This is a genomic window from Nocardia sp. NPDC004860, assembly GCF_040609015.1.
GTDB lineage: Bacteria > Actinomycetota > Actinomycetes > Mycobacteriales > Mycobacteriaceae > Nocardia.
This window is the reverse complement of the sequence record NZ_JBEXJI010000034.1, coordinates 1-57,671: the sequence shown is the minus strand read 5'-3', so window position 1 is coordinate 57,671 and position 57,671 is coordinate 1. Positions and strand designations below refer to the sequence as shown.

Genomic DNA, 57,671 nt, shown 5'->3' with positions numbered 1-57,671 from the left:
CCACCGCAGGACAGCACAGTTCCGAATGTCTTCGCCGATAGGGGATACGAACTCGGCTTCTGGTTCGGCGCCGCAGCGGCCGTGTGCGCCCTCGTGATCGCACTGGTCATGAAACACGGCCGCACCCCGGCCACCGGCGGCGCATTCACCCACGAGGTTGCGTCTCCCACTGATTTGAGCCACTCGACGACGAGGGCCAGGACGAATCCGGCGCGGTAGGTGGTCGCGAGCTTGTCGTAGCGCGTGGCGACCGCCCGCCAGTGCTCGGCCTTGTTGAAGGCGCGTTCGATGACATTGCGCCGCTTGTAGAGCTGCGCGTCGAAGCTCGGCGCCCGGCCACCCGCGCGGCCTTTGCGCTTGCGGTTGGCGACCTGATCGGAGCGTTCGGGATCACGGCCTGGATTCGTTTGCGGCGCAACAGGGTCCGGTTCGACGCGGCGGAGTAGGCGCGGTCGGCTATCACCACATCCGGGTTGCGTCGCGGCGGCCCACCCTCCAGGCGCGGCACCGCCACCTCCTGCAACAACGGTGCCAACAATGGTGAATCGTTGGTTTGACCGGGCGTGATCAGCACCGCCAAACCTCGACCGGCGCCGTCGGTGGCCAGGTGGATCTTGGTCGTCAGCCCGCCGCGGGAACGACCGATCACGTGGTCGGCGGGTTCATAGCCCCGACACCGAGTCGGTGGCCGCGCCGGCGGCGTGCTGGTGGGCCCGCACGATCGTCGAGTCGACCGACACGACCCAGTCCAGGTCACCGGTGGTGTCGGCCAAAGCGAGCAGCGCGGTCAGCACCCGATCCCAGGTGCCGTCACCGGCATAGCGGCGGTGGCGTTTCCACACCGTCTGCCACGGCCCGAAATGCTCGGGCAGATCCCGCCACGGCAGGCTGGTCCGCAGCCGATTCAGCATGCCTTCCACGACCAGGCGGTTGTTGGCGAAGTTACGGCCCACGTGGCCTTGCGATTCCGGCAGCAGCAACTCCAGCAGTTCCCACTGCTTGCCGGTCAGAACCTGGTACCGATCATCGATCGCGGTCGCCACGGCGAACATGATGCACCACCGGCCCCGACGATGGGGCCGACCGATTTACCTCACTGGGAGACAGGACCTAGAGCCACCGAGCCCGAGAACCGCCCCTTCGGATCGGAAAGAATTCATGCACGATTCCTGAAGTTTGTCTTGATCCTCCCTCATCCCGAACTACTTTCGAATCAACAGAATTCCGATCACCATGATTTCTATGCTGCCACCCAACCAGACACCGAACTCACACGCGAGATCATCTCGCAAACCGAAGTCAGGGCGGCAGTCCTCCCGGACGTCGTGGCCGCCACCGGGAACTGATGTAGCGCTTGGACTTGAGCGAACCGGACTTACCGGTGGTGTGGACAGGAGGTCTCGGGCTGGCGACCCCGCTGGTATAGCTGGTCTGGGTCATTCTGTCCCAAGGCAGGCTCGAGCAGCAGCCGATCGTCAGTCTTGAACTCAAGACCCCATCACAGTGTGGCGGCGAGGATCAGCAAGTCGTTGAAGGAGTTTCGCCTATGAGCTCCTATGGGTTCGGTTGCCGAGCGGTCGCCAGCAGATCAGTGCTGCGAGGTCGGGGAATCCGTGGTGGATGTCGGTGCGTCGTTCCCATCGGATAGTCGGCCGCTGGTACTGGTAGAGCAGGGCAAAGGATTGTTCGACGATCCAGCGGCCGGCGGTGACCTTGTCGCGGGTGCCGCGGCGCGCGATGTAGCCGGTGATATGTCGTTGCCGCAGCTCGGAATACACGCTGGGGTAGTCGTATCCCTTGTCCGCGATCCGGTGGCGATCCGATGCCTGGGCCGGCCCGCATTCACCCGCATCCCTAGCCTGTGATGGGTCAACAACGGAGGCCGGCCTGTGCCTGCTGGCTCGTTCCCGGCGCTCGCGAGTGGTGGCGAGGCCGCCGACGCGCTGGATCGGGAAGCCGTCGACCGGCTCGGCCGGACCTGTCTGCGACCCGAACTCGCTCGTGCACACCTGCTCTACGGGGAATGGCTGCGCCGGATCGGCGGCCGCGTCGATCCCTGGGCCCGGCTGCGAATCGCCTACGAGATGCTCGCTGCAATGGGTATGGGTGCCTTCGCCGAGCGCGCCCGCCATGAGTTGCTGCCCACCGGTGAACGGGTCCGCCAACTCGGCACCGAACAGACCGAAACGCTCACCGCACAGGAGACGCTCATCGCGCAGCACGCCCGTAACGGCCGGATCAACCAACCCCGAGATCGGCGGGCAGCTGTTCCTCGGCGGACGCACGGTCAAATGGCAGTTGCACAAGGACTTCGCGAAGCTCGGGATCGCCTCCCGCCGCGAACTCGCCGACGCCCTCGCCGTGGCCGACCGATTTTAAAATCGCGTTTGACACAACAGTATCCGAGCAGACCCCACAGGATATCCGGCGGTACGGTACCGGGCATACTGATATGGATACCGAGGAGCCCGTCCGGCTTCTGGACGGCCGGCACCGAGGAAATGATCGCGGCTCCTGCTGTCAGCGCTGCGTGAATGCTTCGGCGATGCGGTCGACCGCGGTACGGAGGTCGTCGGGGGTGTTGTTGCTGAAGCCCAGCCGCAGATGATCGGTGAACGCGACCGCACCGGCCGGGTCGAAGTAGCGGCCCAGGGCGAAGTCGGTGCCCAGAGCGCGGGCTCGCGTCTGCACAGCCGTCAGATCCACGGTGGGGTCGGTGACCTTGAGCCACAGGAAGATTCCGCCGTCGGGGTCGGTGAATTCAACGGCGTCGGCCAAGGTGGCACGCAAGGCGTCGGTCAGTGCTGCAGCACGGGTGCGGTAGATCTCGCGCGCGGTGACCAGGATGTCGTCGAGCACACCGGGGGTGTGCAGCAGCCGCGCGACGGCGGTCTGGCCGAGCAGCGAGCTGTGCTGATCGACATTGCCACGCAGGCGCGCCAGGACCGGCACCAGCCAGGCAGGCGCGGCGATCCAGCCCAGCCGCAGACCCGGTCCCAGCGTTTTGGAGAAGGTGTTGACCCGCACGACGTGATCGCTGTCGAGGCTGAGGTCTTCGATGGTCTCGCCGGCGAAGCGCAGATCCCGGTAGGGATTGTCGGAGACCACCACGAATCCGTACCGCTCCGCCAACGCGACCACACGGACCCGATCCGGCGCCGGCAGCGTTGTTCCGGTGGGGTTCTGGAAATCGGGGATGAGGTAGAGCAGCTTGATGTGCAGCCCTCCCCGCAGTCGCTGCTCGAGGTCGTCGAGATCGAGGTGACCGTCGGTGCTGGACACCGTAACCACCTGTGCGCCATGATGTCCCAGCACCCGCACCGCCAGCGGGAAGCTGGGCCGCTCCACGGCCACACTGTCACCAGGATTCAGCAGCGCGGAGAACAGCAGGCTCAATCCGTGCAAGGCCCCGTTGGTCACCAGGACACGGACAGGATCGACATTCTCACGCGCACCGATCCAGGAACGCAGCGACTCGATACCGTTGACCACCGAATACTGCAGTGCCGCAGCCGATTCGGCACGATCTTCGAGCACCTCGCGATAGGCGCGAGCCAACTGAGCGGTGGGCAGGGCCTCGTCGGCGGGAACCCCGCCGAGCAGGCGGATAGCATCCGGCACGACCCCGGTGGCCGGTGGACCGAAACCGCCGATCGGGGATTCCCGCGCACCGAGCGCGGAGAGCAGAGTGCTGGTGTCGAACTGATCGAGTGTGCCGGTCATCGAGCAACTCCTTCGAAACCTTAAGACCGCGAATCGTCCTCGCCGTGAGCGGTGGACGATCCGGCGGCAACGGGAAGCGCCGGATTGGCACTCCATTGGGACCATGAGCCCGGAAACAGGGCGGCGCCGATCCCGAGAACGGCCAGTGCCGCGATATCGACCGCCGCGGTCACCCCGGACCCGCAGTACACCCCGACCACCGATGCGTCTGCCGCTCCGACCGCACCGAAGCGTTGCTCGAGTTCCACTGCGGGACGGAAGAATCCGGTGTCATCGAGCAACGATCCGCTGGGCAGGTTGCGTGCGCCGGGGATGTGTCCGGCGACGGGGTCGACCGGTTCGGCGGCGCCGCTGAAGCGCTCGGGGGCACGCGCGTCGAGCAGCACCCCACGATCGGGGAGGGCCGCGGCCTCGATGACCGTGAGTGTCGGCAGTTCACCATCGTGGAGATCGTCGTGGAGGACTCGGACATCGCCGGGGACCGGATTCTCGATGCCGTCTGCGATCGGCAACCCGGCCGCGCGCCAGGCCGGCAGCCCGCCATCGAGAATGCGGACGTCGTGGATGCCCGCGGCACGCAGCACCCACCAGGCACGCGCCGAGCCGGCTCGATTCCAGTTGTCGTACACCACAACCGGAACGCCGGATCGCAGACCCCAGCGGCGCGCCGCCGCCTGCACCGCCGCCCCGCTCGGCAGCGGATGGCGACCGTGCCCGGAGATCGAGTGATCGGACAGTTCGCCCTCGAGGTCCACATACACCGCGCCGGGGATGTGCCCGAGCGCATGATCGGCCCGACCGTCGGGACGATCGAGCTGCCAGCGCACGTCGAGGATAGTGATCGCCTCACCGGCCTCGACCCGTTCCGCCAGCTGTTCGGCGGTGATCAGGATGTCGGCGCGAAGCACATCGGTGCGAATGGTCATGGCATGGCTCCTCTCTCGCGTTCCAGCGAAACAGACACGGCCACAGCGGTGAATCCTTGCACTCAGCGGAATCGGAATCGGATCGCCCCGTGCCGCGCGGTCGAGCACTGTGCCACCGTCATGTCAGGACCGCGGACGGCCCGCCGGACGCCGCGCCCGCCATCGAGAATTGATGTAGCGCTTCGACTCGTACGAGGGCGGGGTACCGGCGGTAGCGGCCGGCGGAATCAGGCTCGCGACTCCGCTGGCGTCGTCGGTCTGGATCATTCCCGCCCGCAGCGCCAGTTCGAGCAGCAGCCTGTCGCCGGTCTTGAGCCGAAGGCCCCATCGCAGCGCCGTGGCGAGGATCAGCAAGTCGTTGAAGGAGTTCCGGCGATGCTGCTCGAGGTTGATCCTGGCGCGCAGGACCTCCTGCAGCAGATCGACCGCAATGGTGATCTCACTCATCGTCAACGGCAGTGGCGCCACCTCGACGTCGCTGAGGAACCGAGCCCGAACCCCTACGATCCGCCCGATATTGCGGTCGATCGCGACCGACGCCATGCCTTCGACCATCCGTCAGTCGAACAAACAGCCGACGGCGTGTCCTGGAACGACTCGTTCCAACACGTCGGAAGTGCTTTGGGCACACCCACACTCGAACTGGACTTCCGTCCGACCATTATCCTTCGCCGGAATTGCCCACATCTCGAGCCGAACCCTCGGCGAACGCCGGCAAAGACTGAACGATCGTGTCGTGGCCTTCACCACCACGACCGGTCTTACTGTGGAATCGAACCGAGAAAGAGGGCAGGCGTATGGCAACACATGGGCGGCAAGAGGATTCGAGATCAGTCACCGAGTGGCGCGAACACGGGGTCCGGGTGATCAAATCCGGCCAGCTCGACCCGAACACAGCGCAAACGCCGGGCATGAACCGGGCAGCGGCGATCGACGCGGCCCGGGTGGGCGCCCAGCGGATCTGGGCCGGAACCGTCACGATTCACCCGAATGCCAAGACCGGCGCGCACCATCACGGCGAGCTGGAGAGCATCATCTACGTCATCCGTGGTCGTGCCCGGATGCGGTGGGGCGAGCGGCTGGAGTTCGTCGCCGAGGCCGAGCCGGGCGATTTCATCTTCGTCCCGCCCTATGTCCCGCATCAGGAGATCAACGCCAGCACTGAGGAACCACTGGAGTGTGTCCTGGTCCGCAGTGACAGCGAGGCGGTCGTCGTCAACCTCGATATCGAACCGGTCGAGGCGCCGGAGACCGTGCACTGGGTGGACCCGATTCACCCGCATCCCTAGGCGGTGATGGGGTCCCATCGGGTATTCCGATCGTTCGTGAGCGCCGCGAGTAAGGCCGCCCGGACATGATGGATTCTTGCCCGCATCATGCCGGGCGCGTTCCCATCGGACAGGAGGAAGCCCGAGATGACCGTGGCTCGCCCGGAGGCAGAATCGTTCACGGGCGCGGTGTTCACCGGAGCGGACATACCGGCGACCGCAAAGCGCGACAGATCCGGTCACGCCGTCGCGGGCGACCCCGACGTACTGATCAGAGCCGCGGATGTCGCCGACGTCCAGCGCGCAATCACCTTCGCGGCCCGGGAAGGGCTGTCGGTGGTCGTGCGGGGAGCCGGGACCGGCCTGGCAGGCGGTGCCGCCGCGGGTGCCGGGACGCTGGTCCTGGATGTCTCCGGACTGGACCGGATTCTGGAGCTTTCGGCGGCCGATGAGCTGGCGGTCGTCGAGGCCGGGGTTCCGGCCGCGACCCTCGATGCCGCGGCCGCTCGCATCGGACTGCGCTACGCACCGGATCCGGCGAGTACCGCGATCTCGACCATCGGCGGCAATATCGCCACCAACGCCGGTGGCCTGCGGTGCGTGAAGTACGGCGTGACCGGTGATTCGGTATTGGGCCTGAGCGTGGTGCTGGCCGATGGCACACTGATCCACACCGGGCGCAGGACCGCGAAAGGTGTTGCGGGACTGGACCTGACGAGCCTGTTCACCGGTTCGGAGGGCACTCTCGGCGTGATCGTGTCCGCGACCGTGCGCCTGCAGCCGGTCCCGGTGCGGACCGTGACCGTCGCGGCATACTTCGACGACGTGGAGACCGCCGCCGCGGCGACGGCCGAGGTCCTGGCGGCCCGGGTCCGGCCCGCCATGCTGGAGCTGCTCGATGCCGACTCGCTGCGGGAGGCCCAGGATCTGCTGGGCCACCAGGGGCAGGAGGCGGGCGCCTTCGTGGTCGCGCAGACCGACGGTTTCGGCGCGGATGCCGAGGCCGCCGTCGTGGAGTCCTGCTTCGCCCGCTTCACCTCCCGCGTCTCGGCCGAGGCGGATCCCGGTGCCGCCGAAAATCTCCTGGCGGTTCGCCGGGCAGCGCTGCCGGCATTGGAACGGCACGGTCGCGTGCTCATCGAGGACATCGCCGTTCCGCGCTCACGCATAGCGCAGGCCACCCAGCGCATCTCCGCGATCGCCCGGCAGTACGACAGCCGCATCCACACCTTCGGTCACGCGGGTGACGGCAACCTCCATCCGATCATCGTCGTCCCCGCCCACGACCCCGGGGCAGGCGAGCGCGCGCAGGCGGCGGCCGACGAGATCTTCTCCACCGCATTGGAATTGGGCGGCACGATCACCGGTGAGCACGGTGTCGGCCTGTTGAAACGGGATTGGTTGGCCCGCGAACTGGGGCCCGACGCGCTGCGGGTGCAGCGGGTGATCCGTCGGGCCGTCGATCCGGGCGGGCTGTTCAATCCCGGAAAAGTATTCTGACAACCTTTCCGTGCTCCGAGAACCGAATACGGAGCGCTGTTTTCGGCTATCGGTCGCTATCGGAGAACTAATTCGATCCCCTGATTCGAACTCTTTTTCCACCGGCACCGGACTCATAGCATGGCGTCGCGCACGCGCAATCGAATTGCTTCGCGCACAACAGCACTCGTCTCACCGTGAAAGGACTGCCATGCCCGAGGTTCGGACCGACCGCCCAGCGCTCACGGAATATCCGCGGCTGACGGTCCCGGATACGTCGGCCGTCGCGCTGGCCGCGCTTACCACGAAAGTCGCTGCCACCGCCGCGGAATACGATCGTAGCGGCGAGGTTCCCACGGCCGGATTACTGGCCGCGCATCGGGGCGGCTATCTCACCGCCACCGTCGCGGCCCGGTACGGCGGACCCGAATCGGACCCCCTCGAGGTGGCCCGCATCCTGGCCGCGCTCGGTGCGGGCGATGCGTCGGTGGCGCTCATCGCCGCCAACAATCTGCAGGCGCATCAGCTCCAGACCGCTACCGGCGCTTGGCCCGACGACGTATACGCGGAGCTGGTGCGCCGGTCGCTGGACGGCCCGGTCCTGCTCAATGCGATCCGCGCCGAGCCCGAGCTCGGTGCCCCGGCCCGCGGTGGCCTGCCCGCGACCGTGGCGCGCCGCACTCCCGCGGGCTGGGTCATCAACGGGCGCAAGACCTTCGCCACCGGCGGCCCGGCCCTGGCCTATCACATCGTGTGGGCCGTCACCGACGAGACGCCGCCCCGGGTGGGCCATTTTCTGGTCCCGGCGGACGCGGACGGCATCACCTGGCACGACACCTGGGATCATCTCGGATTGCGGGCGTCGAACACGCACGACGTGAGTTATGCCGATGTCGTGGTGCCGGCATCGCACTTCCAGGAGATTCCGCTGGTGGACGGCGTCTACCGTGATCCGGCGACCACCGCCAATCCGGCGGTCCTCGGCCACGCCGCGCTGTATGTCGGGGTGGCGCGCGCCGCCCGGGACGCGTTCGCCGAGTTCGCCCGTACCCGGGTGCCGACGGCGCTGGGCCGGCCGATCGCTGAGACCGAGCGCATCCAGGTCGTGGCCGGTGAGATCGAGACGCAGCTCGTCGCCGCCGAATCGCTGCTGTTCGGCACCCTGCTCCGACTGGCCGCCGAACCCGAACTCGCGCAGCGGCTACCGGCGGTCAAGGTGCTCATCGCCCGCTCGGCGATCGCGGCTGTGCAGGCCGCGGTCGCGGCGCTCGGCAATGCGGCGCTGACCCGTCACCATCCGCTCGAACGGCACCTGCGCGATGTGCTGTGCGTCCGAGTCCATCCGCCGCAGGAAGACTCCGCGCTGCTGGCCACCGGCCGCGCCGTGCTGTCCGCTGCCCACTGACCGCTCCCCCGCTTCATCTCCGTCATCCCCCGAGGAATCACCCCATGTCGCATTCTGTTTCGCCGGCCCCTGCCCGCCGCACGCGCCGATGGCGGCTCACGGCTTCGGTCGTCGCACTGACCTCGGCGCTCGTCGCGAGCGCGTGTGGCGCTGGCGGATCGGCCGGCGGTCCCTCCGGTGAGGGCAAGGACCCGGTGCGCGGCGGCACCCTGCGCATTGCGTTCTGGCCGGACAACGCCGCCTTTCCGTGCATCGACCCGTTCCAGGTGTATTGGATCGAAAGCCGTTCGCTGATCCGGAATTTCGCCGACTCGCTCACCGATCAGAACCCCGACACCGGCGAGATCGTGCCGTGGCTGGCCACCGGTTGGCAGATCAGCCCCGATGGTCGCGACTACACCTTCACCCTGCGCGACGGAGTCACCTTCTCCGACGGCGCGCCCCTGGACGCCGCGGCGGTGAAGACCAACTTCGACGCCTTCTCCGATCTCGCGCGGTCCAGTAACGGCACCGCCTACGGCGCGAGCTATATCGTCGGGCTCGAGTCCACGCAGGTCCTGGACACCAAGACCGTCAAATTCCATTTCTCGCAGCCGAATTCCTCGTTCTTGCAGGCGACGTCGACGACCAATCTGGCGCTGCTGTCACCCGCATCGTTCGCCAAGACGCCGCAGCAGCGCTGCCAGGGCCAGATTGCGGGGTCCGGCTTGTTCGTGCTGGACAAATACGCACCCGCACAGAGTGTTTCGCTGAGCCGGCGCACCGGCTACCACTGGCCGTCGGCACTGAGCAAGAACAACGGCGAGGCCTACCTCGACAAGGTCGAGGCGAGCTATATCGCCGAGGATTCCGTGCGCACCGGGAATCTGGTGAGCGGTCAGATCGATATCGCCTGGCCACGTAACCCGTTCAGCGCCGAGGATCGGCAGCTGATCTCCCGTTCCGGGTCCTACCTGCGGTCCCGTCCACTGCCCGGAGTCTCCTACACGCTGTACCCGAACGTGTCCGAGGGACACCCGCTGGCCGACGACGCGGTCCGCAAGGCGCTCTACCGGGCGATCGATGCGAAGACCTACGCTGCCACCATTTTCGGCGCGGACTACCCTGTGGTAGGCGGCCCCTTCGATGCCACGACCCCGTATTTCTCCTCACAAGCCGCCAAGCTGACCTACGACCCGGCCGAGGCCGCACGCCTTCTCGACGCCGCCGGTTGGCGCATCGCGCCCGGCGACCAGTACCGGGCCAAGGACGGCAAGCGGCTGGCGCTGACCGAGCTGGTCACCGCGGCCAGTCCGGGCGCGGAGTTGTTCCAGGATCAGTTGCGCAAGGCGGGCATAGATCTGCAGCTGAAGGTCATCACCGACGCGGAACGGGCCGGACTCGTCGCCGCCGGCCAATACGACCTGATCGAAGGCTATCTCACCCGCGCCGACCCCGGCGCACTCCAGTTCCTGCTCGTCGAGCAACTGGCCAATTCCAAGGCGCTGGCCCGCAATGCCCAGCAGCCCGCTGTCGCGGCGCGGGTGCGGGATCTGTTCGCCCAGGCACTGCAGACCACCGACGAGACCCGCCGCCGCGGTATCTACGCCGATCTGCAGAACGTGCTCATCGACAACGGGGTCACCTTCCCGTTGTTCGAACGGCAGCAGTACGCCGGAATCAGGAACCAGGTCAACGGATTCCGATTCACCTCCGAGAGTTTCCTGGCGCTCGATGACACCTGGATCCAGCCCTAGTCCGCGACGTCGAACGAGGACGACATCATGATCCGATATGTCGCAGGACGGGTCGCGCAGGCGGCGGTGGTGCTGTGGGCGGCCTTCACGGCCACCTTCGTGGTGCTGTATCTACTGCCCAGCGATCCCGTCGAGATCCAACTCGGGGCGGCCGGCATCCAGCCGGATTCGCTGACCCCGCAACAACTCGCGGCCGCCGAAGCGAAATACGGGCTCGATCGGCCGGTGGCCGATCAGTATCTCTCCGCGCTGACCGGGGCGCTGCACGGAAACTTCGGCACCTCGATCGCCAAACAGGTCCCGGTCGGTGACCTGATCGGCGACAGGCTCAGCGGGACGCTGGTCCTGAGCGCCCTGGCCGGACTGCTGGCGGTCGTCGCGGGCACCGCGGTGGCCTATCTGGCGGCGCTGGTCCGTTTCCGTCCGGGGCGGGCACTGTTGAGCCGGTTGCCCGCGCTCGGGGTCGCGGTGCCCTCGTTCCTGGTGGCGCTGATTCTCATTCAGCTGTTCGCGTTTCAACTGGGCTGGCTCCCCTCCCTGGGCAACGGCGGTCCGCGCGCACTGGTGCTGCCGGTGATCACCATGGCGATCCCGCCCGCCGCCCAGCTGGCGCAGGTGTTGACCCGCAGCTTCGAGGACACGCTGGGCGAGCAGTACATCGTCACCGCCCGGGCCAAGGGCCTCTCGCGCGGGCAGGTGCAGTTGCGGCACGCCTTCCGCAATGCCGCGCTGCCCGCGCTCACGATTCTCGGACTGCTCGTCGGCACCACCGTGACCAGCGCGATCGTGGTCGAGACGGTGTTCAACCGCAACGGCATCGGCCGGTTGGCGCAGGAAGCGGTGCTGGCGAAGGACATTCCGGTGGTGCTGGCCATCGTGGTGATCGCGGCCGCTGGGTTCGTGGCGGTGAACCTGCTCGTCGATCTGCTGTATCCGCTGCTGGATCCCCGGATCACGCACACACGGTCACGGGAGCTGACATGACAGATCCGGAAGCGGACGGACTGGACGACCCGGTCCTGACCGAGGGCGCAGTCCTGCTCGAAGGTCGGCCAATTGCCCTCGGCGGCCGGCGATTCCGTCGCGACGCCGTGCGCCTGCTGCGGCGTCCCGGGTTTCTGGCCGCGAGTGCCGTCGTCGGATTCGTTCTCGTCTCCGCCTTCCGACCCGCGACATTCACCTCTGCCGATCCCTATGCCACCGACCCGGCCGAGCGGCTGCGGTCCCCCAGTGCGGCGCATCTTTTCGGGACCGACAGTGTCGGCCGCGACCTGTGGTCGCGCACCCTGTACGGCTCCTCTCTCACCGTGCAGGCCGCGCTCATCGCGGTCGGCATCGCCCTGGTGACCGGTCTGGCGGTGGGGCTGCTGTCGGGTTTCCTCGGCGGTCTTGCCGATGCCGTGTTCATGCGCGGGGTCGATGTACTGCTGGCCATTCCCGGTCTGCTGTCCGCGCTGGCGATCGTCACCGCCCTGGGTTTCGGCACCGTCCCGGTGGCGATAGCGGTCGGCATTGCGATCGTGCCCGGTTTCGCCCGCACCACCCGCTCGGAGGTGCTGCGCGTCAGATCGCTGCCCTATGTGGAGGCCGCGCGGGCCGGCGGCGGCTCCTGGCTGCGTGTCGTGGTGCGACATGTGCTGCCGAACTCGTGGGGACCGGTGCTGGCGTTGTCGGTGCTGGATGTCGGCACCGCGATCATCGCGGTGGCGGCCCTGAGTTTCCTCGGATTCGGTGCGGCGCCACCGCAGGCCGAATGGGGGTCGCTGGTCTCGGGTGGCCGCAATTTCCTGGTGACCGCGCCGTGGGTGTCCCTGCTGCCCGGTGCGGTCATCGCCGTGACGGTGCTCTCGCTCAATCACATCGCCATGACCTTGCAGGAGCGCACCCGATGACCCGGACCATCCATCCGCGGACACCGTCGGCCACACCGCCGACGCCGGCGACCGACCTCGTCGACATCGACGGGCTCGGTGTGGGTTACCTCAGCGACGGCGCGGTGGCTCCCGCGGTGCGCGATGTCACGCTGCGCGTGCGACGCGGCGAGATCGTGGCGCTGGTCGGCGAGTCCGGCTCCGGCAAGACCACTGTCGCACAGGCTGTCATCGGGCTGCTGCCGGATCGTGCGCGCATCACCGGCGGTTCGGTGCGAGTGGCGGGGATCGACATCACCGCGGCCGCGGAGCAGGTGGTACGTCCCCTGCGTGGCGCGACCGTGGGGCTGATCCCCCAGGACCCCATGATCGGGCTCAACCCGACCCAGCGGATCGGGCACCAGGTCGCCGAGGCGGTCGCGCTGCGTGGTCCACGCGGCCGGCAACGCGACGCGGAGGTACTCGACATCCTGCGCGCGGCCGGACTCGACGATCCCGAACGTCACCTGCGCCGCTACCCGCACGAGTTGTCGGGCGGGCAACGCCAGCGGGTTCTCATCGCGATCGCACTGGCCGGCGAACCCGATCTGCTCATCGCCGACGAGCCCACCAGCGCTCTGGACGTCACCGTGCAGGCCCGCATCCTGGACCATCTGCAAACGCTGGTCCGCGACCGCGGCACCGCGCTGTTGATCATCACCCACGATCTGGCCGTCGCCGCCGACCGAGCCGACCGGATGGTGGTGATGCGCCACGGACGCATCGTCGAAGAGGGCACGCCCGCACGGATTCTCGGCGACGCCGAGCAGCCCTACACGCGCCGTCTCATCGCGGCCGCTCCCGCGCTGGCCCACCGCGGCGTGCTCGAACCGCGATTCACGCTCACCGCTGAGGAGGCCGAGACCGGTCGTTCACTGCTCGAACTCGATGCGATCACCAAGCGCTATCGATCGGGGCGAGGCGCGTCGGCGGACCATCTCGCACTCGATCAGGTATCGGTACGCGTGGCCGCCGGGCGCACCCACGCCCTGGTAGGCGAGTCCGGGTCGGGCAAGACCACGGCGTTACGCATCGCCACGGCCCTGACCGAACCGACTTCCGGCACAGTGCGTTTCGACGGACTCGACATCACCGGCCGGAGCTGGCGGAGCCTGCGACCGCTGCGGCGTCGCTTCCAGCTGGTGCACCAGAACCCGTTCGCCGCCCTCGATCCGCGATACCGCGTCGGCGACAGCATCGTCGAGCCGCTGGTGTCCTATCGGCTCGGCGACCGGCACAGCCGCCGGGCACGGGCGCTCGAACTGCTCGACCAGGTCGCGCTCCCCCGTACCGCCCTCGACCGACGACCAGCGGAGCTGTCGGGTGGGCAGCGCCAACGCGTGGCGATCGCCCGGGCGCTGGCACTCGAACCCGAGCTGGTGCTGCTCGACGAACCGGTCTCGGCGCTGGATGTGTCGGTGCAGCAGCAGATTCTCGCCCTGCTCGCCGAACTGCAGCAGCGGCTCGGCCTGACCTACCTGTTCGTCTCGCACGATCTCGCCGTCGTCGGTCAGCTCGCGCACACCGTCTCGGTCTTCCATCGCGGGCGGGTCGTCGAATCCGGCGCGACCGCAGCGGTTTTCCGTGACCCGTCCAGCGAGTACACCCGCCAACTGCTCGCGGCGATACCGGGCCGCCGCCCGAATACCCGCTCCTGAGCTGTTCCATGTCGAATCCCGTTGAAAGGCAGCCACAGTGACCACTTCCACAACGCCGGCGACAGCAGCCTGGCTCGGCGACTGGCGGCGCTGGCGCGCCGAGCGGAATGCGCTCGCACTAGCACCGCACGGCCTGGCCTCGGTCACCGGAACCCACTGGCTGGGTGACGAACCGGAAGCCATCGACGGCCTGCCCGGCCGTTGGGCGGCGGTAGCCGGTCACGCCGTGGCGGATGGACCGGGCGACCTGCATCTCGAACTCGATCCGGGCACCGCGGTCGCCGTCGGTGAGCTGCTGATCCAGCCGCTGGGGCGGGCGGGCCGCGTCGCGGTGCGGGTCTTCGATCCGCAGGCCGCCACCCGCACCGCGATCGAGGGCATCGACGCCTTCGATCCCGACCCGGCGTGGGTCGTCGAGGGCCGCGCCGACATCGGTACGCAGCCCTTGCGACTCGACCACATCGACGGGTTCGTCAGCTCCAACAGCGCGGCCCAGGTCCATGTGCGTGTGCGGGGCCGCGAGCAGGCGCTGTGGGGCACCCTCGCACCGAACAGCGACATCCAGATCACCTTCGCCGACACCACCAATGGGACCGAGACCGAGCGATTCCGCTTTCTGACCGTGCCCGCCGCGGACGAGAACGGCCGTGTCACCGTCGATTTCAACCGTGCCTACCTGCCGCCGTGCACTTTCACCGACCACTATCTGTGTCCGCTGCCCCCAGCCGGCAACCGGCTCGACTTCCCGGTGCGCGTCGGTGAGACCCGGGTACGCCGTAACGGTTCCGCGCCCCGATGACCCGATACGTGATCGTCGGCGCCGGGGCGGTCGGGGTGAGCCTGGCCGTCGAACTGGCCGACCGCGGCCACCACACACTGGTCGTCGCGCACGGAAACCCGTTGCACCACTTCGCCACCCATCCGCTGGTGTATCGCACCGCGGCGGGGGTCCGAACCATCCGCCTACCCGTGGCCGCGGGCACGGGCAATCTGGGTTTCGAACCCGGGGACATCCTGATCCTGGCGGTCAAGTCCCAGCATGTGGCGCGCGCCGCGCAGTCGCTGGCCTGGCACGACGTCCGCGACCCCGACGGCACGCCGCTGGGTGTCGCCGCCGAGCACATCCCGGTGGTGACCGTCCAGAACGGTCTGGACGCGGAACGCGCCGCCGCGCGCTGGTTCGACACCGTCCTCGGCGCGACCCTGGTGCTCTCGGTCGGGTACGAGCATCTCGGCGAGATCCGGAGCGGCATCGAGCCCCGGACGGGCGCTGTATTCGCCGGACTCGCGAACGACACCGCGGGAATCGGCAAGGCAGTGCTGGAAACATTCGTCGAGGATCTGCGGCACGCGCATTTCCGGGCCGAGCAGGTCACCGATATTCGCTCCTACAAAGCCACCAAACTCGTCTACAGCGTCACCAACGGCTTGGAAGTGCTGGGCGGCAGCGCCGCTGACAAGGCCCGGGTGGGTGCGGCCCTGATCGCCGAGGCGCGATCGGTTCTCACCGCTGCCGGAATTCCGGTTCATCCCCTGACGGCACTGGTACCCGATGCCACACCGGATGCCACCTACCGGGCGACCGATGCCCGGCAATCGACGTGGCAGAGCTTCGCCCGCGGCGCGGACACCAACGAGGTCGACTACCTCAACGGCGAAATCGCCTTGATCGCAAGGGAAAACGGTCTCGAAGCGCCGGCGAACTCCGCCCTGCAGCGACTCCTCGGGCGCGCCACCCGGCACGGCGGCGGCCTGGATCTGCCCGGCCTGGACACCCTCGCCGCGCTGCTGCCCGCCGACTGCGGCGAGCCCGGCGCGCAGCGATCCGATTAGAAATTCCGATCCCTTTCGATGCCGGAATTCGATCGGTCGAATTGAATTCACGTGATCGTAAAAGCATTGACCACAACGCATTTGGCGTGTTGAGTTTTCCTCGGTCGGCGGGGTGTCGGTTCCGGCCCAACTCTCACTTTCGAAAACGGGTGACATGTCTACAGACGAAGAGACCGATCGTCCCACCGCGCGACCCCGGCTGCGTTCACGCCGGCGGCGCACCGCCTGGATCGCGGCCGGGGCGCTGGCCGGGGTGGCCGTCGCGGTGGGCGTGGTCGCCGAGGTGGCCGGCACCGATTCGCGCGGCGGCGGCGTGGTCACCGAGAACGGCACGCTGGTGTACGGGGTCGCGGGCACCCAGGTCTCGCTGGATCCCGCTGTCGCGGCAACCGCGGTGACCAGCCTGATCAACCGCAATATCTTCGATTCCCTGGTGGCGCAGACCGGTCCGGACTCCTTCGGCCCGTGGCTGGCGAGCTCGTGGACGATCTCCGAGGACGGGCGGACCTACCGGTTCACCCTGCGCGACGACGTCACCTTCCACGACGGCACGCCGCTCACCGCCGACGCCGTGCGCGCCAGCCTCGATCATGTCGTCGACCCGAAAACCAAGTCCGCGTATGCGGCTTCGCTGATCAGCGCCTATCAGGAAACCCGGATCATCGACCCGCACACCGTGGACGTCGTGCTGAAGCAACCGTTCACGCCGTTCCTGCAGGCGCTGTCGACCCCGAGTCTCGGGATTCAGAGCCCGAAAGCGCTCGCCGACGCGAATTACCGTCCGGTGGGCACCGGCCCCTTCGGCTACGAGAGCTGGGAACAGGGCAAGGCCGAAACGCTCGCCAGGTTCGACGGCTACCGCTGGCCCGCACCGGGCGCCTCGCATTCCGGCGCGGCGCATCTGGGCAAACTGGTGTTCCAGTTCATCAACGAGGACGCGACCCGCTACGGCGCGCTCACCAGCGGTCAGGTTCAGGCCATCGGGGGCGTGCCGCCGGTGTCGGCGGACGATCTCGCAAAGCGGAACGGTTTCACTCTGCACTCCGACGAGACGCCGGGCCTGAACTACAACGTCTATCTCAACCAGTCGCGCGGTCCGCTCACCGATCCGCTGGTGCGCCGCGCGCTCACCGGTTCGGTCGATGTGGTCAAGCTGGTGCACAGCATCTACTTCGGCCACTATCCGGTGGCGGACAACGCGATCAGCAAGGTCACCGCCGGCTACGACGCCTCGGCGCGCAACGACCTGACCGCCTACGATCCGGACAACGCCAAGCGGCTGCTCGACCAGGCGGGCTGGAATCACACCGACTCCGACGGCATCCGGGTCAAGGATGGTGCCCGGCTGTCGCTGGTGTGGCCGTACTGGCCCGACGGCACGCGGGAACAGCGCGATGTCGTCGCCGACGGCATCCGGGCCCAGGCGCGTGCGGTGGGCATCGACATCCAGCGGCCCACCGTCGACACCGGCACCTATGTGGACAAGTATCTGATCGGCGGCGGCTACGACCTCGTCGACGTCAGTTTCGCCCGGCCCACCCCCGATGTGCTGCGGTTCGCGTTCTTCTCCGCCAACACCTACGCCAAGGCGGGCGGCAATGTGGCGCTGGTGAATTCGCCGCAGCTCGACTCCTGGGTGACGGGGGCGGCGGCCACCACCGACGCGAAGCAGGCCGCCGGCGACTACTCGTCGGTTCAGCACGAGGTGCTGAAGCAGGCATACATCATCCCGATCTACACCCCCGTCAGCCTGACCGGCTACTCGAAATCGGTGCGCGACCTGGCCTTCGACGCACAGACCTATCCCCGCTTCTACGACGCCTGGCTGTCGTCGTGACCCGGCTGCCCGAACCGCTGCGGTGGCTGGCGGGCCGGATCGCGCTGGCGGTGCTGGTGATCTGGGCGGCGGCCACCCTCACCTTCGCTGGCCTGCAGGCGATTCCGGGTGACCCGGCGCGCGCCATCGCCGGCGGTGTCGCCGCGACCAGCTCGCCGCAGGTGCTGGACCGGATCCGCACCGAATACGGCCTGGATTCCCCGATCTACGTGCAGTACGGCCGCTTTCTGGGCCGGCTGGCGCGCGGGGATCTCGGCACGTCCTATCAACAGCATCGTCCGGTGCGCTCGCTCATCGCCGAGCAGCTGTGGCCCACCGTCTCGCTCGCGGTCGGCGGGCTCGCGCTCGGATCGGCGCTGTCGGTCGCGGTGGCGGTGTTCACCGCGCAGCGGCCCGGGGTGCGGGCGGTCGCGCGCGCGGCCGAGTTCACCGCGCTGTCCATGCCCACCTACTGGGTGGGTTTCGTGCTGTTGGCGCTGTTCTCGTTCCGCTGGCAGCTGTTCCCGGTGGTCGGCGAGACCGGTCTGCGCGGGCTGGTGCTGCCGTGGCTGACCCTCGCGGTGGCCGTGGCCGGTGTGCTGTCGCAGGTCACCAGGGATGGGCTCGAGCAGGCGCTCGAACAACCCTTCGCGCTGACCGTGCGGGCCCGGGGCGCAACCGAACTGCGGGTGCGGGTGCGTCACGCGCTGCGGCACGCGGCGGCTCCGGTGCTGACGCTGTCGGGGTGGATGTTGGGCAACCTGCTCGGCGGCGTGGTCGTCGTCGAAACCGTGTTCGCGCGACGGGGTTTGGGGCAGCTGCTGGTGACCGCGGTCCGCGGGCGGGACTATCCGGTGGTGATCGGCACGGTGGTGCTGACCGCGGCGGTGTTCGCGGTGATCTCGATCGTGCTCGACCAGCTCTACCGGCTGGTGGATCCCCGGATCCGGGAGGTGGCGCGGTGACCGCGTCGCCGATCAGGGCGCGGATGGCGCGAATCGGGTTGCAGGACCGGCTTTCCGCGCCGCGATCCGGCCGGGTGGCTGCCGCGCTGGTGCTGCTGGCGGTCGCTACGGCGGTCATCGCGCCCGACCTGCTCGCCGGTTCGCCCGAAGTCATCGATCCCGGTATCGCCCTGCACCCGCCCAGCGGCACACATCCGTTCGGCACCGACTGGCTGGGCCGCGACGAATACGCGCGCGTCGTTCACGGCGCACGCGCCTCCCTGCTGGTCGGCCTCGGGTCGACGCTGCTCGCGAGCCTGGCGGGCACGATCTGGGGGCTGGCCGCGGCACTCGGGGGCCGGGTCGCCGATCAGATCGGCATGCGGCTCGCCGACGTACTGCTGGCCTTTCCCACGATTCTCATGGCGCTGCTGGTGGTGGCGGTACTGGGGCCGGGCACCGGCAATGTGGTGCTGGCCATCACCATCGCACTGACACCGGGCTTCGCCCGCCTGGTGCGCATCCGCACCCATCTGGTGCGCCGATTCGCCTATGTCCGTTCGGCATTGGATCTCGGCACCGCGCCGTGGCGGGTGACGCTGCGCCACGTCGTGCCGAATGTGCTGCTGCCGCTGGGAGTGCTGGTGGTGATCAATATCGGCACCGCCATCATCATCGGCTCCTCGCTGAGTTTCCTGGGTCTGGGGCCCGATACCGAGGTTCCGGAGTGGGGCGCGATGCTCTCGCAGTCACGGAACTATCTGAGCGCCGCGTGGACGCTGGCACTGTTCCCCGGTTTGGCGGTCACGATCACGGTGATGGCGATCAGCGTGGCCGGCCGCGCTCTGCGTGAACGCGTGAACGGAGTCGAGGAATGAGCAGGCGGCTGTTGCGGGTGCGTGGGCTGTCGGTGGATTTCGGCGGCGCCGTCGCGGTGCGGCAGGTCGACCTGGATGTGGACCGCGGTCGCTGCGTGGCGATCGTCGGCGAATCCGGGTCCGGCAAGAGCGTGACCGCGCGTGCTCTCATCGGCCTGGCCGGGGCGGGTGCGCGAGTGCGGGCGAGCGAGCTGACCCTCGGTGCGGCCGACCTGCGCCGATCGACGCCCGCGCAATGGCGTCGAATCCGCGGCCGCCGTGTGGGTTTCGTCCTGCAGGATGCGCTGACCTCGCTGGATCCGCTGCGCCGCATCGGCTACGAGGTCGCCGAACCACTCGAGATCCACCGCCTCGCCAGCGCCGACGACCTCGACGACGCGGTGTTGGGCCTGCTGCGGCGGGCGGGCATCGCGGATCCACAGCGACGCTGGCGGCAGTACCCGCACGAGCTGTCCGGCGGGTTGCGCCAGCGTGCGCTCATCGCGTCGGCACTCGCGGCCGGGCCGGAGCTGCTGATCGCGGATGAACCCACTACGGCACTGGATGTCGTTGTGCAGCAGCAGATTCTGACCTTGCTGCGAGAGTTGCGAGCGGCGGGCACCGCCGTGCTGTTGATCAGTCACGACCTGGCGGTGGTCGCCGAGTCGGCCGACACGGTCGCGGTCATGTACGCGGGCGTCGTCGTCGAGCAGGGACCCGCCGCGGCGGTGCTCGACGAACCCGCGCATCCGTACACGACCGAGTTGCTGGCGGCCGCACCACGACTGGACGGGCCGATCCTGGCCTCCGCCGCACCACGCTGGGCGTCACCCGCCGACACCGGATGCCCGTTCGCGCCGCGGTGCCCGCTCGCCGACGCGGACTGCCGGACACGACTCCCGGACCCGGTCGCCCTGCCCGGCGGGCGCACGGTGCGCTGCCTGCATCCGGGCCGGGCCACCGCCCTGGTCACGCCCGTGCCCGCCGTGCCCGCACCGGTCGCCGAGCCGGATCGGGCTCCGCTGCTGGAGTTCCGGCATACCGGCAGGCACTACCGGCTGCCCGACGGTGGCCGCAATGTCGCCCTCGAGTCGGTCTCGTTCACGCTGCGCCCCGGGGAGGCCCTCGGAATCGTCGGTGAATCCGGTTCCGGCAAGAGCACACTCGCCCGGCTGGCGCTCGCGCACCTGACTCCCGACAGCGGCGAAGTCCTGCTCGATGGCGAGCCCTGGTCACGGCTGCGGGAGCGGGAGCGACGGCCGCGACGGCATCGGGTACAGCTCATCGATCAGGATCCGCTGAGCGCCTTCGACCCCCGCTACTCGGTGGCGGCGATCATCGGTGAGGCCCTGCACCGTATCGGTTCGCGGGCGGCGCGCTCCGCACGCGTCGACGAACTGCTCGCCGATGTCGGGCTGCCGCGCGCCCTGCGCGACGCCCGGCCCGCACGGCTGTCCGGCGGGCAGCGGCAACGGGTGGCCATCGCGCGAGCCCTGGCCGCCGCACCCGATCTGCTCGTCGCCGACGAACCGGTCTCCGCGCTCGACATCACCATTCAGGCGCAGATCCTCGACCTGTTCGATCGGGTCCGGCGCGAGCGCGGCGCGGCACTGCTGTTCATCTCCCACGATCTGGCGGTGGTGCGCAGGCTGTGCCCGCGGATCGCCGTCATCCAGCACGGCCGCATCGTCGAGATCGGCGACACCGCAGCTGTTTTCGCCGACCCCAGGCACGAGTACACCCGGCAGTTGCTCGCCGCCGTGCCGCGCTCGCCCGGCCCGGCCGCCCGGCCGGAGCTGCCCGACTCACTGCCCGAACGTTCACTCTCGAAAGGACTCTCATGACATCGACCGATGATCGCCGGGTCGCGATCGTCACCGGCGCGGCATCCGGCATCGGCCGCGCCACCGCCGAATTGTTCGCCGAGCGCGGGTACAGGGTGGTCGCCGTGGACGTCGACGAGCGCGGTCTGGCCGGCCTGTCCGGCGATCCGGTGAGGCTCGCCGGGGACGTCTCGGCCGAACCCGCCAATCGAGCGGCGGTGCAGACCGCGCTGGAGCTGTTCGGCCGCATCGACACCGTCGTCCTCAATGCCGGAACCGGCGGCACGCCCCCGCTCGAAACGCCCGGCGCGGTCGATGCCGCCGATCGCATCTTCGGGGTCAACCTACGCGGCCCGATCCACGGCCTGCGGGCGGCGATTCCGGCGCTGCGCGAGACCCGCGGGTCGGCGATCTTCACCGCGTCGGTGGCGGGACTGCGCGGCGATCCGGGCAACTGGGCCTACAACGCGTCCAAGGGCGCGCTGATCAACCTGGTGCGCGCGTTCGCGATCGACTATGCGGCACAGGGTGTCCGGGTCAATGCCCTGGCGCCGGGATTGACCCGCACCGGCATCACCGCCAACGTGCATCAGGATCCGAACCTGCTCGCGGCCATCGAGCGGCGAATTCCGCTGGGCCGCTTCGCCGAACCCGTCGAGCAGGCCGAGGCCATCTGGTTCCTGTCCTCGCCCGCCGCCGGCTACATCACCGGCACCACCCTGGTCGTCGACGGCGGGCTCGACGCCAATCTGGGCATCCTGCCCCTACCCGGCCAGGGCTTCTGAACCTCGTTTCCCGATTTCCGACAGTTCCCCCAACCACTCACGAAGGAGCACATCATGACGACGACCTCCGTCATCGAAGCCAACAAGGCCGCAGCGCGGCGGTTCTACGAGGAGGTGGTTTCGCAGGGCAAGCTCGAGGTGCTCGACGAGATCATCGCCGAGGACGGCCGCGATACCGCGGTGCCGGCCGGAAACATCAAGGGCCGCGCCGGTTTCGTGGAGCACATCACCTGGCTGCGCGACAATGTCGAGGGCGTCACCGCCACGGTGGACGATCTCATCGCCGAGGACGATCGCGTGGTCGTCTACTGGACCATCGACGGCGTACAGCGCGGCGAGATCTTCGGGGTGCCCGACAGCGGCGCGGGCCGCCGGTTCACCGGGATCAGCATCAGCACCATCCGCTTCCAGGACGGCCGCATCGTCGAGTACGGGGTGCTGCCGGATCGGTACGGCATCGTCGCGCAGCTCACCGCCTGAGCGGCAGAACGGCCAAGCCCGGCACGGATGTCCGTGCCGGGCTTCGCCGTATCCGGCCATCGGAGCTCAGGCCGCGGAGTTCTCCAGGGTGCCGATCCACTCCCGCAGCGCCGCGGCGGTGGTGGTCGCGTCCTCCTCGAGCACCGTGAAGTGGTCGCCCGGAATGTCGGCGGTGCCGTGCGGGACGGGCCAGAAGGCACGCCAGTCCCGGGGGCCGTCGGTCCGGGTGCCCGGCAGCGGAGTCTGCGAGCGCAGCAACTGGATCGGCGTGCGCACCGGGGTGGCGCGCCAGTCCAGGAACAGCCGGTTGTAGGTGCCCATGGCGGTGAGCCGCTCATCCTGCACCGCCATGTCGAATCGGTCGACGCGGGCGAGCATGCCGCCGATCATGGCCCCGGTCCACCATTCCATGCCGGGTTCCAGGGCCGCCTCGACCGGGTAGCTGTCGATGAGCAGCAGCCCGCGCGGGCGCCGGCCCTCAGATTCGAGCGCGGCGGTGACGGCGTGCGCGACGCAGCCGCCCATGGACCGGCCGAGCACCACGAAGGGCCGGTCTCCGACCACCTCGGTCAGCGCCTCCACACCCAGCCGCACCAGGGTGTCGACCGAGTCGGGCAGGTCGTTGCTGCCCGCGGTGAATCCTGGTGCGGGGACCACGAACACGTCCCGCTCACCGCGCAGTTCCTGAGCCATGCGCGAGTATTCGTGCGGCCCGGAGATCGCGCTCACCGCGGGGAAGGCGACCACCACGGTCTCCCCCGGCCCCTCGGCCAGGCGAATCGGTGCCAGGGCGTGGCGGTCGCGCTCGTCCACGCCGAAGGTGGTGCGCGCGTGGGAGGCGGCGACGAGCAGCTGCGCCGCCTCGAAATGCTTTCCCGTGTCGTGCATCCGGCGATGGATCGCCGACAGTCCCGCACTCGGAGCGGGTGCGGTCGCGGCCGGTGTCGCCGTGGTCCCGACCTGGCCGTCGAGGAATTCGGCGATGGCCTGTGGCGTGGGGTGGTCGAAGGTGAGGGTGGCGGGCAGGCGCAGACCGGTCGCCCGGCCCAGGCCGTTGCGCAGTTCCACGGCGCTGAGCGAATCCAGTCCGAGTTCGATCAGCGCCCGATCGGCGGCGATGGCGTCCGGTGACGGATGTGCCAGCGCCACACCAACTTCGGACCGCACCAGGTCGAGCAGGGCGCGCTGCCGGGCGACGCCGTCCAGTCCCGCGAGGTCGCGCAGCACCGATCCGGTGTTCCCGTCGTGGGCGGCGGTGCGCCGGCGCGCGGGCACCAGCGACCGCAGCACCGGTGGCAGCGCGTCGGTGCGCCGGGCCAGGGCACGGCCGTCGAATCCGGCCGCGATGACCACCGGCCCGCCGCCGGACGCGGCGTCGAGCAGTGCCAGCGCCGTGGCTGTCGGTAAGGCGCGCAACCCGTTCCTGGCGATGCGCGCGCGATCGGCGGCCGACAGCGCTGCGGTCGTACCGCTCTCGCGTTCCCACAGGCCCCAGGAGATCGACACGGCCGGTAGACCCCGCGAACGCCGTTGCGCCGCCAGTGCATCCAGTTCGGCGTTGGCGGCGGTGTAGGCGGTCTGTCCCGGGCCGCCCAATTGCGCCGACACCGAGGAGAACAGCACGAACCTGGTGACCGTGTCCACCGCGCGGGTCAGCTCGTCCAGTGCACGGGCTCCACCGCTCTTGGGTGCGGCGACCGCCGCGATCCGATCCGCGGTGATCGTCGCGAACAGACCATCGTCGACCAGTCCGGCGGCGTGGATGACGGTGGTCAGCGGCCGATCCGCCGGGACAGCGGCCAGCACCCGCCCCAGCGCCACCCGATCAGCGACATCGACAGCGGCGAGAGTGACTGTCGCACCGGCGAATTCGAGCTCTTCGACCAGGTCCGCCGCGCCCGCCGTGGCGGCACCGCGACGGCCCGCCAACACCAGCGACCGCACCCCGTGCGCGGTGACCAGGTGCCGCGCCACCTCGGCGCCGAGCCCGCCGAGGCCACCGGTGATCAGTGTCGTGCCCGCGACATCCCATCCGGAAGTCTCCTCCCCGGCCGGCGGATCCCAGCGCCGCACCCTGGGTGCCCAGATCCGCCCGACGCGCACCGCGGTCTGCGTGTCTGCATCCGCCGCCGTGACGAGAATTCCGGCGAGCGCCGACCAGGACTCGGGCGCATCGTCGATATCGCTGAGCAGCAACCGATCCGGATACTCGGCCTGCACGGACCGCACCAACCCCCACACCGCCGCGGCGGCGGGGTCGGGCGTCTCCGTCTCGTGCACGGCGACCGCGCCGCGGGTGAGCACGACCAGCGGCACCGTCTCGGCCGCGTGATCGGCGAGCCACCGCTGCAGGACCGGCAGGAGCGAGTCGACCTCGGACGCCGCCAGGATCGCCGCCGCGGGAGTGAAACCCACTGTGGCCGGGCCCATCTCGTCGGCGAGCACGGCGCGATGGCCGCTCAGCCGCAGGGCGTCGAGAATCGCCTCGGACGCGCCCTGATCGCCGAGGACGGCCCACTCCGCCGGTCCGGCGGAGGTCTCGAGCCCGGTCCAGGCGACCTCGAACAGCGTGTCACGCAATTCGGCACGGGCCGAGCGCAACTGGGCGGCCGACACCCTGCGGGCTACGAGGCTGTCGATGCTCAGCACCGGCGCTCCGGTCGGATCGGCGGCGTCGATGGTGACCGTGTCCGGCCCGCTCGGCGCGATGCGGACCCGCAGCGCCGCCGCGCCCCAGGCCGACACCCGGACTCCGCTCCAGGCGAAGGGGAGGCGGTTCTGACCGGAGGGCACGTCGGCCAGCGCCCGCAGGGCCGGGAGATGGACCGCGGCGTCGAGCAGCGCCGGATGCACGGCGAAGGCATCGGCGTGCGGCCGCTCCGCTTCGGGCAGTTCGACCTCGACGAACAGTTCGCCCGCACGCTCCCACGCCCGGCGCAATCCCTGGAAGGCGGGACCGTAGGCGAGTCCGGTCTCCGCCAGCGTGGGGTAGATGCCGCTCACCTCGACCGGCTCCGCCCCCGGCGGCGGCCAGGCAGCGAGATCCGCTGCGGCGGTGGCTGTTTCGGAGCCGAGCACCGCGGCGGCATGCCTGGTCCATGCTTCTGCGGCGCCGCTCGCGGGCCGCGAGTGGATCGCGACCGAAGAGGTACCGTCCCCGTTCGCGCTCACCGCGACCTGGAGATCGACGACCCCGTCACCGAGCACCAGCGGGGATTCCACGACCAGTTCCTCGATCGCCGGCAGTCCGACTTCCGCCCCGGCGCGGGCCGCCAGTTCGAGCAGCACCGTACCGGGGACGATGACGGTGCCGAGCACCGCGTGGTCGGCCAGCCACGGATGGGTGCGCAACGACAGCTGCCCGGTGAGCAGCAACTGGCCGCCTTCGGCCGCCGCGATCACCGCCGACAGGAGAGGGTGGTCGATGGGGGTCACACCGGCCGCCGCGGCGCGGCCGCGGGTGACGGGCTCGGCCCAGAAACGCTGCCGTTGGAAGGCGTAGGTGGGCAGAGTGATCGGCGGGGCGGGCGGCACGATCGCGGTCCAGTCGACGCGATGCCCCTGGGTGAAGACGGCTCCGGCCGCGGACAGGACCGAGGCGATCTCGGGTCGGCCGCCGCGCACCACCGGTGTCACCGCCACCTCGTGATCAGCCAGGGTCGCCGAGATCATCGGCGCGAGCACGGCGTCCGCCCCGATCTCGAGGAAGACGCCCACGCCTTGCTCGCGCATCGTGCGCACCGTGTCGGCGAACCGGACCGTTCCACGCAGGTGTCGTACCCAGTAGTCCGGGTCGGCCAGCTCCGTGCGGGTCACCGCCGCACCGCTGCTGTCCGAGACCAGGTTCACCCCGGTCGGCTCTCCGAAGCCGAGTTCGGCCACCACACTGGCGAATTCGGTCAGGATCGGTTCCATCAGCGGCGAGTGGAAGGCGTGCGACACGGACAATCGTTTGACCCGCCGCCCCAATCCGGTGAGTTCCGCCGACACCGCCACCACCGCGTCCTCGGCGCCGGACACCACCACCGCGTGCGGCGCGTTGACCGCGGCGACCGACACCGACGGCGAATCCTCCAGTGCCACCGCCCCTTCGCCCGGGTGCGCCACGCTGCCCGCCCGCGCGCCGACCCGGTCGATGACCTCGCGCACCTCGGCCTCGGTGGCCTCGATCGCGACCATGGTTCCGCCCGCGGGCAACGATCCCATCAAGCGCGCGCGGGCGGCGACCAGCCGCGCGGCGTCCTCGAGCGTGAGCACTCCGGCCACGTGGGCGGCCACGATGCCGCCGATGGAATGCCCGGCGACGACTCCGATCTCGATTCCCCAGGACACGAGCAGCCGGTACAGTGCGGTCTCCAGCGCGAAGATCACCGGCTGGGTGTAGACGGTGGCATCGATGAGGCCCGCGGTGGCGGGCGCGCCGAAGGCGACATCGCGCACCGAATGCTCAACGGCCGCACCGAGATAGCGGTCCAGCGCGGCGCTCGCCGCGTCGAATGCCGCCGCGAAGACCGGAAAACGCCCGTACAGTTCGGCTCCCGCGCCCGCGCGCTGACTGCCCTGTCCGGCGAACACGACGCCGATTCCCCCGGTGACGGCGGTCGCGGCGAGCACCGACGTGGGCGTGGCACGCCCCTGGGCCACCGCGTCCAGAGCCGCGGCCAACTCGGTACGGTCGGTCGCCAGCACAACGGCGCGGGTGTCGTGCGGCACCCGCTCACGAATCAGCGCCGAGGCGATCAGCGCCGGTTCCGCCGTCGTGCCCGTGGCGAATTCGGCCAGCCGCGCGGCTTGCGCGCGCAGGCCGTCCGGCCCTCTGCCCGACACCACGAACGGGAGAAGCCCCTCCGCAAAAGCCTCCGGCCCCGGCTCCGAAACGGTTGCGCCCGAATCCGCCGGTGGCTCGTCCACGGCCTGCTCGATGATCACGTGCGCGTTCGTACCCGACACTCCGAACGCCGAGACTGCGGCTCGCCGCGCCCGGCCCGTCTCCGGCCAGTCTCGCGCCCGCGCCAGCAGCTCCACCCGCCCGGACTCCCACTCCACCAGCGTGGAAGGCGTACCCAGATGCAAGGTTTCGGGCAGCCGCCCGCGCCTGATGGATTCGACGAGTTTGATCACGCCCGCCACCCCGGCCGCGGCTTGCGCATGTCCGATATTGGACTTGAGCGAACCCAGCCACAGCGGTTCGCCCTCGGTGCGCGATCCGTAGGTCGCCAGAATGGCCTGCGCCTCGATGGGATCGCCCAGCACCGTGCCGGTGCCGTGCGCCTCGACGGCGTCGACGTCGCCGACGCCCAGCCCGGCGTCGGCGAGCGCCGCACGGATCACCCGCTGCTGGGCGGGCCCGTTGGGTGCGGTCAGGCCGTTGGAGGCGCCGTCCTGGTTGATCGCGCTGCCGCGCACCACGGCCAGCACCTGGTGCCCGAGCCGACGCGCCTCCGAGAGGCGTTCGAGCAGCACGATTCCCACGCCTTCCGACCAGCCGGTGCCGTCGGCCGCGTCGGAGAACGCCTTGCAGCGGCCGTCACCGGCCAGTCCGCGCTGCCGGGAGAATTCGGTGAACCCGATCGGCGTCGACATCACCGACGCGCCACCGGCGACCGCGAAATCGACTTCACCGGATCGCAGCGCGCGCACCGCGAGATGCAGCGCGACCAGGGAGGAGGAGCAGGCCGTGTCGACGGTGACGGCCGGGCCCGCGAACCCGAAGGTGTAGGCGATCCGGCCCGACACCACACTGCCGAGGTTGTTGATCGCCAGATAGCCCTCGAGCTCCTCGGGCACGGGATCGAGCCGGGAACCGTAATCGTGTCCGGCGAGTCCGGCGTACACGCCGGTGCGCGTGTCCTTGAACGCGTGCGGGTCCAGGCCTGCGCGTTCGAAGGCCTCCCAGGTGACTCGCAGCAGCAGTCGCTGCTGCGGGTCCATCGACAACGCCTCGCGGTGGGAGATGCCGAAGAAGTCGGGATCGAATTCGGCTGCGCCGGTGAGGAATCCGCCGTGCCGTGCATAGGAGGTGCCGGGCACGTCCGGATCGGGATCATAGAGCGCTTCCAGGTCCCAGCCGCGATCGGCGGGGAAGTCGCCGACCGCGTCGCGGCCCTGGGCCACCAGGTCCCACAGCTGTTCGGGCGAGGACACGCCGCCCGGCAGCAGGCAGGCCGTGCTGACGATGGCGATCGGTTCGCGGGAGCGGGCCTCGATCTCGTCGAGGCGCTGTTGCAGCCGCTGTTCCTTGGCGATGGAGCGCTTGAGGTATTCGCGGAGTTTCGCTTCGGTGGCCATCTCGGTCAGTTCCTGTCTACCAGGTCGAATAGTTCGTCGTCGGAGGCGGAGTCCAGGTCGAGCTCCGCTCCGGGCGCCGCGAGCCGGTCGGCGAGCGCACGCAGTCGCTGGGCGAGCTCGTCGGTGGCGGCGTCGTCGTCACCGGTGAGCAGTCCTTCCAGCGCCCGTAGGGCCTCGTCGGCGCCGATCGAGCCGCCGCGATCGCCACCCCCGCCGTCGCGGGGCAGAGCCGTGGCGATGTAGTCGGCGACCGACTCGGGAGCCGGGTGGTCGAAGATGAGCGTGGCCGGCAGGGCCAGCCCGGTCGCGGTGCGCAGGCGGTTGCGCAGGTCGACCGCGGTGAGCGAATCCAATCCGAGTTCGCGGAAGGCGCGCGTGGGTGGAACATCCGCGGCGTTCCCGTGTTTGAGCACCGCCGCGGTTTCCGCACGCACCAGTTCGAGGACCGCGCCTCGCCGCTCCGTCTCGCCGAGGCCCGAGAAACGGTCGAGGACAACGGGAACCGGAGCCTCCGCGACGACGCTCACCGATCGCCCGGCACGGTCGTCGCGGCGCGAAGCCGAGCGATCCGCGTCGATCCAGTAGCGGCTGCGCTGGAAGGCATAGGTGGGCAGCTCGATCCGCTGTCCCCGGCCGCCCAGCACCGCCTCGGCGTCGACGGCGAGGCCACGGCTCACGGCGGTGGCCACCGACAACGCGAAACGCTGCGGCCCGCCCTCGTCGCGGCGCAGCGTCCCGACCACGGCCGTGGCCGTCGTGCCCGCGTCGCCGATGGTCTCCTCGAGGACCGACGACAGCACCGGGTGCGGCCCGATCTCGACGAAGGCGCGATACCCGCCCTCCAGCAGCAGTCGCGTCGCCTCCTCGAATCGCACTGTGCTGCTGAGATTCTGGTACCAGTACTCGCCGGTCAGTTCCGGACCGGCGAGCCAGTCCGCCGACACGGTCGACAGCATGGGGACGGTCGCGGTCGTGGGCCGCACCGGTGCGAGTTCGGCGTGCAGTGCCTCGCGCAGCTCGCGCATCTGCGCGGAGTGCGAGGCATAGTCGACCGCGACCCGCCGGTTGCGCACCCCCTCGGCGTCGAGCCGTGCCAGCACCTGCTCGATCGCGTCCACCGCGCCGGAGAGCACCACCGAGGTGGGCGAGTTCACCACCGCCACCGAGATCTCGTCGCCGTAGCCGGCTAACAGTTCGGCCGCGGCCGCCGCGCTCAGCGACACCGCCGCCATCGCGCCGTGCCCGGTGTGGGCGGCGATCGCCTTGCTGCGCAACGCCACCACGCGTGCGCCGTCGTCGAGCGAGAGCGCCCCGGCGACCACGGCGGCGGCGATCTCACCCTGCGAATGTCCCACGACCGCGTCCGGGCGCACGCCGTGCACGCTCCACAGCTCGGCGAGCGCGATCATGATCGCCCACAGCGCGGGCTGCACCACATCCACCCGATCGCCGTCGATGTCGGAGCGCCCGAGCAGGACGTCCAGCACCGGCCAGTCGACGAAGGGCGTCAACGCCTCGGCGCACGCTTCGAGCCGGCGCGCGAAAACGGGTGTGGTGCGGTACAACTCGGCGGCCATGCCCGGCCATTGACCGCCCTGGCCGGGAAACACGAACACGGTCCGGCCGGTCAGCTCGGCGGTGCCGGTGACGACCTGGGCCGGCAGGGCCGTACCCGAGGCCAGCGCCTCGAGACCCGCGTGCAGCTCCGCCTCGTCCGTGCCGACGATGAGCGCTCGCTCGGCCAGCGCGGCGCGCGAATCCCACAGCGTGCGTGCGATATCCGCCGCAGCGAGTTCGGGCCGGGCGCGCAGGTAGGTCGCCAGCGCCACCGCCTGCCCGCGCAGTGCGGCGACATCGTGCCCGGACAGGGCCCACACCAGTGGGGTGTCCGGATCCGGTGGCGCGGCCGGCGCTTCGAGGGCCGGTGGCTCCTCGATGATGACGTGGGCATTGGTGCCGCTGACCCCGAACGAGGAGATGCCGGCCCGCCGGGGAGTATTCCCCGGCTCCCAGGGCCGTGCCTCGGCGAGCAGGCGCACCGTGCCCGCCGACCAGTCCACGTGTGGCGATGGCTCGTCGATGTGCAGGGTCTGCGGCAGCACCCGATTCCGCAGCGCGAGAATCGTTTTGATGATTCCCGCCCCGCCGGCCGCGGCCTGGGTGTGGCCCACGTTCGACTTCAGCGAACCCAGCCACAGCGGCCGCTCCGGCGCGTGCTCCGCGCCATAGGTGGCGATGATCGCCTCGGCCTCGATCGGGTCGCCCAGCCGGGTGCCGGTCCCGTGCGCCTCCACCACGTCGACCGCGGCGGCGCGCAGGCCCGCATTGGCCAGCGCCTGCCGGATCACCCGCTGCTGGGCGGGACCATTGGGCGCGGTGAGCCCGCTGGACGCGCCGTCCTGGTTGACCGCCGACCCGCGCACCACGGCCAGCACCGGATGCCCGGATCGTCGTGCGTCGGAGAGCCTTTCCAGCACCAGCATGCTGACGCCCTCGGCCCAGCCGGTGCCGTCGGCGGCGGCCGCGAACGCCTTGCAGCGGCCGTCGGCGGCCAATGCGCGCTGGCGCGAGAACTCCACGAAGGTCGCCGGGCTGGCCATGATCGCCACCCCGCCCGCCAAGGCCAGATCGCTTTCCCCCGAGCGCAGCGACTGCGCCGCCAGGTGCAGGGCCACCAGCGACGACGAGCAGGCGGTGTCCACACTCAGCGCAGGTCCCTCGAAGCCGAAGGTGTAGGCGATCCGGCCGCTGGCGACGCTGCCGGCGCTGCCGTTGACCAGATAGCCCTCCAGATCGGCCGGGGCGTCCTGGATGTGCGGGGCGTAGTCGTGGTACATGGTGCCCGCGAAAACCCCGGTTCGGCTGCCGCGCAACGAGGTCGGGTCGATGCCGGCCCGCTCCAGCGCCTCCCAGCTGGTCTCCAGCAGCAGGCGCTGCTGGGGGTCGGTGGCGAGGGCTTCCCGGGGCGAGATGCCGAACAGTCCCGCGTCGAAGTCGGCGGCGTCCACCAGGAATCCGCCGTGCCGGGTGTAGGACGTGCCGGGGCTGTCCGGGTCGGCGTCGTAGAGGGATTCGAGATCCCAGCCGCGGTCGGCCGGGAATTCGGTGATGGCGTCGCCGCCGGTGTCGAGCAGTCGCCAGAGGGCGTCGGGCGTCTCGATGCCGCCGGGAAGCCGTAGCGCCATGCCCACGATGGCGATGGGATCGTCGGCGGAGTCCGGCGTGCGGGTCGCGTCCGGGCCGGCGTCCGCCACACCGGTCAAACGGCTGCGCAGCAATTCCGCGATGGCCTGCGGGGTCGGGTGATCGAAGGTCAGCGTGGCGGGCAGGCGCAGACCGGTCGCGGCCGCGAGCCGGTTGCGCAGTTCCACCGCGGTCAGCGAATCCAGGCCGAGTTCGGTCAGGGCACGGTCGCCGCGAATGCCGGTGGGGTCCGGATGGTCGAGTGCCACGGCGGCTTCGCGGCGCACCACGTCCAGCAGCAGGGCTTCCTGTGCCGCGGCCGAATGCCCGCTCAGCGCGCCGGACAGTCCCGATTCCTGGTCGCGGACAGCCGATTCCACCCTCCGGCGTGGCGGCCGCACCAGACCGCGCAGCAGCGGCGGCACCGAGGCGCCGGGCCGGGTGAAGGCGGACAGGTCCAGGGACGCCGGTGCGAGCAGCGCGCTGTCACGCTGGAAGACGGCGGCGTCGAACAGATCCAGTCCGTGGTCGGCGGACAGCGCCCGGACTCCCTGCCGCACCAGCCGGGCCCGGTCGGCGTCGGTGAGATGGGCTGTCACACCGCTGGTTTCGGCCCACAGGCCCCAGGCCAGCGAGACCGCGGGCAGGCCGTCGGCGCGCCGCCGGGCGGCCAGGGCGTCCAGGCCGGTGTTGGCGGCGGCATACGCCGCCTGTCCGGCCGTGCCGAGCAATCCCGCGACCGAGGAGTACAGCACGAAGGCGGCGAGCCCGAGATCCCGTGTCAGTTCGTCGAGCAGCTGCGCCGCACCGAGTTTCGGCGCCAGCACCGCGTCGAATCGCGCATCGGTCACCGTGTCGAGTACACCGTCGTCCACGATTCCAGCGGTGTGCACGACCGCGGTGAGGGGATGCTCCGGGGTGACGGCGGCCAGCACCCGGGCGACGGTGTCGCGATCGGTCAGATCCGCCGACACCACCAGCACCTGCGCGCCGAGCCCACGCAGTTCCGTGGCCAGTTCCGACGCTCCGGGCGCACCGGCCCCGCGGCGACTGGCCAGGATCAGATGCCGGACACCGTGGCGGCGCACCAGGTGCCGCGCCAGCACCGCCCCGAGTCCTCCGGTGCCGCCGGTCACCAGAACCGTGCCCTGGGGATTCCACGGCCGTGGCGCGACCGAGGTGGTGCCCGCGTGCGCCAGCCGTGGGACGAAGGCGCGGCCGGCGCGCACCGCCAGTTGCGGTTCGTCCGGGGCAGCCGCGAACACGCGGTCGAGGATCGCTCGCGAGGCCGGGGTGTCGTCGGTGTCGACCACCGCGACCGCGCCGGCGCGTTCGGTGGCCGCCACCCGCGCCAGGCCCCAGACGGGGGCGGCCACCGGATCGGGCCGGTCACCGTCGAGCACGGCGACCGCGTTGTGGGTGAGCAGAATTCGCACGGCGGCATCCGGGGCGCGCAGCACCTCCAGCGCGCCGTGCGCGGGCGCCTCGAACCCCGTCGAGTCCCAGACAACGGGGTTCCCGCTCGGTGTCGAGTCGGGCAGCGGGTATTCCACCCATACGGGTTCGTACAGTCCGTCACGGACCGGCGTGTGCCCGCCCGGCGACGCGCGCAGGATCAAGGTGTCCACGGACAGCACAGGTTCACCGGCGGCATCGGTGGCGACCAGATCGCGCAGACCCTCGGCGGTGACGGTGAAACTCACCCGCAGCGTGGTGGCCCCCGCGGAGTGCGCCCGGAACCCGTTCCAGAGGAACGGGATTCGCGGGGTATCGCTGTCCTGGCCGGTGACGGCCACCGGGTGCAGCGCGGCGTCGAACAGTGCCGGATGCACCACGTAGCCCGCCGCATCCACGGCTCCGGCTTCCGGCAACGTGATCTCGGCGTAGCGCACCGCTCCGCGCCGCCAGATCGCACGGACTCCCTGGAAGCTCGGGCCGTAGTCGAGTCCCGCCGTCCGCAGCCGCTCGTAGGCATCGGTCAGATCGACGCGCTCGGCGTCGGCCGGGGGCCACGGCGCCGGCAGCGGCACGATCGACGGCGACCCGGCGGCCTCCAGCCGCCCGACGGCGTGCCGCGTCCAGGGGGCGTGCGGGTCGGCGCCCGGGCGGGAGTGGATCTCCACGGTGTGGTGCTCGCCGACCCGGTGCGCGCCGACTTGCACCTCGGTAGCCGACTCGGAGACCAGGACCAGCGGAGTCTCGATCACGAGTTCCTCGACAGTCTCGGCCCCCACCGCGTCGGCGACGTGCAGTGCCAGTTCCGCGAGCGCGGTCCCGGGCACGTAGATCCGGCCGGACACCACATGGTCGGCCAGCCAGGGCTGACTCTCGATCGACAGCCGCCCGGTCGCGACGACGCCGTCGCCGGAGGCGAGCCGGACCGTGGTGCCGAGCAGCGGATGCCCACCCCGGCCGGTCTCGGTGACGGCGGTGGTGGTGGCCCAGAAGCGCTCGTATCCGAAAGCGTAGGTGGGCAACGCGATCCGCCGATGCGGTGGAACGACCGCCGCCCACTGCACGGGGCGCCCGTTGACATGCACGGCTGCCGCTGCGGACACCACGGTGGTGATCTCGTCCCGTCCGGTGCGCAGGGCGGCCACCGCGACCCACGGGTTCGCGTCCTCGGCCAGGGCCGCGGAGACCATCGGCGTGAGAACGGCATCCGCGCCGAGCTCGAGGAACACACCGACTCCCTCGGCCCGCAGCGCAGCGACGGCGTCCGCGAATCGCACGGTGCCGCGCAGGTGACGCACCCAGTAGTCGGGATCGGCCAGTTCGGCCGCCGACACCGGCGTGCCGGTCGAGTCGGAGACGAGCGTGCGCGCCAGGGGCTCGGTGACGGTCAGGTCCGCCACCACCCGGGCGAAGTCTTCGAGCACGGGATCCATTGCCGCGGAATGGAAGGCGTGCGAGACCACGAGCCGCTTCACCCGTCGGCCCGATCCGGCGAGCTGTGCGGACAGTTCGAGCACCGGCACCTCCGCACCCGAGATCACCACCGCCCGAGGGCCGTTGATCGCGGCGACCGACACCGGCTCCCGCACGCCGGCCCGTTCGATCGCCGCCCGGATCTCGTCCTCGGCGGCTTCGACCGCGACCATCGCGCCGCCGGTAGGCAGCGCGCCCATCAACCGGCCGCGGGCGGCCACCAGGCGGGTGGCGTCGGCCAGCGACAACGCGCCCGCCACGTGCGCGGCCACCACACCGCCGATGGAATGCCCGGCGACCGCGTCGATCTCGATGCCCCACGATTCCAGCAGCCGGAACAGTGCGACCTCGACCGCGAAGATCACCGGCTGGGTGTAGGTGGTGTCATCGATCAGCCCCTCGGTGCCCGGTGCGCCGAAGGCGACCTCCTTGATCGAGAACCGCACCGCCGTGCCGAGATTCTCGTCCAGCAGGGCCACCGACGCATCGAAGGATGCCCGGAAAGCCGGGAACCGATGGTAGAGAAGCCGTCCCGCACCCGCGCGCTGGCTGCCCTGGCCGCCGAAGACCACCCCGACCGCGCCGGTGACCTCCCCGGCGACGGTGACCCCGGCACCCGGGGCACCGTCGGCCAGACTCGTCAAGGCGGCGATCAGGCTCGCCCGATCACCGGCCGCGACCACCGCGCGCGTCCCGAAGGTGACGCGGTCACGAATCAGTGCGGACGCGATCGGGGCGAGGTCCTCATCGGCCACACCGGAAAGGTGGTGCGCCAGTGCGGCCGCCTGGGCGTGCAGTGCGTCGGCCGAGGTCCCCGAGATCACGAAGGGCAGAACTTGCTCGATCGACTCCTGTTGTGCCACTGCAGACTCCGTCGTCGGAGCCGCCGCGGGCGCTATCGTCGCAGGCGTCTCGGGCTCCGCCGTCGGCTCGCCTGCCGGTGCCTGTTCGAGAATCAGATGGGCGTTGGTCCCCGACACTCCGAAGGCCGATACGCCCGCCCGCAGTGGCCTGCCGCCGGGCTGCCACGGCCGCGACCGGGTCACCAGCTCGACCCGTCCGGCGCTCCAATCCACCAGGGCGGAGGGCTTTTCCACGTGCAGCGTGGCGGGCAGCACCTCGTGGCGCAGCGCCAGCACCATCTTGATGACCCCGGCCACGCCCGCCGCGGCCTGGGTGTGCCCGATATTGGATTTCACCGCGCCGAGCAGCAGCGGTTCGGCCCGGTGGCGGCCGTAGGTCGCCAGCAGCGCCTGGGCCTCGATCGGATCGCCGAGTTCGGTACCGGTGCCGTGGGCCTCGACCGCGTCCACCTCGGCGGCGCTCACCCCGGCGTCGGCGAGCGCGTCCCGGATCACCTGCTGCTGGGCGGGTCCATTGGGCGCGGTCAGGCCGTTGGACGCGCCGTCCTGGTTCACCGCGCTGCCCCGGATGACCGCCAGGACTTCGTGGCCGTGCCGCCGGGCATCCGAAAGCCGTTCCACCAGCAGCACTCCCGCGCCTTCGCCCCAGCCCGTGCCGTCGGCGCCGTCGGCGAAGGCCTTGCAGCGGCCGTCCACCGACAACCCGCGCTGCCGGGAGAACTCGACGAAGATCGCCGGGGTCGACATGACGGTCGCGCCGCCCGCGACGGCGAAATCCACCTCGCCCGCCCGCAGCGCCCGCACCGCCAGGTGCAGCGCCACCAGGGACGACGAGCACGCGGTGTCGACGGTGAGCGCGGGTCCTTCGAAGCCGAGGGTGTAGGCGATCCGGCCGGACATCACGCTCGCCGCGGTCCCGGTGACCAGGTATCCCTCGACGGTGGCGGGCACCCGTCCCGGACCGCTGACGTAGTCCTGCCCGTTGGTGCCGACGTACACGCCGGTGCGGCTGCCGCGCAGGGTGCGTGGATCGATGCCCGCGCGTTCGAATGCCTCCCAGGTGGTGTGCAGCAGCAGCCGCTGCTGCGGGTCCATGGCCAGCGCCTCCCGCCGGGAGATGCCGAAGAAGGCCGGATCGAAATCGGCTGCGCCGTCGAGGAATCCGCCATAGCGGGTGTAGGCGGTCCCGGGATGGTCGGGGTCGGGGTGGTAGAGGCCGGCCAGGTCCCAGCCGCGGTCGGCGGGGAATTCGGTGAGCACGTCACGGCCCTCGGCGAGCAGCTGCCAGAACTGTTCCGGGGTGTCGGCCCCGCCGGGGAATCGGCAGCCGATCGCCACGATGGCGATCGGTTCCTGCTGCGCGGCGGTGACCTCCTGCAGCTGTTGCCGGGTCTTGTACAGTTCCTCGCTCACCCGGCGCAGCAGGTGCCGGATTTTGTCGTCGCCGGTGGCGTCGTCGACAGCGTTCACAGCGGAGCCTTTCTCGATTCGCGGGCGGTTCAGGAGATGCCGAGCTCGGAGCCGATGAAGTCGATGAGATCGGCGTCGGAGGCGGACTCGGACAGGGCGGGAGTGGCGTCGGGGTCGGTTGCGGTGCCGCCGGATTCGCTGGCCAGCCGGTGCAGTCGGTCGAGTGCGATCGCGCGATCGGCGGCCTGGAGTTCGGTCGCGGCCAGCCCCGCGGCCACGCGCTCGAGGTCACCGAGCAGGACGTCGAGCAAGGAGGGTCGCGCCGGGACGATCCGATCGGCGATGAACGCCGTCAGGGCGGTGACCGTGGGATGGTCGAAAACCAGTGTGGCGGGCAGATCCAGGCCGGTGCGCTGGCGCAGTCTGTTGCGCAACTCGACCGACGACAGCGAGGTGAAGCCCTGATCGCGCAGTCCGCGATCGTCGTCGACGGCGTGCGGATCGGTGTGACCCAGCGCCGCCGCGGTCTCCTCCTGCACCAGGGCGTGCACCCGGCGGTGGCGCTCGGCATCGTCCACGTCGGCAAGCTGTTCGGCGAGCCCGGCCGGGGCTGCCGCGGGCTCGGTGGCAGGCAGCAGACCGGTCAGCAGCCGGGCATGGATCGGATCGGCTGCCGCCCAATCGATGTCGGCAACGACGATCTCGGTCTCGCCTCCGGTCACGGCGTGTTCGAGGGCGGTGAGGGCCTGCGCGGGATTCATCGGCCGCAGCCCTCCGCGCCGCAGTTGCCCGGCGGCCGCACCCGCGATTCCCGCGCCCGCCCAGTGTCCCCACGCGATCGCCGTGGCGGGCAGGCCCAGGTGGCGACGGTGTGCGGCCAGTGCACCGAGGACCGCGTTGCCGGGCGCGTAATTCGCCTGTCCCGGTGCAGGAATCACGCCGGTGACCGAGGAGAAGAGCACGAACGAGGACAGCTCGCGGTCGCGGGTCAGCTCGTGCAGGTACAGCGCCGCGCTCACCTTGACCCGGTGCACCCGTTCGATGCGCTCGCGGTCGAGGCTGTCCGCCAGACCGTCGTCGAGCACCGCGGCGGCGTGCACCACGTCGGTGAGCGGCCGATCGCCCGGGATGCTCGCCAGCAGGGCCGCCAGCGCGCTCCGATCTCCGACGTCGCAGGCCGCCACCACCGGATGCGCTCCGGCAGCGGACAATTCGGCGATCAGCTCCGCCGCGCCGGGGGCCTGTGGCCCGCTCCTGCTGACCAGCAGCAGATCGGTGACCCCGTTGCGGGCCAGGCGGCGCGCGATCCGGCCGCCCAGCGCGCCGGTCCCGCCGGTGATCAGCACCGTCCCCGTCGGACGCCAGCGGCCGCCGGCCCGAAGACTGCCCGGCCGCAACCGCTTCACCCAGGTCCGGCCGGCGCGTATCGCGAATTCGCGTTCGCCGCCGGTGTTCCGGAGTGCGCCGACGACCTGATCCGCGGCGCGGGTGCCGGATTCGGCGGGCACATCGAAGACCGCGCCCGCGCCCAGGCCGCCCTCGGTGGCCGCGGCGGCGGTGAAAGCGGCGTGCCACGCCCCTGCGGGATGGACGTCCGCACCGACCGCGTCGGTGTTCTGCGCAATGTCCTCGGTGTCGAGGGCGAACGCTTCGCTGGTCAGCACCGCGAGGGCGATGACTCGTGGGTCGGCGGCCGCGGATTGGGTGAGTGCCATCGCGGCTGCGGCGAGATCGAGATCGAACGCCGGGCCGGTGCCACGTGCCGCGAGTGGCAGCAGGGACACCACCGTCAGGGTCTCGCCGGGCACGTCGGCCAAGGCCGCGGTCAGCGCGGATCTCGTTGTGGTCGAAGGGCTGATCCGCAGCTCGGCGAGCTGGAGGTCGTCGAGCGCTGCGCGCAGGGCTGCGGCCCAGCCGTCGGCGGCGCCGTTGGCGGGGGTTACCAGCACCCAGGTGGAATCGTCGTCCGATGTCGCGGTGGCGGGTGTGAACGGCTCCCATCGGAGGCGGTACACCCACTCGTCGGGAGTGCGGCCGGCTTCCGCGCGCGGTGCGTCGGTCCAGTACCGCTCACGTTGAAAGGCGTAGGTGGGCAACGCGACCCGACGGGCTTGCGGCACGATCGCGGACCAGTCCACGCGATGTCCGTGGGTGAACACGGTGGCGGCGGCTGTCAGCAGGCCGGTGGTCTCGTCACGGTCGCGGCGCAGCGCGGAGAGCACGGTGACGCCGTCGAGCGTGCTCGCCAGGGCCGGGGCCAGCACGGCGTCCGCGCCCAGTTCGACGACCAGCCCGATCCCGGTCGCCGCCAGCGTGCGCGCCGCGTCGGCGAAGCGCACGGTGCCGCGCAGATGGCGGACCCAGTATTCGGGATCGGCGAGTTCCGGGCCGGTCGCCGCGCGGCCCGTGTGGTCGGACACGACGCGCGGACCGGTGGCGGCCGCGAACGTCAGGCTCGCGACCACCTCGCGGAACTCGTCGAGCACGGGATCCATTGCCGCGGAATGGAAGGCGTGCGATACCGCCAGCCGTTTCACCCGCCGGCCCGCCGCCGACAGGCAGCCCGACACCTCCGACACGATGCCCTTGGGGCCCGAGATCACCACCGCGCGGGGACCGTTCACGGCGGCGACCGAGACCGTGGCCGTCGCTTCGGCGGCGGCGATCGCCGCCAGCACCTCGTCCTCGGCGGCCTCCACCGCCACCATGGCGCCGCCGGCGGGCAGCCCGTCCATCAGGCGGGCGCGGGCAGCCACCAGCCGCGCGGCGTCCTCGAGCGAGAGCACGCCCGCGACGTGCGCGGCCACCACCCCGCCGATCGAATGCCCCACCACCGCCGCGACCTCGACGCCCCACGACTCCCAGAGCCGGTAGAGCGCGACCTCCACCGCGAACACCACGGACTGGGTGTAGATCGTCCGGTCGATCAGTCCCTCGGTGCCGGGTTCGCCGAAGGCCACGGCACGGACCGGGAAATCGACCGCCGCACCGAGATACCGGTCCAACAGCGCCACAGCGGCATCAAAGGACTCGCGGAACACCGGAAACCGCTCGGACAACTGCCTTCCGGCTCCGGCACGCTGGCTCCCCTGTCCACCGAACACCACGCCCACCGCACCGTGCGCGGAGTCCGGTCCGGTGATGGCGTTCGGTGCCGTGCCCTGTCCGGCGAGAGCGTTCAGTCCGGTGCGCAAGGACACGTCACCATCTGCGATCACCACGGCGCGGGCGGCGAACGTGGCCCGATGCCGAACCAGGGACGACGCCACGGCCGTCGTAGCGAGCACACCCGCCCCGGCGACGTGCGCGGCGAGACGATCCGCCTGCGCGCGCAGGGCGGCCGGAGTCCGGCCCGACAGCACGAACGGCAAGGGCCCCACCGTGCCCGGGGCCGACTCGGCGACCGGCACGTCGGGCGCTTCCTCGATGATCACGTGCGCATTGGTGCCACTGATCCCGAACGACGACACCGCCGCGCGCCGGGGCCGGGCACCACGCATCCACGGCCGGGGCTCGACGACCGGTCGCAGAGCTCCGGCCTGCCAATCCACGAGCGGGGAGGCCGGTTCGGCGTGCAGTGTGGCGGGAATCAGCTGATTCCCCAGCGCCAGCACAGTTTTCGCGACGCCCGCGGTGCCCGCGGCGGCCTGGGTGTGGCCGATGTTCGACTTGAGCGAACCCAACCACACCGGCGCAGTGCGGCCCTGTCCGTACACCTCCTGGAGGGCCTGGGCCTCGATCGGGTCGCCGAGCGCTGTCCCGGTGCCGTGTGCCTCGATCAGATCCACGTCGGCGGCCGTCAGTCCGGCGTCAGCGAGCGCCGCACGGATCACCCGGCGCTGGGCCAGGCCATTGGGTGCGGTCAGACCGTTGGACGCGCCGTCCTGGTTGATCGCGCTGCCGCGCACCACCGCCAGCGCCTCGTGCCCGAGCCGACGCGCCTCCGAGAGCCGTTCCACCAGCACCAGACTCACCGCCTCGGACCAGCCGGTGCCGTCGGCGCTGGCTCCGAATGCCTTGCACCGGCCGTCCGCGGCCAGTCCACCTTGCCGGGCGAACTCGGTGAACATGCCGGGACCGGCCATGACCGTCACCCCGCCGGCGATCGCGAGATCCGCCTCCCCCGCACGCAGTGCGCGAACCGCCAGGTGCAGGGCCACCAGCGAGGACGAGCAGGCCGTGTCCACGGTGAGCGCCGGCCCGGCCAGCCCGAAGGTGTAGGCCACCCGGCCGGACAGCACGGACGGCGCGGTTCCGGTCAGACCGAATCCGGCTGCCGCGCCGCTTATTTCGTGCAGGCGTGGACCGTACTCCGAAGGGCTCGCGCCCAGATACACCGCGGTGCGACTGCCGTGGAGCGAGTCCGCGACGATGCCCGCGCGCTCGAACAGCTCCCACACCGACTCGAGGACCAGCCGCTGCTGCGGGTCCATCGCGACGGCCTCGCGCGGTGAGATGCCGAAGAACTCGGCATCGAAATCAGCTGCCTCGCCGAGGAATCCGCCTCGCTGGCCGGGTTGCCCGATGGCGGCGGCGAGAACGTCCAGGTCCCAGCCCCGGTCGGCCGGGACGTCGCCGATCGCCTCGCCGCCAGCCGCGAGCAGATCCCAGAGTTCTTCGGGGGAACCGTGTCCACCCGGAAACCGTCCGCTCACCGCCACGATGGCGATGGGCTCGGCGGCGTCGATGGGGCGGCCCGGTGCCGGTGTGACACCGGCCGGATGCTCGGCCCGAGATCCGGCGCTCGCCTGCAACCTGTCGTCGAGGTGGGCGGCGAGGGCCGAGGGGGTCGGGTAGTCGTAGACGGCGGTCGGGACCACCGCGACTTCGAGCTCCCTGGTCAGCAGCGTGGCCAGCTCACCCGCGCCGAGGGAATCCAGGCCGAGATCCCGGTAGGTGCTGCCGATGTCGACCTGTTGTGGATCGGTGTAGCCCAGCACCGCGGCGGTCGCCCCGCGTACGGTCTCGGCGACCGATACCGCGCGCGGCGCCGCCTGATCGACCGGCACGGGAGCCTGCGCGGAATCCGCCTCGGACCGAGCGGCATCAGCGCGCACGGCGGACTGGGAGGGCGTATCGACCCAGTACCGCTCGCGTTGGAAGGGATAGGTGGGCAGATCGATCCGCACCGCGGGTGGTATCAGTGCGGTCCAGTCCACCCGATGCCCGTTCGTGTAGACCACGGCGGTCGCGGTCAGAAGTGCGGTCACCTCGTCGCGGTCCTTGCGGAGGGCGGCCGTCGCGACGGCCTGTCCGAGGTCGGGCAGCGTGGCCGTCACCATCGGAGTCAGGACGGCGTCCGCGCTCAGTTCCAGGAACACGCCGATGCCGTCGGCGCGCAGGGCGCGTACGACGTCGGCGAAGCGCACGGTGCCGCGCAGATGGCCCGACCAGTACTGCGGGCCGAACGCCTCCGCCGCGGTGAGCCGGGTGCCGGTCGCATCGGACACGAACGTCAACTCCGGTGCGGTGAAGGACAATTCGGCGAGCGCGGCCTCGAAGTCGGCGAGGATCGGATCCATCGCCGCGGAGTGGAAGGCATGCGACACCGTCAGGCGTTTCACCCGCCGCCCCGATTCCTCCAAGGTCCGGGCGAGCGTCGAGACCTCGGTGTCCGGGCCCGAGATCACTACCGCCCGAGGGCCGTTCACCGCCGCCACGGCCACGACACCGGACTGTCCGGCGGCCTCGATCGCGGCGCGCACCTCCGTCTCGGCGGCTTCGACCGCCACCATCGCGCCACCGGCGGGCAGCGAGCCCATCAACCGGCTCCGCGCCGCCACCAGGCGCGCGGCGTCCGGGTGGGAGAGCACACCGGCCACGTGAGCGGCGACCACTGCGCCGATCGAATGCCCGGCCACCGCCGAGACTTCGATCCCCCACGACTCGAGCAGCCGATACAGCGCCACCTCCACCGCGAAGATCACCGGCTGGGTATAGATCGTCCGATCGATCAACCCTTCGGTGCCGGGGTCGCCGAAGGCGACGGCGCGTACCGAGAAGTCGACCGCCGCACCGAGATACCGGTCCAGCAGCGCCACCGACGCGTCGAAGGACGCACGGAAAACCGGGAACCGCTCGTACAACTGCCGCCCGGCGCCGGCCCGCTGGCTGCCCTGCCCGCCGAACACGACACCCACGGCGCCGCGCGCGCCCGACCCGGTCACGAGCCCGGCCACCGTGCGCCCCTCCGACAGTGCGGTCAGTCCGGCCACCAGGGCAGACGGGTTATCGGCCAACATCACTGCGCGGGTGTCGAATTCGACCCGATCGCGAATCAAGCCGGAAGCCAGCGCCACCGGCTCGGGCTCGACGTCCGCCGCGAACCCGGCCAGTCGCGCACCCTGAGCACGCAGTGCGCGGCTCGAATCGGCCGACACCACGAACGGCACTACACCGTCGACGAGCGTGCCCGGCCACTCCGATCGGTCATCGGCGTCCGGCTGCCGCCAGTCCCCGGTGCCGGCCAGCGCCTGCTCGACGATCACGTGCGCGTTCGTTCCGCCCATGCCGAACGAACTGACACCGGCCACCAGGGTGCGGTCGGGGTGCGGCCACGGGCGCGCCGCGGTCACCACTCGCAGGTTCGACGCCGCCAGATCCAATGCGGGATCGGGGTTCTCGTGCCCGAGCGTTGCGGGCAGCTCGCGATGCCGGAGGCTGAGCACCGTCTTCAACAGACCAGCCAGTCCCGCCGCACCCTCGAGGTGGCCGACGGTGGGCTTGACCGATCCGACCAGCAGCGGGTCGCCCGCCGGGCGCGCGCGGCCGAGGGTCTCGGCCAGCGCCGCCGCCTCGATCGGATCTCCGGCGCGGGTCCCGGTGCCGTGCAGTTCCACATACTGCAGATCGCCCGGACCGATCCCGGTCCGCTCCAGAGCCCGCAGGATGGCCGCAGACTGCCCAGCGGCAGTGGGCACCGTGAACGACCGGCCGCCACCGTCATTCGTCACCGCAGTGGACCGAATCACCGCATGAATCCGATCCCGTTCCGCGACAGCGCGATCCAGCGGCTTCAGCAGGAACACCACCGCCCCCTCACCTCGCACATACCCGTCGCGGCCCGCGTCGAACACCGACGCCCGGCCGGTCGCGGAGACGCCGCCGAAGCGCTCGGCGCTCAGCGCGCCCGCACGGGTCAGGTTGAGGTTGACCGCTGCCACGAAGGCCGAGTCCGATTCGCCCGCAGCCAGACTCGCGCAAGCAAGATGAACGGCGGTCAATCCCGACGACTGACCGGAGTCGACCGTGAAGCTCGCACCGCGCAGGCCGAAGGTGTAGGAGAGGCGATTGGCGAGCGCACCGCGGCTCACGCCGGTGAGGGTGTGCCTGGTGATCGCGGCCTTCCCGCCGTCCCGCACCAACTCGGCGTAATCCGCGGCCATCGCCGCCGCGAAGACCCCGGTCGCGGAATCCCGGAGATCGGTGATCGGGACATTCGCGTCTTCGGCTGCCTCCCAGGCCAATTCGAGCAGCAGGCGCTGCTGTGGATCCATCAGCCGTGCCTCGGCCGGCGAGATGCCGAAGAACGACGCATCGAACTCATCGACCTGCTCGAGGAAGCCGCCGACCAGGCCCGCCACGTCACCGCCCGCCGCCGAGCGGGTCCGAGCGGGCACTCCGAGCGAATTCCCCGCCGATTTCAGGAGATTCCAGAATTCGCCGGGATTGTTCGCTCCCGGCAACCGGCACGACACACCGACGATCGCGACAGCCCGGGAAAACCCTGCATACCGAAAATCATTCACAGCAGATCAGCTCTCCTCATGATCCGGAGAAAATTCGAGCATCACCCCACCCGGAACGCTCCACGTGAAGTCATTGTGCGATTCGAATTGACGAACCAACAACCGGAGGTGGCGGAGGTCACATCACCTGTGTGCGCTCGAATTATGCTGTGCTACAAGCTGTTTCATGACACGATCGCCATCGCCGATATGCATTCATCCGTAAGTCCGATCGATTTCCCGGGAGCGCGTGCGGAGGAATATCATCCGCCGAGCAGAAATTCATTGCAATCTCGGAGATTCAAAGGGCGGCACACTGATTCGAACTCGGGTTAGATGGTCCACCAGCGTCGACCAACCCGAAGGTGACTGTACGGTATGCCTGATCCGCTGGATTTGCTGCACTTGCGCACACTCGTGACCATCGCCGATACCGGCGGCTTCCGGCGCGCGGCCGACGCGTTACACCTGAGCCAGCCCACCGTCAGCCAGCACATCCGGATGCTCGAACGGCGACTGAAGTGCACACTCGTCGAAAAGGACGGTCGCACTTCACGTTTCACGCCAGAGGGTGAGCGACTGGTGGTCGAGGCCCGGCGGCTGCTCGCGGCGCAGGACCGGGTCCTGGCCCGGTTCGCCGAATCGCCGCGGCCGCAGATCAGCATCGGCTCCACCGAGCACGCGGCCGACGGTCTGCTGACCGATCTACTCGGCGTGCTGCGCACCACCTACCCGGAGGCGAGCCTGCACTTCCGGATCGACCGATCCACCGCACTGACCGATGCCGTGATCAAAGGCGTCCTGGACCTGGTGGTCGTGCTGGGCGGCAACACCGCCGAACCGGTCGGGACCGAGGTCGGCCTGCTCGATCTGCAGTGGTTCGCCGCACAGAACTGGCAGCTGCCGCCCACGCCGGGGCCGATCTCGCTGGTCGCCTTCGCCGAACCGTGCGGGCTGCGCCGCCGGGCCGTCCACGCCCTCGGCGAACTCGGCTATGAAGTCTCGGTGACCGCGGAATCCGGCAACCTCGACGGACTGCTGGCCGCGGCGAAAGCGGGCCTGGGTGTCGCGCTGCTGCCGTTCCTGTCCGCGGCGCCATGCGATCTCACCTCGGTCGGCGAACTGCCGGAGGTGGGTGCGATCGACGTCCGGCTGGTCACCCGGCGCGGGCTCGAGGATCACATCGAGAGCATCGCGGTCGAGGCCATCACCGCCCACTACCGGTCGATCTCCCGCGGCGGGCTGCGCGGCGTGGCCTGAACCGGGTTCGCGCCGGCCCGCGGGCTTCCGCCCCCGGTCCGTCGGGCCGGAGACCGACGGACCGGGAGCGCTCGCCGGCGGGCGAGAACGATGACCTACTTGGCCGGCGTGAACGGCGCGTTGATGGTCGTGAAGTACTGAGCCGCAGCGAGGATCGCCACCGGCGCGGTGATGAACAGCTGACCGATCACGGTTCCGAGAAATCCGACCACAGCGACGCCGCCGATGCAGCCGCCGACGGCCGCGGGCAACGCACCGAAAAGGGCGGTGAGAGCACCGGTCAGGGTACCGCCCACCGCACCACCGATCACGCAGCCGATCGCGGCCCCCGCCAGTCCGCCGACCGCAGTGCCGATCGTCGCACCGGTGCCGATCGTGGTGACCATGCGATTCCACGCCGCCTGTTCACGGTCGTACGGCGTCTTGAACGGTGCCTGATCCTCGTACGGCAGGGCCACCGGTTGGTACACCGCGTGGGCCACATCGAATTGCGGAGTAAGGGTCGCGGTGCGGTCCTTGATCTCGGCGGCGATAGGGAAGACGAAATCATCCACCCGAAACGACAATTCGGTTCCGGCCAATGTGGCACCGTTGGCGGCTTTCACCTTGAAGACATTGTTCTCCACCACCAGCGAACCCGAATCGGTCGTGATGGTCGTCGTGGTATCGGTCGCCGTCGCGTTGTAGGCGACGACACCTTCGTCGGCATGACCAGGGGCGGCGCCGGCGGTCCCGGTCGCCGCAGCCAGTACAGCAGCACTGACCAGTACTGCGGCGCCGGCGACTTTCTTCATGCGCATGTGTGCGTCCTGCTTTCTACTGTCGAACACGCGGACAGCAGCAAGCATTGGACAACCGATGAAGTTTGCGGAGAATAAGAATCAGCTTGATCATCGAAACCGATAGGCGTTTCGACTCGTCACTTATCAGCAAATGCAGTCGAACTCCGACACACAGGAACCCATCGCCGTTCAAACCACTGTTGCCGGCCGCGAATAGGCCGGTTCGACTCCACCTGAATGCGACGGTGATGAGCCGCCTTACAGCCTGTCGTCGACTGCGGCTGCGAGCACACGGCACCGCCAGTACTCGCGTTTCGTAATGGAAAACCGTTGGAGCACTGTCGATATGACTACCGCGAGAACCGTGTGCCATTTCTTCCTGGCCGGATGATGTTGGTAGGACACGGAACTGGATACGACGTGGCTCCGCCGGATACGAGGAAGCCCTTGGTAGGGCGACTGTCGACCAAAACAAGCTGCACCCCAAGGTCTTCCCGTTGCCGTCCTTCTTCGATCCGAAGAGCCCGTGGCAGCGCGGCAGCAACGAGAAGACGAATGGTCTGTTGCGTCAATACCTTCCCCGCCAGGTAGACTTACGCACCTACAGCCAAGCCGATCTGGATGCCATCGTGACGAACTCAACGGACGCCCTCGAACCCTCGGATTCCGCACACCGTCACAAGCACTCGACGAGATGTCCGCACCGACGACCGGATACTCGCACTATCCTTCGCCCGATGCTGAGCGCCGATTCAGCTGTTGTAGTGCGTGATTCTGACGGTTGAGCCGATCGGTCGCGTACATCACGACGACCTATGTGGCCTGGTCGAATGCTCGCCGATAGATCTCGTCGATGACCGGGTTCTTGGCCAGATTGTAGTCAACGGGAGTGCCGGCTGTTCTCGCGGCGATCTCGCGTTTAGCGTTGTCATAGAGATCTCGGTCTTCTGGGTGGCTGCGCAGCCAGTCTCGAAACACCAAGTGCCGGATGTGTTCGGAAGTGTTCGGGCTGAACACATGGAGGTTGACCGCCGGGTCGGCGCGCGTGAGCATTCGATGCCGATGCCAGTGCGGCTCTCGCATGACCAGACGGAATCCTGCCTTTTCCAGCCCGGGGAGGTAGGCCGCCTCATCTGCGGAATCCCTGACGATAAGGTCGATGTCGACAATGGGCTTGGCGGCCAACCCCGTAACCGCTGTGCTGCCGACATGCTCGATCGCCAGGGCCCGGTCGCCCAGGGCGCGGCGGATCAGATCGGCTTGTTCGTCGAACAGCTCCGGCCAGCATGGATCGTAGGCAGCGAGAACTATCGGTTCGAGTCGTGGCGGCTCGCCATCGACCCACGCGGCAGCCATCTGCTCTGGGGTACTTATCAATCGCTGTGTTACTTCGGGCGGAAACGACACTGCGCACAACCTTCTGGAATTGGAAATGGCAAGTTGTCCAGGCTAGCGCATCGAACTCCATGGCCGGACTCCGAAGCCGGGGCGCCGACTCCGACCGTCACAAGTCCCGCAGGCCAGACGTCCACTCATCAGCGTAAGTCGTTTTGTGATGCTCCTATAGATGTCAAGCAGGTTCGGCTGGTTGGTGCTGCGGAGGATGTTCGGTGAGCGCGTGGTAGACCTCGCGGGCGATGAATCGTTTGAGGCAGCGGATGATGTCCTTCTTCGAAATCCCTTGTGCGGTGCGGCGTTCAACGTAGGCGTGGGTGCGCGGGTCATGGCGCATGCGGACCACGGCGATGGTGTAGAGGGCGTTGTTGGCTGTCCGGTCACCACCGCGGCCCCGGCGGTGTCGGCGGGTGCGACCGGATGAGGCGGGGATCGGGGCGACGCCGGCCGGTGCGCGAACGCGGCTTCCGAGCGCATGTCGCCGGCGCTGGTGTTCCTGCGCCGGTGAGCATCACGGCGGATACGGTATCCCGCAGCGACTGGTACCAGACCGGCCGCAGCACCCTCAAACGATACGAGAAGACCCAGATCGACCAATTGATCGTCTCCGCCGGACTGATCCCCGTACGCCAGCACGTGCCCCGACCCGCGCCGATCCCCAAACTCGCCCCGGTGCAACCGTCCCACCCGCGCCCGCGGCCCACCTTGCTCCCACAGCAACTCCCCGCGACACTGCCGACCCCCGCGCCGGTGCCGGTCGCCGATGTTCGCCCGCCCGCGCCGATCGCGTCGCAGCGCCTGGTGCCCGCTGTTGCCTCTTCCGCCGACACGAGGTACGCGCCCGGCGACAGCTGGACGAGCCGCCGGTACACGCCGCCTGCGACATCCACCCCCGGCGCGGAACCGCCGTGCAAGCGGCGTGGGCATGGCCCTTGCAGCCGCCGCGGCCGGGATTGCGGCAGTCGTGGTCGGTATCTCCTCCATGCCCACCAACCATCCGGCCGCCCATCCCACTAGAACGAGCCAGGCCGGTATCCCGGTACCTGCTATCCAGCCCCAACAAGAGCCGTCCACCGATGCACCGGCAACCCGCCAATTGCCGCCCGGCTGCTATCCCTTGCAACCCGGTTGCTGACGCGACGCGGGCACGGCGAGCAGTTGCCACAGTAAAGCGTCACGCTTTACCGTGGTGGCATGGCGAAACTGAACATCAGCCTCCCGGACGCGACCGCCGAGGCCCTGCGCGCGACTGCGGACGGCAACGTCAGTGCCGAGATCAACCGGGCCGTTCTCCAGCGGCTCGCGGACAAGGAGTTGCGGCGCATCGCCGCACACGAGCAGGACAACCCACCGAAATACAGTGATGCCGACCTGCTGCGCATCGGTATGGGCATGCCCCTGTGAGGGAACTGCGCCAGGGCGACACCTACACCATCGCAGCCGGTGACGGCTATCTGACAGTGGTAATCGTCGATGGCCAGGCGCTTCTGCGCCATCGGGATGTCGCGCTGGCGGTGCCGGTGGTCGACGCCCGCGAGATGCCGCGGGATCTGCGGATCTTCTCGGTGGGCTGGGACGAAGGCCGCGTGCTCGCGGTACACCGGTTCATACCCTGCGTGCGATCGGTACTCGAGGCCGGGACCTACGACGGGACTGTGACCACCGAGATGCTCGACTTCATCAAGGTGGTGTTGGCCGTGCGATTCGACCTCTGACGGCGGAGCATCTGACGGTCCCGCACCAGATCGACTAGCCGAGGCGCACGGCAGTCCACGAAGGAAGCGGCACAATCGGGCCGCTGCGCTCGACGACGTAGGCGACTTCGTCGACGACCGGAGCCCGGCCCGATCAGGTAGCGACCGGGGCCGCCGATCGCGCTGCTACCTATATTCGGCGTGTCGGATACTCAGTCCCCGTGGTAGTCTCGAACGGTCCAGGGGTAGTCTCGACCGGGTGCCCGTAAAACTCTATTACGCCCTCGCGCAGTTGATGGCTACCGCTGGCGTTGACCTCACGCCGGACCAAGTCACACAACTGATGCGACGGTGGTTGGCCGGGCAGCGTCGGGCATGGGGCCAGCCCGCCCACGACCCCGCGACCGGCTGGCAGATGTATCGGCTGTGGATCCGCGCCGACGAAGGACAAATCGTCCAGGTCACCGGCCGGATCGCCCCGCCGGACTTCTACATCGTCGATGTCCGCCCGTTGACCGCCGCCGAAACAGCCGAATTCACTCAGTGGGAGGCCCGCAATGATTGACAACACCACCCACACCAATGACGTCTCTCCGGAGGAGATGGCGCAGATCCTCGCGCGTCTGCAGCCCGGCAGCGAGCCCGCGGTACCGGCGACCGGGGCCGAGGCCACCTCCGGCGCCGGCATGGTGGCGCGGTCGATCAAGTTGCCGCAGGACCTTGATCTGCGTGTCGAGATCCGCGCCGGTGAACTCGGCATGTCCAAGAGCGCCTACTACCGTTGGTTGGCCGAGAAGGACCTGAAGAACGCCTATAGCGACGAGCCGGAAATGGTGCCACTGGACCAGGTTCGACAGATCGCAACCAGCGCCGTCGACGAAGCCCTGGCGCGGCTGTCACATCGGCCCGGTCACGCCGCCTGACCACAACCTCCCTCGCTTGCTCCAGAGCGGGCGTCGTTGGCCGGAACGCGAAAGGGCAGCTCGCAGAGCAGGAATCGCGGGAACAGCCCGAACCGGCGGCCGATTGGACTCCGGGCGGAGCGATCCCACGCACCCGCAACCCCGCGTCGGCGACATACCGAACGTGGGCGAAGGCGCATGCCGTGATCTCCGGTGCGCGCCCCGCCCCGGCCGATGGCAGAAGGTCAGCAGGCCGTCCTGCGACAGGCGGGATTCGGCCACGTCGAGTCGCCGCATGGTGATCCGGTCAGTCGGTGCGCAGCCCAACGCCCGGCGCGGCCGGGCATTCACCAACTCCAACCACGCGCCGAGCTGTGTGTTGAAATCGCTTGGGCCGGTGAATGTTCGGCCCGGCAGGAATGAGCGTTCGGCCCTGGCGACGGTACTGATCGCGCCTCAGTTGGGGCGACGCCGGACCGCCCGGCATCCTTCGAAACCGCGCTCATCGACGGCGACATCATCGAAATGCGTTCGGTGCTCCCTCAGCGACGGGCCTGGTCGTGGGCTGATCTGAACAGACGCCGCTCGACTGTGCCCGTTCGGTTCAGAGACCCAGCTGGCTCAGCAGCGGTCCGATGATCGGCAGGGAATCGGCGCTGCCCGTGCCGCCGCCGGTGGCCGGATTGCAGTTCTGCCCAGCGGGCGCCTGGTCGACCACAGTAATTTCCTGAGGACCGATGATGCCCCCGCCGCCGGCCTGAATGCCTCGCCACCACAGGGTGTGGGTGCCACTGGTGGTGGGGGTCCAGGAAGCCGTGGCGTCCTGGCCGTGCTGGATGGGCTGCTCGCTGCCGATCATGGCTGCGGTGTTCAAGTTCTTGCCGTCAAGGAAGTAATAGGACGAGATACCGGTCTGAACCCTCGATGCCGGGACGGTAAGTGTGTACGTCTGGTTGACGCACCGGACCGTACCCGAAACCTGGATCCAGTCGTCGGCGGCGGCCGTCGAGGCCATCGACACCGTGGTCGCGGCCAAGACCGCTAGGCCGGCGGCGCACGAGCCCAGACGCGTCAGGCTTTGATACTTCAAATCGCACTCCTTGCTCTGGATGTTCTCACCAAATGTGTTGTTGCGCTGAGAAGGTCGGCTCGTCGTTCGGCAGAGTCACGGCATCAGATTGCAGGATTGACCCGACATGAGGCCCAGGGGGCACAGCAGAAGCACTCGCAGTATCGCGAGTTCCGATGAACTGACCGACCCGGTTGCCGCTGAACCGGAATCCTCGCCGGTGGCGATGGCGGCCGCGCTGGACTGCTCAGGGTCGACAGCGACAGGTGCGGCCTGCGCGGTGCCGACGGCGAGCACGCCAGCGATAAGACAGCTGACCAGTAGTTGTGGGAGTTGACTTCGCAGAACCGATTTCATCGTCGTCTCCTTCGGATTGCGCTGCGTAGAACTCTAGGAGGAGTCCTTCTCACAGGACTGCCGCGAATTCTGGGGGCCCGCAATCACGTAACGAGCTCGATCGACCGTCGGATAACCCACCCCGTCGGGCCGGCTCGCCTGCGCGGCCGAAGCCAGATCCGCCGTCGTCGGGTCGATTCGGCTCATTGGGAGACAGGACCTCATGCGGCGTAAGGCTGCTCGAGAGACCGCCGATCACCGGAACCGAACTCGCGCTGCCGGTTCCGCCGCCGGACGGGGGGTGCAACTCGACGTCGAGCTAAGGCAATCCCAGGAACGCCGGCCGCGGTGAGTGCGTCGTGCGGCGTACTCACCGCCGAGGACGAACGGGGCCTGACCCGACTGCTCTGGTCTCATGTACTGCCCTACGGCGAGGTCAAGATGAACATGAGCTCCCGGCTCGCGCTCGGCGGATAGGTAACCACGCGTCCTTTTTGACATGACCATCGACCGATGGATGTCGAGTCTGCGTTCTGTTACGGTACGGAACGTGTCGTTTCGTAATGAGCGTTCTGTGGACCCGGCCACTGGGGTGCGTACCGGACGTCCCCGGGATCGACTGCGCGAGGTCGAGATTCTCGCGTGCGTGTTGGAACTGCTCGGCGAGGTCGGTTATGACGCGTTGACGTTCGAGGCGGTCGCGCGTCGTGCCCGGGCGTCGAAGGCGACGCTGTACAGGCGCTGGGAGACCAAGCGTGACATGGTGGTCGCTGCGGTCAAGGCCGGCCCCGCGTCCGGCAACTCCGCCGACGCGGTGGATACCGGCTCCCTGCGGGGAGACTTGATGGCTTTGTGCCAACGGCTCGACACCACTATGCGCTCGGCCGACGCGACAATGAGCTTGATGCTGCTCCAAGCGGGCCTGGAAGACCCCGACTTGTGCCGCCATATCGAAGAAGTCACCGGGCCGACCGGGGCCAAGCTGCCGGCATCGGTGATGTCTGCGGCCATCGGCCGCGGAGAGCTACCAGCGGGCGCACAACCGTTCCCCTACGAAGAAATCGCCGGGTCAGTGCTGCTTCTGCGCAGGCTCAACGGGCTTCCGGCAGGACCTGAATACCTGGCGCACCTGGTCGACACCATCCTGATTCCCGCTCTGCGAGCAAGCGTGAGACCCGAACCGCCGCTGCCGGCCATCTTCTCCTGACGACACACTTCTCAACCCAACCAACGAAAGGTGCGCGCCCATGACGGGTACAACGATCGACGGCTTCGAATACCGACAGCTCCCCGGGGAAGGCGGCGTCCATCTGAATGTCGCCATCGGCGGTGACGGCCACCCTATCGTCTTGTTGCACGGCTTCCCGCAAACTCACCTCATGTGGCGGCACGTCGCCCGTGAACTCGCCGAGCGGTACACGGTTATCGTGCCCGACCTGCGTGGCTACGGCGCGAGCGACAAACCCGAAGAAACGAGTCCGGACACCTACTCGAAGCGGACCATGGCGCACGACATCGTCACCATCGCACGCGAAATCGGATACGAACAGTTCAGCCTGATCGGCCATGACCGCGGCGCTCTGGTCGGGGTCCGGGCCGCACTCGACCACCCGGAGAAAATCACCCACTTGGGGATCCTGGATGTCCTGCCGACCATGGATACCTGGGACGTGCTGCACGGTGTCGATGCAGCGGTCGCCTGGCACCTGTACCTGATGGCCCAACCAAAAGGCTTGCCCGAGCGGATGATCGAAGCAGTCGCCGAAGACTTCTTCAGCTCGTTCCTCGACGCCTGGGACCCCAGCGGAACCACATTCCCACCACACGTACGCCAGCACTACATCGACAGTTCCACGCGCGCTGTACCGTCCATCGTCGCCGACTACCGGGCCACCGCCGGTATCGACCTCGAGATGGACCGAGCCGACCGAAAAGCAGGCGCCCAGTTGGCCATGCCCGTGGCCGTGATCTCCCAGGACTGGGGGGCGCGCCTCGGATTCGACGCATCTGCCCTGTGGCAGCAATGGGCCCCGACCGCCACCTACAGGCCGATCGATGCCGGACACTTCATGGCAGAAGAAAAGCCCATGGATGTCACCGCCTTCATCCAGGAATTGGTACAACGCACACCCGCATGAGTTGACGGGCCTCACCATCCACATGACGCTGCCCTGACAGCTCGGCTTGGGGTGATCTCGGCCCGCTGACCTTCTCGTGTGCGTCGGTTGTCGGTGGCCACACATACACCGCCCACGGGCGATGCGAGGTCGGTGAAGGAACTGATCGGGTTCGTCGGCACCTCGGCTCGGTTTCGGGTCGAGGAGCATCGGCAAACGAAAGCCACGTTCGGGCCAGAGACCTCTCACAACCCGACACATCGACCTGAAGCTTGAAAAGCGTTATGCCACTTGCCGAATACACACCGAGCCAGGACAAGGATGGGCCAAGCATGACTGCGAACACGTACAACGGAACAGTTGGAACTTGGCATCCAGCGTCGGCTCTACCGCCACCATGGCCGCGGCGGCCCGAGCGATCGCGACCCGCGCCGATGATGCGCTCATCGACGAGCCGTTCGCCGAACCACTCGTCCGGGCGGTCGGCATCGACCTCCCCACCCGGCTGGCGACCAGTGAAACGGCCCCCGACGAGATGGTGGAGCAGATGTGGATCGAGGCCGAGGTGCGTACCCGGTTCTACGACTACGACGAGCTTTTTCCGCGACGCGACGAACGCGGGCATCAATGCCAACAGAATGGCGACCGAGGCAATGCAAGTACAGATGCAAGAATATTTGATCTTGATCTAAAGTTCTTGCGGTGCTGACGAACTGGTGGACCTTCTGATAATTCGAAAGAAGGTCCACCAGAGAATCACGGCTAGTGCCGCATCCGGGAAGGTTGATGCTGTAACCCCCGCCCGGGGTGGCGGGTTGATCATCGGCCGGTGACCGGTGATGCCGCCGGTTGGAGGTGGTGCCGGTGGCTCGGAAGCCGGATGGTGTTGGGGCGCGTTGCTGATTGATCGATGCAGCGAGGGGGAGACGTAGGCCCTGGCTACGTAGCATTCTGGTTGCATGTCACCCGTCGGCGAGGCGCTGGATAGTGACGCTGAGCCAGGCTTCGATGTCGGCGGGGTTGCCGAGTTCGGAGCGCAGGACCCGGCGACGGGTGGAGACGCCGAGCACGAAGGCGTCGATCGCGGCGGCTCTGCTGCGGGCTTCCGCATCGTCGAGACCGGTTTCGCGCAGATAGAGATACAGCGGCTGCAACGAGTTCGTGTCGAGGAAGGCGGCCAGCGCCTCGGCCGCCTCCGGACGCTCGCCGGACGCACGTTGCAGCACGAGCAGTGGATCCTCCGCCGATGCAGCCGACCAACGCTGGACGATGCTTGCGGCCAGTCGTGCGCCCAACTCGGAACGGTCGCCGTCGAAGGAGTTCGAGACTGGGATCTCCACCTGGGCTGCCGCTAGGAAGAGTCCGTCCTTGCCGCCGAAGTACCGCGTGATCAGGTTGGGTGAGACCCCGGCTGCGTCGGCCACGCCTTTGACCGTGACGGCCGTGTATCCGCGCTGGGCGAACTCGCGCCGCGCGTGTTCAAGGATCCGCTGACGGGTGGCGGCCGCATCGCGCACATTCATGTGTATCAACATACACATGATGTGTATGTTGATACACATGAATGACGAGACGCGGGAACGGCTCAGGCGGACACGGCGGGTAGTGATCCCGTGGAGTGAGGACGCAAAACGCGGCCTCGGCGGCACCCGCCTCGACGATCTGCTCGAACGCTGGGCGACCGTCTACGACTGGAGCGCGCACGAGCGCCGCATCGGCGAATTCCCCTGGGAGACAGTGCAGACGGGCAGTGCCGAACTACGAGTTATACACCAGCGATCTGCGAACCCGGACGCCCCGGCGGTCGTGCTGCTGCATGGATGGCCGGACTCTGTGCTGCGGTTCGAACGCGTCCTGCCCTTGCTTGCGGACATGCACGTGGTGGTGCCCGCGTTACCCGGTTTCCCGTTCGCTCCTCCGCTCACCACGCCCGGAATGTCGGTCAACCGGATCGCCGGGATCATCGCTGACGCCCTGCACGAACTCGGCTATTCCCGTTACACGCTGTCCGGCGGCGACGTGGGCGGCACCGTCGCGGAAGTCCTCGCGGGCGAGCACCCCGACCGCGTCGCCGCCCTGCACCTCACCAACATCGCCCCGCACCGCGCGCTCACCGCCGATCCTGCGACGCTCGCGCCAGACGCGGCGGCCTACCTCACACATGCGGCACGATGGTTCCGGACCGAGGGCGGCTATATCGCCATACAGTCGACCCGGCCGAACACCCTTGCCGTCGCCCTCTGCGACTCACCCGCCGGCCTCGCGGCGTGGATTGTCGAGAAGCTGGAATCCTGGTCCGACACTTCGGCTTTCACGCCAGACGAGCTGCTCACCTGGGTCACGGCCTATTGGGTCACCGGCACGATCGGCACCTCGTTCGCCACCTACACCGAACCGGTCAGCCTGCCCCGCCGCATCGAGACGCCGACCGTGTTGTCGGTATTCCCGCACGACCTCAAACCGGAGCCGCGAACCTACGCCGAGGAGTTCCTGAATATCCGCGACTACGTGAGACACCACGCAGGTGGCCACTTCGCGGCTTGGGAACAACCTCGGTCCTACTGCACCGATCTGCGCCGCGCGATCGAACTCGGCAGTTGAAAACCGCTGACCGACCTTCCGAACTCTCCGGGTACCCAGTGTGACTGCAATTCCGGAAAGCACGGACTTCAACCGCGTCACCGCTGTATCGTCCCGCCCACCGCGTGCCCGTCGTGCGGGCAACCCGTGACCGAGCAGGGCAACAGTCGAGAGCTGTACTGCACCAATGTTTCCTGCCTCGCGCAGACGGTCCGGACGACTGATCCACTGGGCGTCGCGCGCCGCCGCGGACATCGACGCGATCGGCCCGGATATTCGCTATGTCGACTTTAAGTTGACAGAAGCAACGGCCACAACCATTTTCGTGATGCCGTGGGCTCTGCGCCACCCAGGCATCACTGCGTTAGCGCCTGATTCCGTTCGACTGCACCACTACTCCCTAGTGCTGCGTTCCTCAATGATCGTGTATCTTGTTGCTGGTCTTGGTGGTTCGGGTGTGGTCGAGGTGGGTTCTGCCGAAGGTGTTGGTTGCG

Annotated in this window: 39 protein-coding genes and 5 pseudogenes (1 of these 44 running past the window's edge); 28 read left to right on the top strand and 16 right to left on the bottom strand. The window is 69.2% G+C overall.

Annotated features, from left to right (window positions below; translation table 11 throughout):
- Nucleotides 1–219, top strand: partial view of an MFS transporter gene (locus tag ABZV44_RS38580; RefSeq protein ID WP_354847952.1) — the 3' portion only. It extends 1,461 nt beyond the left edge of the window; only the last 219 of its 1,680 coding nucleotides appear in the window; its start codon lies off the left edge, out of view; its stop codon occupies nt 217–219.
- Between the two features lie 8 nt (nt 220–227).
- On the opposite strand, the pseudogene ABZV44_RS38575 reads toward ABZV44_RS38580, so the two are convergent.
- From ABZV44_RS38575 to ABZV44_RS38550, 6 genes and pseudogenes are all read right to left on the bottom strand, one after another.
- Nucleotides 228–1,052, bottom strand: a pseudogene (locus tag ABZV44_RS38575) (IS5 family transposase); the annotation flags it as partial.
- Nucleotides 1,053–1,544: 492 nt separating this feature from the next.
- The gene (locus ABZV44_RS38570; RefSeq protein WP_354847949.1) at nt 1,545–2,246 is read right to left on the bottom strand and encodes a hypothetical protein; all 702 of its coding nucleotides are present in this window, start codon (nt 2,244–2,246) and stop codon (nt 1,545–1,547) included.
- Nucleotides 2,239–2,394, bottom strand: coding sequence for a hypothetical protein (locus ABZV44_RS38565; protein WP_354847946.1), 156 nt, complete (start codon nt 2,392–2,394; stop codon nt 2,239–2,241). The genes ABZV44_RS38570 and ABZV44_RS38565 overlap by 8 nt, the downstream gene beginning before the upstream one ends.
- A 126-nt stretch (nt 2,395–2,520) precedes the next feature.
- A complete protein-coding gene (locus tag ABZV44_RS38560) occupies nt 2,521–3,723 on the bottom strand; it encodes a PLP-dependent aminotransferase family protein (protein WP_354847943.1) in 1,203 nt (400 codons plus the stop codon).
- A 20-nt stretch (nt 3,724–3,743) separates the two neighbouring features.
- Nucleotides 3,744–4,649 carry a sulfurtransferase gene (locus tag ABZV44_RS38555; protein ID WP_354847940.1) on the bottom strand — a complete coding sequence of 302 codons (906 nt, stop codon included), beginning with the start codon at nt 4,647–4,649 and terminating at the stop codon, nt 3,744–3,746.
- A 123-nt stretch (nt 4,650–4,772) separates the two neighbouring features.
- A complete protein-coding gene (locus tag ABZV44_RS38550; protein WP_354847938.1) occupies nt 4,773–5,192 on the bottom strand; it encodes a hypothetical protein in 420 nt (139 codons plus the stop codon).
- A 254-nt stretch (nt 5,193–5,446) separates the two neighbouring features.
- Between ABZV44_RS38550 and ABZV44_RS38545 the strand changes: the two genes are divergently transcribed.
- The 15 genes from ABZV44_RS38545 (at nt 5,447) to ABZV44_RS38475 (ending at nt 22,643) form a co-directional block, all read left to right on the top strand.
- Entirely contained in the window at nt 5,447–5,938 is a 492-nt protein-coding gene (locus ABZV44_RS38545) for a cupin domain-containing protein (protein WP_354847935.1), read from the top strand.
- 126 nt (nt 5,939–6,064) lie between these two features.
- Nucleotides 6,065–7,417 carry an FAD-linked oxidase C-terminal domain-containing protein gene (locus ABZV44_RS38540; protein ID WP_354847933.1) on the top strand — a complete coding sequence of 451 codons (1,353 nt, stop codon included), beginning with the start codon at nt 6,065–6,067 and terminating at the stop codon, nt 7,415–7,417.
- Between the two features lie 190 nt (nt 7,418–7,607).
- The gene (locus ABZV44_RS38535; RefSeq protein ID WP_354847930.1) at nt 7,608–8,801 is read left to right on the top strand and encodes an acyl-CoA dehydrogenase family protein; all 1,194 of its coding nucleotides are present in this window, start codon (nt 7,608–7,610) and stop codon (nt 8,799–8,801) included.
- Nucleotides 8,802–8,845: 44 nt separating this feature from the next.
- Nucleotides 8,846–10,537, top strand: a complete 1,692-nt coding sequence (locus ABZV44_RS38530; protein WP_354847928.1) for an ABC transporter substrate-binding protein — start codon at nt 8,846–8,848, stop codon at nt 10,535–10,537.
- 27 nt (nt 10,538–10,564) lie between these two features.
- Nucleotides 10,565–11,521, top strand: a complete 957-nt coding sequence (locus ABZV44_RS38525; protein WP_354847925.1) for an ABC transporter permease — start codon at nt 10,565–10,567, stop codon at nt 11,519–11,521.
- On the top strand, nt 11,518–12,429 hold the full coding sequence (locus tag ABZV44_RS38520; protein WP_354847922.1) for an ABC transporter permease: 912 nt from the start codon (nt 11,518–11,520) through the stop codon (nt 12,427–12,429). Before ABZV44_RS38525 ends, ABZV44_RS38520 begins: the two co-directional genes overlap by 4 nt.
- Complete coding sequence (locus ABZV44_RS38515) at nt 12,426–14,105, top strand: ABC transporter ATP-binding protein (RefSeq protein WP_354847920.1); 1,680 nt, start codon at nt 12,426–12,428, stop codon at nt 14,103–14,105. Before ABZV44_RS38520 ends, ABZV44_RS38515 begins: the two co-directional genes overlap by 4 nt.
- Nucleotides 14,106–14,142: 37 nt before the next feature.
- Complete coding sequence (locus ABZV44_RS38510) at nt 14,143–14,904, top strand: DUF1684 domain-containing protein (RefSeq protein WP_354847917.1); 762 nt, start codon at nt 14,143–14,145, stop codon at nt 14,902–14,904.
- On the top strand, nt 14,901–15,938 hold the full coding sequence (locus ABZV44_RS38505; RefSeq protein WP_354847915.1) for a 2-dehydropantoate 2-reductase N-terminal domain-containing protein: 1,038 nt from the start codon (nt 14,901–14,903) through the stop codon (nt 15,936–15,938). Before ABZV44_RS38510 ends, ABZV44_RS38505 begins: the two co-directional genes overlap by 4 nt.
- 154 nt (nt 15,939–16,092) lie before the next feature.
- Nucleotides 16,093–17,775: an ABC transporter substrate-binding protein gene (locus ABZV44_RS38500; RefSeq protein ID WP_354847912.1), complete on the top strand. Its 1,683-nt coding sequence runs from the start codon at nt 16,093–16,095 to the stop codon at nt 17,773–17,775.
- Nucleotides 17,772–18,719 carry an ABC transporter permease gene (locus ABZV44_RS38495; RefSeq protein ID WP_354847909.1) on the top strand — a complete coding sequence of 316 codons (948 nt, stop codon included), beginning with the start codon at nt 17,772–17,774 and terminating at the stop codon, nt 18,717–18,719. Before ABZV44_RS38500 ends, ABZV44_RS38495 begins: the two co-directional genes overlap by 4 nt.
- Nucleotides 18,716–19,576 (top strand): ABC transporter permease, encoded by an 861-nt coding sequence (locus tag ABZV44_RS38490; RefSeq protein WP_354847907.1) that lies wholly within the window; start codon nt 18,716–18,718, stop codon nt 19,574–19,576. Before ABZV44_RS38495 ends, ABZV44_RS38490 begins: the two co-directional genes overlap by 4 nt.
- The gene (locus ABZV44_RS38485) at nt 19,573–21,399 is read left to right on the top strand and encodes an ABC transporter ATP-binding protein (protein ID WP_354847904.1); all 1,827 of its coding nucleotides are present in this window, start codon (nt 19,573–19,575) and stop codon (nt 21,397–21,399) included. The genes ABZV44_RS38490 and ABZV44_RS38485 overlap by 4 nt, the downstream gene beginning before the upstream one ends.
- Nucleotides 21,396–22,163 (top strand): SDR family oxidoreductase, encoded by a 768-nt coding sequence (locus ABZV44_RS38480; RefSeq protein ID WP_354847902.1) that lies wholly within the window; start codon nt 21,396–21,398, stop codon nt 22,161–22,163. The genes ABZV44_RS38485 and ABZV44_RS38480 overlap by 4 nt, the downstream gene beginning before the upstream one ends.
- Before the next feature lie 54 nt (nt 22,164–22,217).
- Nucleotides 22,218–22,643, top strand: coding sequence for an ester cyclase (locus tag ABZV44_RS38475; RefSeq protein WP_354847899.1), 426 nt, complete (start codon nt 22,218–22,220; stop codon nt 22,641–22,643).
- 66 nt (nt 22,644–22,709) lie between these two features.
- Here ABZV44_RS38475 and ABZV44_RS38470 read toward each other — a convergent pair whose 3' ends face one another.
- Genes ABZV44_RS38470 through ABZV44_RS38460 form a run of 3 tightly spaced genes read right to left on the bottom strand, consistent with a single transcriptional unit; the run spans nt 22,710 to nt 45,063 of the window.
- Complete coding sequence (locus ABZV44_RS38470; protein WP_354847897.1) at nt 22,710–28,931, bottom strand: type I polyketide synthase; 6,222 nt, start codon at nt 28,929–28,931, stop codon at nt 22,710–22,712.
- Nucleotides 28,932–28,936: 5 nt separating this feature from the next.
- Nucleotides 28,937–37,375, bottom strand: a complete 8,439-nt coding sequence (locus tag ABZV44_RS38465; RefSeq protein ID WP_354847894.1) for an SDR family NAD(P)-dependent oxidoreductase — start codon at nt 37,373–37,375, stop codon at nt 28,937–28,939.
- A 29-nt stretch (nt 37,376–37,404) separates the two neighbouring features.
- The gene (locus ABZV44_RS38460) at nt 37,405–45,063 is read right to left on the bottom strand and encodes a type I polyketide synthase (RefSeq protein ID WP_354847891.1); all 7,659 of its coding nucleotides are present in this window, start codon (nt 45,061–45,063) and stop codon (nt 37,405–37,407) included.
- 357 nt (nt 45,064–45,420) lie between these two features.
- Here ABZV44_RS38460 and ABZV44_RS38455 point away from each other — a divergent pair, with 357 nt between their 5' ends.
- Nucleotides 45,421–46,302 carry a LysR family transcriptional regulator gene (locus ABZV44_RS38455; RefSeq protein WP_354847889.1) on the top strand — a complete coding sequence of 294 codons (882 nt, stop codon included), beginning with the start codon at nt 45,421–45,423 and terminating at the stop codon, nt 46,300–46,302.
- A 95-nt stretch (nt 46,303–46,397) separates the two neighbouring features.
- On the opposite strand, the gene ABZV44_RS38450 is transcribed toward ABZV44_RS38455, so the two are convergent.
- On the bottom strand, nt 46,398–47,102 hold the full coding sequence (locus tag ABZV44_RS38450; protein ID WP_354847887.1) for a hypothetical protein: 705 nt from the start codon (nt 47,100–47,102) through the stop codon (nt 46,398–46,400).
- Nucleotides 47,103–47,590: 488 nt separating this feature from the next.
- On the opposite strand from ABZV44_RS38450, the pseudogene ABZV44_RS38445 reads away from it, so the two are divergent.
- Nucleotides 47,591–47,856 (top strand): annotated as a pseudogene (locus ABZV44_RS38445) (hypothetical protein); the annotation flags it as partial.
- 41 nt (nt 47,857–47,897) lie between these two features.
- Here ABZV44_RS38445 and ABZV44_RS38440 read toward each other — a convergent pair.
- Both ABZV44_RS38440 and ABZV44_RS38435 read right to left on the bottom strand, forming a co-directional pair.
- Nucleotides 47,898–48,440 carry a GrpB family protein gene (locus ABZV44_RS38440; RefSeq protein ID WP_354847884.1) on the bottom strand — a complete coding sequence of 181 codons (543 nt, stop codon included), beginning with the start codon at nt 48,438–48,440 and terminating at the stop codon, nt 47,898–47,900.
- A gap of 214 nt (nt 48,441–48,654) precedes the next feature.
- Nucleotides 48,655–48,962 (bottom strand): annotated as a pseudogene (locus tag ABZV44_RS38435) (transposase); the annotation flags it as partial.
- A gap of 711 nt (nt 48,963–49,673) precedes the next feature.
- Between ABZV44_RS38435 and ABZV44_RS38430 the strand changes: the two are divergent.
- From ABZV44_RS38430 to ABZV44_RS38415, 4 genes are all read left to right on the top strand, one after another.
- Nucleotides 49,674–49,883 (top strand): hypothetical protein, encoded by a 210-nt coding sequence (locus ABZV44_RS38430; protein ID WP_354847881.1) that lies wholly within the window; start codon nt 49,674–49,676, stop codon nt 49,881–49,883.
- Complete coding sequence (locus ABZV44_RS38425; RefSeq protein ID WP_354847878.1) at nt 49,880–50,194, top strand: hypothetical protein; 315 nt, start codon at nt 49,880–49,882, stop codon at nt 50,192–50,194. Before ABZV44_RS38430 ends, ABZV44_RS38425 begins: the two co-directional genes overlap by 4 nt.
- A 322-nt stretch (nt 50,195–50,516) precedes the next feature.
- The gene (locus ABZV44_RS38420) at nt 50,517–50,738 is read left to right on the top strand and encodes a hypothetical protein (RefSeq protein WP_354847876.1); all 222 of its coding nucleotides are present in this window, start codon (nt 50,517–50,519) and stop codon (nt 50,736–50,738) included.
- Entirely contained in the window at nt 50,731–51,096 is a 366-nt protein-coding gene (locus ABZV44_RS38415; protein ID WP_354847873.1) for a hypothetical protein, read from the top strand. The genes ABZV44_RS38420 and ABZV44_RS38415 overlap by 8 nt, the downstream gene beginning before the upstream one ends.
- 279 nt (nt 51,097–51,375) lie before the next feature.
- Here the strand turns inward: ABZV44_RS38415 and ABZV44_RS38410 are convergent.
- From ABZV44_RS38410 to ABZV44_RS38400, 3 genes and pseudogenes are all read right to left on the bottom strand, one after another.
- Nucleotides 51,376–51,504, bottom strand: a pseudogene (locus ABZV44_RS38410) (IS21 family transposase); the annotation flags it as partial.
- A gap of 175 nt (nt 51,505–51,679) precedes the next feature.
- Nucleotides 51,680–52,111, bottom strand: coding sequence for a hypothetical protein (locus tag ABZV44_RS38405; RefSeq protein WP_354847870.1), 432 nt, complete (start codon nt 52,109–52,111; stop codon nt 51,680–51,682).
- A gap of 129 nt (nt 52,112–52,240) precedes the next feature.
- On the bottom strand, nt 52,241–52,501 hold the full coding sequence (locus ABZV44_RS38400; protein WP_354847868.1) for a hypothetical protein: 261 nt from the start codon (nt 52,499–52,501) through the stop codon (nt 52,241–52,243).
- Nucleotides 52,502–52,828: 327 nt separating this feature from the next.
- On the opposite strand from ABZV44_RS38400, the gene ABZV44_RS38395 reads away from it, so the two are divergent.
- The 4 genes and pseudogenes from ABZV44_RS38395 to ABZV44_RS38380 form a co-directional block, all read left to right on the top strand.
- Nucleotides 52,829–52,957: a hypothetical protein gene (locus ABZV44_RS38395; RefSeq protein ID WP_354847865.1), complete on the top strand. Its 129-nt coding sequence runs from the start codon at nt 52,829–52,831 to the stop codon at nt 52,955–52,957.
- A 73-nt stretch (nt 52,958–53,030) separates the two neighbouring features.
- Nucleotides 53,031–53,687 (top strand): TetR/AcrR family transcriptional regulator, encoded by a 657-nt coding sequence (locus tag ABZV44_RS38390; protein WP_354847862.1) that lies wholly within the window; start codon nt 53,031–53,033, stop codon nt 53,685–53,687.
- Between the two features lie 40 nt (nt 53,688–53,727).
- Complete coding sequence (locus ABZV44_RS38385) at nt 53,728–54,618, top strand: alpha/beta hydrolase (RefSeq protein WP_354847859.1); 891 nt, start codon at nt 53,728–53,730, stop codon at nt 54,616–54,618.
- Between the two features lie 376 nt (nt 54,619–54,994).
- A pseudogene (locus tag ABZV44_RS38380) lies at nt 54,995–55,223 on the top strand (class I SAM-dependent methyltransferase); the annotation flags it as partial.
- A gap of 336 nt (nt 55,224–55,559) precedes the next feature.
- On the opposite strand, the gene ABZV44_RS38375 reads toward ABZV44_RS38380, so the two are convergent.
- Nucleotides 55,560–56,120: a TetR family transcriptional regulator gene (locus tag ABZV44_RS38375; RefSeq protein WP_354847856.1), complete on the bottom strand. Its 561-nt coding sequence runs from the start codon at nt 56,118–56,120 to the stop codon at nt 55,560–55,562.
- Between ABZV44_RS38375 and ABZV44_RS38370 the strand changes: the two genes are divergently transcribed.
- On the top strand, nt 56,095–57,198 hold the full coding sequence (locus ABZV44_RS38370) for an epoxide hydrolase family protein (RefSeq protein WP_354847853.1): 1,104 nt from the start codon (nt 56,095–56,097) through the stop codon (nt 57,196–57,198). The genes ABZV44_RS38375 and ABZV44_RS38370 overlap by 26 nt on opposite strands.
- A gap of 166 nt (nt 57,199–57,364) precedes the next feature.
- The coding region (locus tag ABZV44_RS38365) for a hypothetical protein (protein WP_354847851.1) at nt 57,365–57,671 on the top strand (307 nt) is incomplete at its 3' end.

What these genes read in the sequence shown, in the direction of transcription:
- ABZV44_RS38560 (WP_354847943.1), bottom strand. Translation starts at nt 3,723, where the DNA reads ATGACCGGCACACTCGATCAGTTCGACACCAGCACTCTGCTCTCCGCG.
- ABZV44_RS38555 (WP_354847940.1), bottom strand. Translation starts at nt 4,649, where the DNA reads ATGACCATTCGCACCGATGTGCTTCGCGCCGACATCCTGATCACCGCC.
- ABZV44_RS38550 (WP_354847938.1), bottom strand. Translation starts at nt 5,192, where the DNA reads ATGGCGTCGGTCGCGATCGACCGCAATATCGGGCGGATCGTAGGGGTT.
- ABZV44_RS38545 (WP_354847935.1), top strand. Translation starts at nt 5,447, where the DNA reads ATGGCAACACATGGGCGGCAAGAGGATTCGAGATCAGTCACCGAGTGG.
- ABZV44_RS38540 (WP_354847933.1), top strand. Translation starts at nt 6,065, where the DNA reads ATGACCGTGGCTCGCCCGGAGGCAGAATCGTTCACGGGCGCGGTGTTC.
- ABZV44_RS38535 (WP_354847930.1), top strand. Translation starts at nt 7,608, where the DNA reads ATGCCCGAGGTTCGGACCGACCGCCCAGCGCTCACGGAATATCCGCGG.
- ABZV44_RS38530 (WP_354847928.1), top strand. Translation starts at nt 8,846, where the DNA reads ATGTCGCATTCTGTTTCGCCGGCCCCTGCCCGCCGCACGCGCCGATGG.
- ABZV44_RS38525 (WP_354847925.1), top strand. Translation starts at nt 10,565, where the DNA reads ATGATCCGATATGTCGCAGGACGGGTCGCGCAGGCGGCGGTGGTGCTG.
- ABZV44_RS38520 (WP_354847922.1), top strand. Translation starts at nt 11,518, where the DNA reads ATGACAGATCCGGAAGCGGACGGACTGGACGACCCGGTCCTGACCGAG.
- ABZV44_RS38515 (WP_354847920.1), top strand. Translation starts at nt 12,426, where the DNA reads ATGACCCGGACCATCCATCCGCGGACACCGTCGGCCACACCGCCGACG.
- ABZV44_RS38505 (WP_354847915.1), top strand. Translation starts at nt 14,901, where the DNA reads ATGACCCGATACGTGATCGTCGGCGCCGGGGCGGTCGGGGTGAGCCTG.
- ABZV44_RS38500 (WP_354847912.1), top strand. Translation starts at nt 16,093, where the DNA reads ATGTCTACAGACGAAGAGACCGATCGTCCCACCGCGCGACCCCGGCTG.
- ABZV44_RS38485 (WP_354847904.1), top strand. Translation starts at nt 19,573, where the DNA reads ATGAGCAGGCGGCTGTTGCGGGTGCGTGGGCTGTCGGTGGATTTCGGC.
- ABZV44_RS38480 (WP_354847902.1), top strand. Translation starts at nt 21,396, where the DNA reads ATGACATCGACCGATGATCGCCGGGTCGCGATCGTCACCGGCGCGGCA.
- ABZV44_RS38475 (WP_354847899.1), top strand. Translation starts at nt 22,218, where the DNA reads ATGACGACGACCTCCGTCATCGAAGCCAACAAGGCCGCAGCGCGGCGG.
- ABZV44_RS38470 (WP_354847897.1), bottom strand. Translation starts at nt 28,931, where the DNA reads ATGGCCACCGAAGCGAAACTCCGCGAATACCTCAAGCGCTCCATCGCC.
- ABZV44_RS38455 (WP_354847889.1), top strand. Translation starts at nt 45,421, where the DNA reads ATGCCTGATCCGCTGGATTTGCTGCACTTGCGCACACTCGTGACCATC.
- ABZV44_RS38450 (WP_354847887.1), bottom strand. Translation starts at nt 47,102, where the DNA reads ATGCGCATGAAGAAAGTCGCCGGCGCCGCAGTACTGGTCAGTGCTGCT.
- ABZV44_RS38440 (WP_354847884.1), bottom strand. Translation starts at nt 48,440, where the DNA reads ATGGCTGCCGCGTGGGTCGATGGCGAGCCGCCACGACTCGAACCGATA.
- ABZV44_RS38430 (WP_354847881.1), top strand. Translation starts at nt 49,674, where the DNA reads ATGGCGAAACTGAACATCAGCCTCCCGGACGCGACCGCCGAGGCCCTG.
- ABZV44_RS38420 (WP_354847876.1), top strand. Translation starts at nt 50,517, where the DNA reads ATGCGACGGTGGTTGGCCGGGCAGCGTCGGGCATGGGGCCAGCCCGCC.
- ABZV44_RS38415 (WP_354847873.1), top strand. Translation starts at nt 50,731, where the DNA reads ATGATTGACAACACCACCCACACCAATGACGTCTCTCCGGAGGAGATG.
- ABZV44_RS38400 (WP_354847868.1), bottom strand. Translation starts at nt 52,501, where the DNA reads ATGAAATCGGTTCTGCGAAGTCAACTCCCACAACTACTGGTCAGCTGT.
- ABZV44_RS38385 (WP_354847859.1), top strand. Translation starts at nt 53,728, where the DNA reads ATGACGGGTACAACGATCGACGGCTTCGAATACCGACAGCTCCCCGGG.
- ABZV44_RS38375 (WP_354847856.1), bottom strand. Translation starts at nt 56,120, where the DNA reads ATGAATGTGCGCGATGCGGCCGCCACCCGTCAGCGGATCCTTGAACAC.